This is a genomic window from Actinocrispum sp. NPDC049592 (genome assembly GCF_040675465.1).
Classification (GTDB): Bacteria; Actinomycetota; Actinomycetes; order Mycobacteriales; family Pseudonocardiaceae; genus Kibdelosporangium.
Genome location: NZ_JBFAPA010000030.1, coordinates 1 through 56,076 on the forward strand (window position 1 = coordinate 1; position 56,076 = coordinate 56,076).

Annotated in this window: 59 protein-coding genes (1 of these 59 only partly in view); 19 read left to right on the forward strand and 40 right to left on the reverse strand. The window is 69.0% G+C overall.

All coding sequences use genetic code 11. The annotated features are described in order from the left end of the window. Nucleotides 1–252: 252 nt before the first annotated feature. Genes AB0J95_RS48910 through AB0J95_RS48920 form a run of 3 tightly spaced genes read left to right on the forward strand, consistent with a single transcriptional unit; the run spans nt 253 to nt 2,042 of the window. Nucleotides 253–894 carry an amidohydrolase family protein gene (locus AB0J95_RS48910; protein WP_364773411.1) on the forward strand — a complete coding sequence of 214 codons (642 nt, stop codon included), beginning with the start codon at nt 253–255 and terminating at the stop codon, nt 892–894. Continuing rightward, nucleotides 891–1,061 (forward strand): hypothetical protein, encoded by a 171-nt coding sequence (locus AB0J95_RS48915; RefSeq protein ID WP_364773412.1) that lies wholly within the window; start codon nt 891–893, stop codon nt 1,059–1,061. Before AB0J95_RS48910 ends, AB0J95_RS48915 begins: the two co-directional genes overlap by 4 nt. A 33-nt stretch (nt 1,062–1,094) precedes the next feature. Continuing rightward, the gene (locus AB0J95_RS48920) at nt 1,095–2,042 is read left to right on the forward strand and encodes an EamA family transporter (RefSeq protein ID WP_364773413.1); all 948 of its coding nucleotides are present in this window, start codon (nt 1,095–1,097) and stop codon (nt 2,040–2,042) included. A 27-nt stretch (nt 2,043–2,069) separates the two neighbouring features. On the opposite strand, the gene AB0J95_RS48925 is transcribed toward AB0J95_RS48920, so the two are convergent. From AB0J95_RS48925 to thyX, 7 genes are all read right to left on the reverse strand, one after another. Then, a complete protein-coding gene (locus AB0J95_RS48925) occupies nt 2,070–3,752 on the reverse strand; it encodes a ribonuclease J (protein WP_364773414.1) in 1,683 nt (560 codons plus the stop codon). Continuing rightward, nucleotides 3,749–4,690, reverse strand: coding sequence for a 4-hydroxy-tetrahydrodipicolinate synthase (gene dapA / locus AB0J95_RS48930; protein WP_364773415.1), 942 nt, complete (start codon nt 4,688–4,690; stop codon nt 3,749–3,751). The genes AB0J95_RS48925 and dapA overlap by 4 nt, the downstream gene beginning before the upstream one ends. Before the next feature lie 85 nt (nt 4,691–4,775). After that, the gene (locus AB0J95_RS48935) at nt 4,776–5,402 is read right to left on the reverse strand and encodes a TIGR03085 family metal-binding protein (protein ID WP_364773416.1); all 627 of its coding nucleotides are present in this window, start codon (nt 5,400–5,402) and stop codon (nt 4,776–4,778) included. 13 nt (nt 5,403–5,415) lie between these two features. Beyond that, nucleotides 5,416–6,891, reverse strand: a complete 1,476-nt coding sequence (locus tag AB0J95_RS48940; protein ID WP_364773417.1) for a serine/threonine-protein kinase — start codon at nt 6,889–6,891, stop codon at nt 5,416–5,418. Between the two features lie 51 nt (nt 6,892–6,942). Then, nucleotides 6,943–8,466 carry a protein kinase gene (locus tag AB0J95_RS48945; RefSeq protein ID WP_364773418.1) on the reverse strand — a complete coding sequence of 508 codons (1,524 nt, stop codon included), beginning with the start codon at nt 8,464–8,466 and terminating at the stop codon, nt 6,943–6,945. 60 nt (nt 8,467–8,526) lie between these two features. Then, the gene (locus AB0J95_RS48950) at nt 8,527–8,910 is read right to left on the reverse strand and encodes an ACT domain-containing protein (RefSeq protein WP_364773419.1); all 384 of its coding nucleotides are present in this window, start codon (nt 8,908–8,910) and stop codon (nt 8,527–8,529) included. Beyond that, the gene (thyX, locus tag AB0J95_RS48955) at nt 8,907–9,659 is read right to left on the reverse strand and encodes an FAD-dependent thymidylate synthase (RefSeq protein ID WP_364773420.1); all 753 of its coding nucleotides are present in this window, start codon (nt 9,657–9,659) and stop codon (nt 8,907–8,909) included. Before thyX ends, AB0J95_RS48950 begins: the two co-directional genes overlap by 4 nt. 165 nt (nt 9,660–9,824) lie before the next feature. Here thyX and AB0J95_RS48960 point away from each other — a divergent pair, with 165 nt between their 5' ends. Both AB0J95_RS48960 and AB0J95_RS48965 read left to right on the forward strand, forming a co-directional pair. After that, entirely contained in the window at nt 9,825–10,361 is a 537-nt protein-coding gene (locus tag AB0J95_RS48960; protein WP_364773422.1) for a toxin-antitoxin system HicB family antitoxin, read from the forward strand. Nucleotides 10,362–10,414: 53 nt separating this feature from the next. Next, the gene (locus AB0J95_RS48965) at nt 10,415–11,275 is read left to right on the forward strand and encodes a DUF4097 family beta strand repeat-containing protein (RefSeq protein ID WP_364773424.1); all 861 of its coding nucleotides are present in this window, start codon (nt 10,415–10,417) and stop codon (nt 11,273–11,275) included. Between the two features lie 121 nt (nt 11,276–11,396). Here the strand turns inward: AB0J95_RS48965 and AB0J95_RS48970 are convergent, their stop codons facing one another. From AB0J95_RS48970 to AB0J95_RS48980, 3 genes are all read right to left on the reverse strand, one after another. Next, nucleotides 11,397–12,863, reverse strand: coding sequence for a DUF1996 domain-containing protein (locus AB0J95_RS48970; protein WP_364773425.1), 1,467 nt, complete (start codon nt 12,861–12,863; stop codon nt 11,397–11,399). 141 nt (nt 12,864–13,004) lie between these two features. Beyond that, complete coding sequence (locus AB0J95_RS48975) at nt 13,005–14,477, reverse strand: DUF1996 domain-containing protein (RefSeq protein WP_364773427.1); 1,473 nt, start codon at nt 14,475–14,477, stop codon at nt 13,005–13,007. 174 nt (nt 14,478–14,651) lie between these two features. Then, nucleotides 14,652–15,557, reverse strand: coding sequence for a DMT family transporter (locus tag AB0J95_RS48980; protein ID WP_364773429.1), 906 nt, complete (start codon nt 15,555–15,557; stop codon nt 14,652–14,654). Here AB0J95_RS48980 and AB0J95_RS48985 point away from each other — a divergent pair. Then, nucleotides 15,556–16,992, forward strand: coding sequence for a PLP-dependent aminotransferase family protein (locus AB0J95_RS48985; RefSeq protein WP_364773430.1), 1,437 nt, complete (start codon nt 15,556–15,558; stop codon nt 16,990–16,992). The genes AB0J95_RS48980 and AB0J95_RS48985 overlap by 2 nt on opposite strands. Here the strand turns inward: AB0J95_RS48985 and AB0J95_RS48990 are convergent. Then, nucleotides 16,946–17,392, reverse strand: coding sequence for a hypothetical protein (locus AB0J95_RS48990; RefSeq protein ID WP_364773531.1), 447 nt, complete (start codon nt 17,390–17,392; stop codon nt 16,946–16,948). The genes AB0J95_RS48985 and AB0J95_RS48990 overlap by 47 nt on opposite strands. A 147-nt stretch (nt 17,393–17,539) precedes the next feature. Next, nucleotides 17,540–18,097 (reverse strand): GNAT family N-acetyltransferase, encoded by a 558-nt coding sequence (locus AB0J95_RS48995; RefSeq protein WP_364773431.1) that lies wholly within the window; start codon nt 18,095–18,097, stop codon nt 17,540–17,542. A 66-nt stretch (nt 18,098–18,163) separates the two neighbouring features. On the opposite strand from AB0J95_RS48995, the gene AB0J95_RS49000 reads away from it, so the two are divergent. Continuing rightward, entirely contained in the window at nt 18,164–19,375 is a 1,212-nt protein-coding gene (locus AB0J95_RS49000) for a crosslink repair DNA glycosylase YcaQ family protein (protein ID WP_364773432.1), read from the forward strand. A gap of 405 nt (nt 19,376–19,780) precedes the next feature. Here AB0J95_RS49000 and AB0J95_RS49005 read toward each other — a convergent pair whose 3' ends face one another. From AB0J95_RS49005 to rpsO, 5 genes are all read right to left on the reverse strand, one after another. Beyond that, nucleotides 19,781–20,221: a hypothetical protein gene (locus AB0J95_RS49005; RefSeq protein ID WP_364773532.1), complete on the reverse strand. Its 441-nt coding sequence runs from the start codon at nt 20,219–20,221 to the stop codon at nt 19,781–19,783. A 2-nt stretch (nt 20,222–20,223) separates the two neighbouring features. After that, the gene (dapB, locus tag AB0J95_RS49010; RefSeq protein WP_364773433.1) at nt 20,224–20,967 is read right to left on the reverse strand and encodes a 4-hydroxy-tetrahydrodipicolinate reductase; all 744 of its coding nucleotides are present in this window, start codon (nt 20,965–20,967) and stop codon (nt 20,224–20,226) included. After that, on the reverse strand, nt 20,964–22,262 hold the full coding sequence (locus tag AB0J95_RS49015; protein WP_364773533.1) for a pitrilysin family protein: 1,299 nt from the start codon (nt 22,260–22,262) through the stop codon (nt 20,964–20,966). Before AB0J95_RS49015 ends, dapB begins: the two co-directional genes overlap by 4 nt. A gap of 74 nt (nt 22,263–22,336) precedes the next feature. Beyond that, complete coding sequence (locus AB0J95_RS49020; RefSeq protein WP_364773434.1) at nt 22,337–24,574, reverse strand: polyribonucleotide nucleotidyltransferase; 2,238 nt, start codon at nt 24,572–24,574, stop codon at nt 22,337–22,339. A gap of 219 nt (nt 24,575–24,793) precedes the next feature. Then, nucleotides 24,794–25,063, reverse strand: coding sequence for a 30S ribosomal protein S15 (gene rpsO / locus AB0J95_RS49025; protein WP_033381097.1), 270 nt, complete (start codon nt 25,061–25,063; stop codon nt 24,794–24,796). A gap of 192 nt (nt 25,064–25,255) precedes the next feature. On the opposite strand from rpsO, the gene AB0J95_RS49030 reads away from it, so the two are divergent. Together AB0J95_RS49030 and AB0J95_RS49035 are read left to right on the forward strand one after the other, a co-directional pair. Further along, entirely contained in the window at nt 25,256–26,464 is a 1,209-nt protein-coding gene (locus AB0J95_RS49030) for a sensor domain-containing protein (protein ID WP_364773435.1), read from the forward strand. Continuing rightward, the gene (locus AB0J95_RS49035) at nt 26,461–27,102 is read left to right on the forward strand and encodes a response regulator transcription factor (protein ID WP_364773437.1); all 642 of its coding nucleotides are present in this window, start codon (nt 26,461–26,463) and stop codon (nt 27,100–27,102) included. Before AB0J95_RS49030 ends, AB0J95_RS49035 begins: the two co-directional genes overlap by 4 nt. 86 nt (nt 27,103–27,188) lie before the next feature. Here the strand turns inward: AB0J95_RS49035 and AB0J95_RS49040 are convergent, their stop codons facing one another. The 9 genes from AB0J95_RS49040 to AB0J95_RS49080 all read right to left on the reverse strand — a co-directional run bounded on the left by AB0J95_RS49040 (nt 27,189) and on the right by AB0J95_RS49080 (nt 35,382). Beyond that, nucleotides 27,189–27,785, reverse strand: a complete 597-nt coding sequence (locus AB0J95_RS49040) for a DUF4383 domain-containing protein (protein ID WP_364773438.1) — start codon at nt 27,783–27,785, stop codon at nt 27,189–27,191. Nucleotides 27,786–27,850: 65 nt separating this feature from the next. Beyond that, nucleotides 27,851–28,309: a 2'-5' RNA ligase family protein gene (locus AB0J95_RS49045; protein WP_364773440.1), complete on the reverse strand. Its 459-nt coding sequence runs from the start codon at nt 28,307–28,309 to the stop codon at nt 27,851–27,853. Next, nucleotides 28,306–28,785, reverse strand: a complete 480-nt coding sequence (locus AB0J95_RS49050) for an XRE family transcriptional regulator (RefSeq protein WP_364773442.1) — start codon at nt 28,783–28,785, stop codon at nt 28,306–28,308. The genes AB0J95_RS49045 and AB0J95_RS49050 overlap by 4 nt, the downstream gene beginning before the upstream one ends. Before the next feature lie 86 nt (nt 28,786–28,871). Beyond that, nucleotides 28,872–29,816, reverse strand: coding sequence for a bifunctional riboflavin kinase/FAD synthetase (locus AB0J95_RS49055; RefSeq protein ID WP_364773443.1), 945 nt, complete (start codon nt 29,814–29,816; stop codon nt 28,872–28,874). Nucleotides 29,817–30,283: 467 nt separating this feature from the next. Continuing rightward, complete coding sequence (gene truB / locus AB0J95_RS49060) at nt 30,284–31,180, reverse strand: tRNA pseudouridine(55) synthase TruB (RefSeq protein ID WP_364773445.1); 897 nt, start codon at nt 31,178–31,180, stop codon at nt 30,284–30,286. 22 nt (nt 31,181–31,202) lie between these two features. After that, nucleotides 31,203–32,021, reverse strand: coding sequence for a helix-turn-helix transcriptional regulator (locus AB0J95_RS49065; protein WP_364773447.1), 819 nt, complete (start codon nt 32,019–32,021; stop codon nt 31,203–31,205). Between the two features lie 59 nt (nt 32,022–32,080). After that, entirely contained in the window at nt 32,081–32,698 is a 618-nt protein-coding gene (locus tag AB0J95_RS49070) for a hypothetical protein (RefSeq protein WP_364773448.1), read from the reverse strand. A 63-nt stretch (nt 32,699–32,761) separates the two neighbouring features. Beyond that, a complete protein-coding gene (locus tag AB0J95_RS49075) occupies nt 32,762–34,021 on the reverse strand; it encodes an MFS transporter (RefSeq protein WP_364773534.1) in 1,260 nt (419 codons plus the stop codon). Nucleotides 34,022–34,089: 68 nt separating this feature from the next. Further along, nucleotides 34,090–35,382, reverse strand: coding sequence for an MATE family efflux transporter (locus AB0J95_RS49080; protein WP_364773450.1), 1,293 nt, complete (start codon nt 35,380–35,382; stop codon nt 34,090–34,092). A gap of 67 nt (nt 35,383–35,449) precedes the next feature. Here AB0J95_RS49080 and AB0J95_RS49085 point away from each other — a divergent pair, with 67 nt between their 5' ends. Together AB0J95_RS49085 and AB0J95_RS49090 are read left to right on the forward strand one after the other, a co-directional pair. Then, on the forward strand, nt 35,450–35,968 hold the full coding sequence (locus AB0J95_RS49085; protein ID WP_364773452.1) for a CGNR zinc finger domain-containing protein: 519 nt from the start codon (nt 35,450–35,452) through the stop codon (nt 35,966–35,968). A gap of 9 nt (nt 35,969–35,977) precedes the next feature. Next, nucleotides 35,978–36,949, forward strand: coding sequence for a DHHA1 domain-containing protein (locus AB0J95_RS49090; RefSeq protein ID WP_364773454.1), 972 nt, complete (start codon nt 35,978–35,980; stop codon nt 36,947–36,949). Here AB0J95_RS49090 and AB0J95_RS49095 read toward each other — a convergent pair. Beyond that, nucleotides 36,946–37,656: an esterase gene (locus tag AB0J95_RS49095; protein ID WP_364773456.1), complete on the reverse strand. Its 711-nt coding sequence runs from the start codon at nt 37,654–37,656 to the stop codon at nt 36,946–36,948. The genes AB0J95_RS49090 and AB0J95_RS49095 overlap by 4 nt on opposite strands. Before the next feature lie 300 nt (nt 37,657–37,956). Between AB0J95_RS49095 and AB0J95_RS49100 the strand changes: the two genes are divergently transcribed. Beyond that, entirely contained in the window at nt 37,957–38,685 is a 729-nt protein-coding gene (locus AB0J95_RS49100; RefSeq protein WP_364773535.1) for an aminoglycoside phosphotransferase family protein, read from the forward strand. Here the strand turns inward: AB0J95_RS49100 and AB0J95_RS49105 are convergent. Beyond that, nucleotides 38,668–39,144 carry an Lrp/AsnC family transcriptional regulator gene (locus AB0J95_RS49105; protein ID WP_364773458.1) on the reverse strand — a complete coding sequence of 159 codons (477 nt, stop codon included), beginning with the start codon at nt 39,142–39,144 and terminating at the stop codon, nt 38,668–38,670. The two genes, AB0J95_RS49100 and AB0J95_RS49105, sit on opposite strands and share 18 nt — an antisense overlap. 62 nt (nt 39,145–39,206) lie before the next feature. Here AB0J95_RS49105 and AB0J95_RS49110 point away from each other — a divergent pair, with 62 nt between their 5' ends. Beyond that, a complete protein-coding gene (locus AB0J95_RS49110; RefSeq protein WP_364773460.1) occupies nt 39,207–40,175 on the forward strand; it encodes an aldo/keto reductase in 969 nt (322 codons plus the stop codon). A gap of 416 nt (nt 40,176–40,591) precedes the next feature. Here the strand turns inward: AB0J95_RS49110 and AB0J95_RS49115 are convergent, their stop codons facing one another. Further along, nucleotides 40,592–40,921 (reverse strand): helix-turn-helix domain-containing protein, encoded by a 330-nt coding sequence (locus AB0J95_RS49115; protein ID WP_364773461.1) that lies wholly within the window; start codon nt 40,919–40,921, stop codon nt 40,592–40,594. Between the two features lie 74 nt (nt 40,922–40,995). Between AB0J95_RS49115 and AB0J95_RS49120 the strand changes: the two genes are divergently transcribed. Beyond that, nucleotides 40,996–41,787, forward strand: coding sequence for an MBL fold metallo-hydrolase (locus AB0J95_RS49120; protein ID WP_364773462.1), 792 nt, complete (start codon nt 40,996–40,998; stop codon nt 41,785–41,787). On the opposite strand, the gene AB0J95_RS49125 is transcribed toward AB0J95_RS49120, so the two are convergent. From AB0J95_RS49125 to rimP, 8 genes are all read right to left on the reverse strand, one after another. After that, nucleotides 41,777–43,609: an ABC transporter ATP-binding protein gene (locus AB0J95_RS49125; RefSeq protein WP_364773536.1), complete on the reverse strand. Its 1,833-nt coding sequence runs from the start codon at nt 43,607–43,609 to the stop codon at nt 41,777–41,779. The two genes, AB0J95_RS49120 and AB0J95_RS49125, sit on opposite strands and share 11 nt — an antisense overlap. 442 nt (nt 43,610–44,051) lie before the next feature. After that, the gene (locus AB0J95_RS49130) at nt 44,052–44,234 is read right to left on the reverse strand and encodes a hypothetical protein (RefSeq protein ID WP_364773464.1); all 183 of its coding nucleotides are present in this window, start codon (nt 44,232–44,234) and stop codon (nt 44,052–44,054) included. A 549-nt stretch (nt 44,235–44,783) separates the two neighbouring features. Beyond that, complete coding sequence (rbfA, locus tag AB0J95_RS49135; RefSeq protein ID WP_364773465.1) at nt 44,784–45,233, reverse strand: 30S ribosome-binding factor RbfA; 450 nt, start codon at nt 45,231–45,233, stop codon at nt 44,784–44,786. 29 nt (nt 45,234–45,262) lie between these two features. After that, complete coding sequence (locus AB0J95_RS49140; RefSeq protein WP_364773466.1) at nt 45,263–45,559, reverse strand: DUF503 domain-containing protein; 297 nt, start codon at nt 45,557–45,559, stop codon at nt 45,263–45,265. Nucleotides 45,560–45,625: 66 nt separating this feature from the next. Continuing rightward, nucleotides 45,626–48,748, reverse strand: coding sequence for a translation initiation factor IF-2 (gene infB / locus AB0J95_RS49145; protein ID WP_364773468.1), 3,123 nt, complete (start codon nt 48,746–48,748; stop codon nt 45,626–45,628). A 91-nt stretch (nt 48,749–48,839) separates the two neighbouring features. Further along, the gene (locus tag AB0J95_RS49150) at nt 48,840–49,151 is read right to left on the reverse strand and encodes a YlxR family protein (RefSeq protein ID WP_364773470.1); all 312 of its coding nucleotides are present in this window, start codon (nt 49,149–49,151) and stop codon (nt 48,840–48,842) included. Between the two features lie 98 nt (nt 49,152–49,249). Then, nucleotides 49,250–50,251: a transcription termination factor NusA gene (nusA, locus tag AB0J95_RS49155; RefSeq protein WP_364773471.1), complete on the reverse strand. Its 1,002-nt coding sequence runs from the start codon at nt 50,249–50,251 to the stop codon at nt 49,250–49,252. After that, complete coding sequence (rimP, locus tag AB0J95_RS49160; RefSeq protein ID WP_364773473.1) at nt 50,248–50,763, reverse strand: ribosome maturation factor RimP; 516 nt, start codon at nt 50,761–50,763, stop codon at nt 50,248–50,250. The genes nusA and rimP overlap by 4 nt, the downstream gene beginning before the upstream one ends. A gap of 108 nt (nt 50,764–50,871) precedes the next feature. On the opposite strand from rimP, the gene AB0J95_RS49165 reads away from it, so the two are divergent. Both AB0J95_RS49165 and AB0J95_RS49170 read left to right on the forward strand, forming a co-directional pair. Next, on the forward strand, nt 50,872–51,324 hold the full coding sequence (locus AB0J95_RS49165) for a hypothetical protein (RefSeq protein ID WP_364773474.1): 453 nt from the start codon (nt 50,872–50,874) through the stop codon (nt 51,322–51,324). Further along, nucleotides 51,324–51,812, forward strand: coding sequence for a ferritin-like domain-containing protein (locus tag AB0J95_RS49170; RefSeq protein WP_364773476.1), 489 nt, complete (start codon nt 51,324–51,326; stop codon nt 51,810–51,812). The genes AB0J95_RS49165 and AB0J95_RS49170 overlap by 1 nt, the downstream gene beginning before the upstream one ends. On the opposite strand, the gene AB0J95_RS49175 is transcribed toward AB0J95_RS49170, so the two are convergent. Continuing rightward, a complete protein-coding gene (locus AB0J95_RS49175) occupies nt 51,803–52,546 on the reverse strand; it encodes a hypothetical protein (RefSeq protein ID WP_364773478.1) in 744 nt (247 codons plus the stop codon). The two genes, AB0J95_RS49170 and AB0J95_RS49175, sit on opposite strands and share 10 nt — an antisense overlap. 23 nt (nt 52,547–52,569) lie before the next feature. Further along, nucleotides 52,570–53,589, reverse strand: a complete 1,020-nt coding sequence (locus tag AB0J95_RS49180; RefSeq protein WP_364773480.1) for an aminotransferase class V-fold PLP-dependent enzyme — start codon at nt 53,587–53,589, stop codon at nt 52,570–52,572. Nucleotides 53,590–53,647: 58 nt separating this feature from the next. Here AB0J95_RS49180 and AB0J95_RS49185 point away from each other — a divergent pair, with 58 nt between their 5' ends. Continuing rightward, nucleotides 53,648–54,058, forward strand: a complete 411-nt coding sequence (locus AB0J95_RS49185) for a secondary thiamine-phosphate synthase enzyme YjbQ (RefSeq protein WP_364773482.1) — start codon at nt 53,648–53,650, stop codon at nt 54,056–54,058. 8 nt (nt 54,059–54,066) lie between these two features. On the opposite strand, the gene AB0J95_RS49190 is transcribed toward AB0J95_RS49185, so the two are convergent. Beyond that, nucleotides 54,067–55,038, reverse strand: coding sequence for an ABC transporter permease (locus AB0J95_RS49190; protein ID WP_364773483.1), 972 nt, complete (start codon nt 55,036–55,038; stop codon nt 54,067–54,069). 129 nt (nt 55,039–55,167) lie between these two features. Between AB0J95_RS49190 and AB0J95_RS49195 the strand changes: the two genes are divergently transcribed. Together AB0J95_RS49195 and AB0J95_RS49200 are read left to right on the forward strand one after the other, a co-directional pair. Beyond that, nucleotides 55,168–55,857: a hypothetical protein gene (locus tag AB0J95_RS49195; protein ID WP_364773484.1), complete on the forward strand. Its 690-nt coding sequence runs from the start codon at nt 55,168–55,170 to the stop codon at nt 55,855–55,857. A 24-nt stretch (nt 55,858–55,881) separates the two neighbouring features. Further along, nucleotides 55,882–56,076, forward strand: partial view of a hypothetical protein gene (locus tag AB0J95_RS49200; RefSeq protein ID WP_364773485.1) — the 5' end (the start) only. 630 nt of this gene lie beyond the right edge of the window; the window shows 195 of its 825 coding nt (coding positions 1–195); the start codon lies at nt 55,882–55,884; its stop codon lies beyond the right edge, outside the window.

The following is a 56,076-nucleotide window of genomic DNA, read 5'->3' on the forward strand; positions in this document are numbered from 1 at the left end:
GATGACAGTGCTCACCGGCCAGCGGCTCGGCAACCAGCCTCACCCCCACCAACCACAATCGGTGGGAGGCCACGCCGATCAATCCCCATTAGGTGCGTGGTGGGTAGGTGCCGAGCGGAGGGGAGTTCGGGATGCGGGTCGATGTTCATGCTCATGTGTGGAGTGCGGCGTATCTGGCTCTGGTCGAGCGCTATGGGTATGCCAATGCGGCGGTGCACCGGGGGGGTGGGGGCGGGGACGACGGAGCGGGAGTTGGCGGCGCGGTTCGCGCAGCTGGACAAGGCGGGGATCGACCTCCAGGTGCTTTCGTCCACGCCCGCGTCGCCGCACTTCGCGAACAAGACGCACGTGGTCGACGCCGCCCATCGCGTGAACGATGAGTACGCCGCGCTGGTCGAGAAGTACCCCGACCGTTTCCGCGCGTTCGCGTCGTTGCCGTTCCCGCACACCGACGCGGCCCTGGCCGAGCTGGACCGGGCCTTCGAGATGGGCATGCTAGGTGTTGCGGTGACGACGTCGGTGCTGGGGAAGGCGCTGGACGATGAGGGTTTCCTGCCGGTGTTCGAGGAGCTGGACCGGCGCGGAAGTGTGCTCTACGTGCACCCTGCCGGTGCGCGGGCTGAGTCCACACTGATCTCCAAGAACATGACGTGGGCGGTGGGTGCGCCGATCGAGGACACTGTTGCGCTCGCGCACCTCATCCTGGCCGGGATTCCGAGCCGGTTCCCGGACATGAAGATCCTCGGCTCGCACCTTGGCGGGGCTCTGCCGATGCTGCTCACCCGGATGGACCACCAGGCGGCCTGGGAGTCGCCGAGCACTCCGGATAAGCCGAGTCTGGCCGTTCAGCGCATGTTCTTCGACACAGTTGCGCACGACCACGTGCCCGCGTGAAGGCCGCGGCGGAGTCGTACGGCGCCGGGCGGCTCGTGCTGGGCACGGATTTCCCCTACCAGTCAGGGGAAGCGTTCCAGGAGGCCGTCACCTACATCGAACGTTCGGGTGTGCCCGATGCCGGGAACATCCTTGACACCACCGCCGCGAGGCTTCTCAACCTGTAGAAAATCCCGCGCTGGGTGTCGGTGGGGTGTGCGATGGTCGTGCGGGTGAACGTCCGGGGTATCGCTCTGCTGCTGGTGTCGTCGTTGTTCTTCGCCTGTTCGGGGCCGTTGGCGAAGCCGGCGATGGCGGCGGGCCTGTCCCCGCAGCAGGTCGCGGGCGCGAGGATCGGGCTGGCGGCGCTGATGCTCCTAGTCGGTGTGGGTGTCACCCGGCCGCGGCTGTTGCGGATCCATTGGTCGGACTGGAAGTTGTTGTCCGCCTATGGGTTGTTCGGTGTCGCCGGGGTTCAGGTGCTGTACTTCGCCGGGGTGTCGCGGCTGCCGGTCGGCATCGCGATGGTGCTGGAGTTCATGTCGCCCGTGCTCGTCGCCTTGTGGGTGCGGTTCGTCCGGAAAACCATGCTGCCCAAGACGATGTGGCTGGGCACCGCGTTGGCGTTCGCCGGGCTCACCGTGATGGCGCAGGTGTGGCAAGGCTTGACGCTGGACGCGATCGGGCTGCTCTGCGGGATCGGCACCGCCCTGTGCGCGGCCTCGTACTTCCTCTTGGGCGAACATGGTGTGCGCACCAAACACCCGCTGACCATGGTCACCTGGGGCATGCTGATCGGCGCGGTGCTGGTCGTGGCCATCGCGCCACCATGGGAACTACCGCTGGACGTGCTGACCAAGGACACGGCCTTGGGTCCGGTGTGGACGCTCATCGTCGCGATCGCCTTGTTCGGCACCGTTCTGCCGTACACGATCGGCATGACCGCGCTGCGGCACCTGCCGTCCAATGTGGCCAGCGTGCTCGCCGTCGCCGAACCCCTGATCGCCACCCTCTACGCGTGGGTACTGCTCAACGAGACCCTGGGTGTGGTGCAGATCATCGGCGGAATCGCGATTCTCGCGGGAGCCTACATCGCCCAGCGTGCGTCTCAGGTCCGTACACAAGAGACTGGGGATGCACTCGTGAGTACGTTTGCCGGGAAGGCCTGACAAACGTACTCACGAGCGTGCCCGGGGTCAGACGGGGATGACCGTGGGGACGATCATCGGGCGGCGGCGGTACTTCTCCGCCACCCAGCGGCCCACCACCCGCCGCACGATCTGGGCGATCCGGTGCGTGTCGGTGATGCCCTCGGCCTCGGTGCGGGACAGTTCCATCTCCACCAGGGAGACGACCTCGTCCAGCGCCTTGGGATCGTCGGAGAAGCCGCGGCCGGAGATGGTCGGCGGCGCCACCGCGCGGCCGGTGCTGGCCTCGACGGCGACGGTGATCGAGATGAACCCGCCCTCGCCCAGGATCAGCCGGTCGGACAAGGTCGACTCGCCGACGTCACCGACGGACAACCCGTCGACGTACACGTGCCCGACCTCGACGCGCCCCGTGATCCGCGCGCGCCCGTCGATCAGGTCCACGACAACGCCATCCTCGGCGAGCACGACGTGGTCCCTAGGCACACCCGTCCTCACCGCGAGGTCCGCGTTCGCGCGTAGGTGACGCCACTCCCCGTGTACCGGCATGACGTTCGACGGCCGCACGGCGTTGTACAGGAACAACAGCTCCCCGGCGGACGCGTGCCCGGACACGTGCACCTTGGCGTTGCCCTGGTGCACGACGTGCGCCCCCAGCCGCGCGAGGCCGTTGACCACGCCAAACACCGCGGTCTCGTTACCCGGGATCAGTGACGACGCCAGGATGACGGTGTCACCGGGGCGGATGGAGATCTGCCGGTGCTCACCACGGGCCATCCGCGACAACGCCGACAACGGCTCGCCCTGCGACCCCGTGGACACGAACAGCACCTCGTGCTCGGGCAGCTCCATGGCGGCGTCCAGGTCCACCAGCAGGCCCGGCGGGATGTGCAGCAGCCCCAGGTCACCCGCGATGCCCATGTTGCGGACCATCGAACGGCCTACGAACGCGACCCGGCGCTTGTGCGCGACCGCGATGTCCAGCACCTGCTGGACCCGGTGCACGTGCGAGGCGAAGCAGGCCACGATCACCCGCTGGGTCGCGCGCATGATCACGTTGTCCAGCACCGGGCCGATCTCGCGCTCCGGCGTGACGAACCCGGGCACCTCGGCGTTGGTCGAGTCGACCAGGAACAGGTCCACGCCCTCGTCGCCGAGCTGGGAGAACCCGCTGAGGTCGGTCAGCCTGCCGTCCAGCGGCAGCTGGTCGAGCTTGATGTCGCCGGTGTGCAGGATCAGGCCCGCGGAGGTGCGGATGGCCACCGCCAGCGCGTCTGGGATGGAGTGGTTGACCGCGAAGAACTCGCACTCGAACGGGCCCGCGGTGCGCCGTTCCCGCTCGTTCACTTCGATCAGCACCGGGTCCTGGCGGTGCTCGCGGCACTTAGCGGCCAGCAGCGCCAGGGTGAACCTTGACCCGATCACCGGGATGTCCGCACGCAGCCGGAGCAGGAACGGGACGGCGCCGATGTGGTCCTCGTGGCCGTGCGTGAGCACGATCGCGTCCACATCGTCCAGACGGTTCTCGATGGCCCGGAAGTCCGGCAGGATCAGGTCGACACCGGGCTGCTGGTCCTCGGGGAACAGCACACCGCAGTCGACGATCAGCAGCCGGCCCTCGTGCTCGAAGACCGTCATGTTCCGGCCGACCTCGCCGATCCCGCCGAGAGCGACCACCCGTAGCCCACCCTCGGCCAGCGGTGGCGGAGAGTTCTGCGAGGTTTCGATCACCCCACTACCGTCTCAGACGCGCTTTTGAGGGGCACACCGGCCACCGCCAAGTCGGCGGCGATGGCGGCGATCTGCTCGTCGGTGGCGGGCAGGAGGGGCAGGCGGGGGGTGCCGGCGTCGATGCCGCGCAGGCGCATGGCGGCCTTGGCGAACACCAGGCCCTGGCCGCCGCCGGTGCGGGACATGGCGCGGTTGACGGGCATCAGGGACCGGTTGACCTCCTGGGCGCCCGCGACGTCGCCCTTCTCGAACGCGTCGAGCATGGCCTTGAGGCGGTCGCCGACGACGTGGCCGATGATGCTGCCGAAACCGACGGCGCCGACTGCCAGCCACGGCAGGTTCAGCACGTCGTCGCCGCTGTAGTAGGCCAGCTCGGTGTTGGCGATCACTTCGGCGCCCGCGGCGAGGTCGCCCTTGGCGTCCTTGACCGCGACGATCTGGGGGTGCTCGGCCAGCTGTAGCAGGGTCGGGACCTCGATGGCGACCACGGCGCGCGGGGGGATGTCATACAGCACCACGGGGAGGTCCGTGGCCTCGGCGATCGCGGTGAAGTGCGCGATCAGGCCTGCCTGGGACGGCCGTGAGTAGTACGGGGTGACGGCGAGCAGCGCGTGCGCACCGGCCTGCGCCAGCCTGCGGGCCATGGTGACGCTGTGGGCGGTGTCGTAGGTACTGCCGCCCGCGATGATCGTGCAACGGTCGCCGACGGCCTCGGCGACGGCGCGGATCAGGTCCGCCTTCTCGTCGTCGGTCGTGGTCGGCGCCTCCCCCGTGGTGCCGTTCACGATCAGGCCGTCGTTGCCGAGGTCGACCAGATGCCGGGCGAGCTCCTGGGCCTTGGCCAGGTCCAGCCGCCCGTCGGCGTTGAATGGGGTCACCATGGCGGTCAGGACGCGGCCTACGGGCCGTCCCGGGGCTGCGGTGGGGCATCCAGTCATAGCGCTGAAGTTACCTCCTCAATCCGCGCTGATCAGCGGCGACTCCGGCGGTGCGGAAATTCGACGCGTCCCGGCCGGAATTACCTCAAAAGCTTCGCTTCACACCCTTGATCTCGGCCACAGCGGCCTCGTCGCCCTCGAACTCCAGGCGCACCGCGTCCCGGCCGAACGCGTGCAGCAGCAGGTCGCCGACCTCGCCGGAGAGGGTCACCGCGTTCGGGCCGACCTTGCCGACGATCGTGGCCCCGTCCGGACGGCGCAGCAGCACGCCGACCACGCTCTTGCGGTAGCCGCGCCTCGCCGCGAACTTCAGCCCGCGCCACAACACCTCGTCCCGGCGGGGGTCGGACGGCCGGGGCTCCCAGCCCTCCTGGGCCCGCCGGACGTCCTCGTGGTGGATGAAGAACTCGCCGCCGTTGGCCAGCTCGTTCACCGGGCCGAAGCTCATCGGCGACCAGCGCGGCGGGCCGGACCGGACCAGGTCCACCAGCTCGTCCCACGGTTTGGCCGCGTACTCGGCCATCACGCGCTCGGTCCGCGCGGCCAGCGCGGGGATCAGGATCCCACCGGCCGCGTCCGGGCGGCGCTCGCGGACCACCAGGTGGGCGGCCAGGTCCTTGGTCTGCCAGCCCTCGCACAGGGTCGGCGCGTCCGGCCCCACGGTGAGGAACAGGTCACTCAGCTGCGCACGTTCGTCCGTGGCGATACCCATATCGCCAAGGTACTCAGCTGTCGTCCTTCGGCAGTATGGAGCCGGTCACCTTGCTGTTGTCCTTGGTCCAGGCCAGGCAGAAGATCGACCGCGCGGGCTGGGTGCTGTCGTTCCAGGCCTGCTCGGACGGGATCGCGGCCATGTACTTCATGTTCGCCTTGGCGTCCTTGAGCAGGCCCGAGTTGAAGCTCATCGTGCAGGCGTCCTCGGCGAACTTGGTCAGCGTCTCGGCCTGGTAGGCCGCGCCCGCGGTGTGCTTGGTCTTGTCCGGGGACTTCAGGTTGGACTTGATCTCGTCGAAGACCTCGGTCGAGTGTTGCTTGTCGCAGTCGACCTTGTCGGCGGACTTGTACTGCCGCTTGTCCGCGGGCGGTTCCTCCATGCAGGTCTCGCCGCCGGAGAAGTAGATGTCCCAGACCGGGATGTTGCCGGCGTCGCCGTAGGTCAGGGTCGGCTGGATGGCCGCGGTCGCGCCCGAGGCGCCGGACGAGGTGAACAGGTCCCGGCCGAACCAGCCCGCGGTCGCCATCACCAACGCGACCAGCACGACCAGCACGATCGCCGTGGTGCGGTTGCGTTTCGGCGGCATGCCGTTGTTCGGCTGGGTCGGCGGCAGCTGGCCGTTCCACCCCACCTGCGCGGTCGGGCCGGTGTTCGGGATCGCGTGCGTGGCCTGGTTGAGCAGGGCCCGGACCTGAGGCGCGGTCGGCCGGCCCGCGGGCTCCGAGTTGAGCAGGCCCATGATCAGCGACGCGAGCGGGCCGCGGCAGCGGGTCAGGAACGCGACCTCGTTCATGATCGCCTGGATCGAGGCGGCCGTGGTCTGCCGGTCGTACGCGCCGTAGCCCTCGACGGCGTAGAACAGGGTGGCGCCGAGCGCCCACAGGTCGGAGGCGGGCACGGCCTCCTGGCCCTTGAGCCGCTCCGGCGACATGTAGGTGGGCGAACCGATCAGCGTGCCGCTCGTGGTCAGCCGCGGGTCGTCGGTGGACTGGGCGATGCCGAAGTCGGTCAGCTTCACCCGGCCGCTCATGTCGATCATGACGTTGCTGGGCTTGACGTCCCGGTGCACGATCCCGGCCCGGTGCGCGGTGTCCAAAGCGGACACCAGCTGGGCGGCCACCCGCGTGGTGTGGTCCTCCGACAACGGGCCGCTCTGCTTGACGATGTCGGCCAGGGTCGGCGCCTCGATCAGCTCCATCACGATGAACGTGTTGCCGTGCTCCTGCAGCACGTCGAACACCGTCACGATTCCCGGGTCGTTGAGCCGGCCGGCGGTGCGGGCCTCGCGCAGCACCCGCTCCTCGAAGATGTGCCGCTCCTGCGGCTCGATCCCGTCCGGCAGGTGCAGTTCCTTGATGGCGACCCGGCGGCCGATCGTGCGGTCCTCGGCGAGCCACACCACGCCCATGCCGCCGCGGCCGATCTCGCGGAGGATGACATAGCGGCCCGCGATGACCCGCTGTTGCTGCGCATAGTCCTGCGTCACGCGGGCACTCTAACTTCCGTTCGCCGCCGAACCGAGCGGTAGCCCAAGAAGTTAGTTACCCGCGATGGACGCGGTCATCTGGCTACTTCCTGGCGCCCAGGCGACACACCAGCCCTCGTGCTTGCCTTTGTCCCATGCGTCCTGTGTGGGCACCACCGCGCCGAAGCTGACCGCGATGTCGGTCTTCACCTCGCCGGGGACCTCCTTGCAGCCGTCCTCGGTGGTCGTGGCGGCCGCTTCGGCGCCGGGGTAGGTGTCGCTGTCGCCGTCCAGGTCGATCTTCTTGAGCAGCTCCAGCACATGCGGCTCCTTGCAGTCGGCCTCCTTCAGGTCCGTCCGGCTGGTACCGGCGAAGCAGCCGAGGCCGACGAAGTCGGTGAACCCGTCGGACGTGATGTCCCCGCCCTGACCGAAGGTCAACGTCTTGGTGGTGTAGGCCGGTTTGCCTGTGATGGGCGGGGTCGGGCTGCCGCTCGCCGGTGGGGTGACCGCGGCGGGGTTGTCCTTCTTCGAGTCGAAAACACCTGTCACGGCAAGGACCACGACGACCGCGCCGGCCAGGATCACGGCCGCGACCGCCACCAGGATCCCGTTCCTGCGGCTCTTGGGCACGACCTTCGTGGGCGGCACGACCGGGTGCTGGTGCACCGGCTGCGGTCCGGACTGTGGCCCGGACTGCGGACCGGATTGGGGACCGGGCTGCGGGTGGCCGGTCATCGGGCTCGACGGCGTGCCGTGCACCGGCCTGGGTGGCGGCTGCCTGCGCGCCTGGTCGATCAGGTAGTGCGCCTGGCCGTCGGTGATCCGGGCGTCCGGGTCGGGCTCCAGCAGACCCAGGATCAGCTCGGCGAGCGGGCCGGGTGGCACGGTCCGCAACTGGGCCCGCTCGTTCATGATGGCCTGGATGGACGCCGCCGTGGTCGGCCGGTCGTAGGCGCCGAACCCTTCCGCGGCAAAGAAAAGCGTCGCGCCCAGGGCCCACAGGTCGGAGGCCGGGCTGGCGTCGCGGCCCAGCAGCCGTTCCGGCGAGATGTAGGTGGGCGAGCCGACCAGCGTGCCGCTCGTGGTCAGCCGTGAGTCCTCTGTGGACTGGGCGATGCCGAAGTCGGTCAGCTTCACCCGGCCGTTCGCGGCGATCATCACGTTGCTGGGCTTGACATCCCGGTGCACGATCCCGGCCGCGTGCGCGACCTGCAACGCGACCAGCACCTGTTCGGCGATCTTGAGCACCCGCAGGGGCGGCAGCGGGCCGTGCGCGCGGACGACGTCGGCCAGGTTCTCGGCCTCGATCAGCTCCATCACGATGTAGGTGGCGCCGTCCTCCTGCACCACGTCGTGCACCGTGACGATGCCCGGGTCGCTCAGCCGCCCGGCCGTGCGCGCCTCGCGCAGCACGCGCTGCTCGAACACCTCCCGCTCGTGCGGCGGGATGCCCGGCGGCAGCAGGAGTTCCTTGATGGCGACCTGCCGCCCGATGGTCCGGTCCTCGGCCAGCCAGACCACGCCCATGCCGCCGCGGCCCAGCTCACGAAGGAAGGCGTACCGGCCGGCGACGACGCGCTGCTCCTCGGTCACCCGCGCACTGTAACCCGCCGCCCGCAACGCCGTCCGCGTTGTGCGTGCCCTTTCGGGCGGTCAGGCGTGCACCTCGTGGCCCGCCTCGCGCAACGCCGTCACGGCCCGGTCCAGGTCGGCCTGCTTGACCAGGATGTGGTCGGTGTCGAAGGTGGACACCGCGAAGATCGGCACCCCGGCCGCGGCCAGCGAACCGGCCAGCGAGGCCATGATCCCGGTCAGGGTGAACTCCAGCGGCCCGCGCACGGTCAGCAGCCGCCAGCCACCGTCCACTTTGGCCCCTTCGGGCACCATGCCCGCCGGGGCGACGATCGAGACCTCATCGGGCGTACTGGTGACCGAGACCAGCGCGTCCCCGGCGTCGAACGCGGGCAGCGCCGTTCCGCCCGGCAGCCGGGAGACCGCGTAGCCCCCCGGACGCAGGTCGACGGTGAGCCGCTTCATCCTTCGGTGACGAGCGGGCTGGCTGCGGTCTCGGTGCCGTCCGGCAGGGCAGAGATGGTGAAGTCGTCGAACACGTTCGCCGCGGCCTTCTGCAGCTGCCGCAGGCATTCGATGGCCAGCGCGCGGATCTCCACGTCGGCGGCCTCGGTGGCGCGCATGGCGATGAAGTGCCGCCAGGCGCGGTAGTTGCCGGTGACCACGATCCGGGTCTCGGTGGCGTTGGGCAGCACCGCGCGGGCGGCCTGGCGGGCCTGCTTGCGGCGCAGCGTCGCGCTGGGCTCGTCGGCGAACTTCCGCTCCAGGCCCGCCAGCAGCTCGGTGTAGGCCTCGACCGCCGCGTCGGCCGCCGCGACGAACTTCGCGTGCAGCTCGGGGTCCTGGGCGATGACGTCCGGCTCGACCATGGCCGCGTTGCGCTCGGGCACGTACCGCTGGGACAACTGCGAGTACGAGAAGTGCCGGTGGCGGATCAGCTCGTGGGTCAGCGAGCGCGAGATCCCGGTGATGTAGAAGGACACCGTCCCGTGCTCGAGCACCGAGAGGTGGCCGACCTCGAGGATGTGCCGCAGGTAGCCGGCGTTGGTCGCGGTGGCCGGGTTGGGCTTCTTCCACGACTGGTAGCACGCGCGGCCGGCGAACTCGGCGAGCGCCTCGCCGCCGTCGCTGTCGGTCGTCCAGGGCACGTCCGCCGGCGGGAAGAACTCGGTTTTGGCGATCAGTTGCACCTTGGGGGCCACGGTCTCGGTCATGGCGGTGAGCCTAACCGGCTCTTTTGCCGGGCTACCTCCCCCGCGCCGATTGCCCTGGTCACTTTCGGGTCCTCGACAGGTTGACGCCACGGTGACGTCAAGTGACATCATTGGTGACGTCATTCTGCCTTGACGTGACGTCACGAGTGATGTCATGCTGACGTCATGGATCTCACGCCGTACATCGAGTCACTGCGCGAGGACCTCGCGACCACCGCTTCCGCCGGGGACGAGCAAACCCGGCGATCGGCCGCCGTGTTGTCCGCCGCGCTGGAGCCGGCCCTCCGGCTCGCGATCATGAACGCCCTGTCGGACCTGGCCGCCGAGGTCACCGCGGCCCTGGACGAGCACATCGTCGAAGTCCGGCTGGACGGCCGCGACGTCCAGGTGGTCGTCACGCACACCGGCACGCACGCCGAACCCGAGCCCGACCTGCCGCCCACGGGGGCCGGTGGCGGGGACTCCGCCGAGAACATCAGCCGGATGACCGTGCGGATGTTCGAGCAGATCAAGAGCCAGGCCGAGCAGGCCGCCGCGGCCCAGGGCGTGTCGCTGAACACGTTCGTCTCGCAGGCCGTCCAGGGCGCCCTGCACCGCAAGATGCGCGACCGCGGCTGGCAGCACGACCACACCACGCAGGAGCAGCCCAAGCGCGGCGGGGGTTCGTCCTCGCGCGTGCACGGATGGACCGACGGGTCATGACACCCGCTGCCCAACGCGACCAACACAGTGAAATCCGGGGAGGCGGGACCATCATGACCGAGGAAGACATCGTCCGGAACTTCGACGCCGACGGGCCGCAGGAGCTGGAGATCGCGCTGAACTCCGGCGCGGTCGACGTGCTGCTCACCGACGAGCCCGGCATCACCGTGCGGCTCAGGCACCGCCCGGACCTGGCCTCCGCCTGGGCGTCCGGGTTCTCCAGCATCATGAGCTGGTTCTCCGGGCAGACCGGCGAGCAGACCGAGGAAGGCTTGGCGCAGGCCAGGATCGAGTTCTCCGGCGGCAGGCTGACCGTGCAGATGCCGAAGTCCATGCGTGCCTTCGCAGTGGGGATCACCGTTCGCGCGCCCAACGGGTCCCATGTGGACATTCGAAGCGGCTCCGCGGACATCCTGGTCACCGGGGCCGCGGGCCGGCTGAAGGTGCACACCGGTTCCGGGGACATCAAGGTCGACCGCGCCGACGGGGCCGCGACGGTGAACACCGGGACGGGCGCGGTGCGGCTGGGCCCGATGCTCGGCGGCCTGCAGGCCCGCAGCGGCAGCGGCGACGTCGAGGTGTCCTCGGTCGGCGGCAGCAGCGCGCTGGTGACCGGCAGCGGGGACGTCTGGCTGGGCGCGGTGGCCGCGGATGTCATGGCGCGCACCGGATCCGGCGACCTGTCGGTGGCCGACGCAGCCTCCGGCAAGCTCGACCTGAACACCGGCTCCGGCGAGATCCGGGTCGGCATCCGGCAGGGCACCAGCGCCGAGATCGACCTGTCGTCGGGTTCCGGCCAGGCCCGCAGCGAACTTCCGTTGCTGAACACGCCACCCAATACCAAGCCCGTGCTGCGGGTGCGCGGCCGCACCGGTTCCGGCCACGCGCTGGTGACCACCGCGCTCGACGGCTAGTCAGTACAAAAAGGACGGTTCCGGTGCAGGGCCGGAACCGTCCTCGGGGGTGAAAAGGCCTTGGCGGGGTTGTGAATCGGTGCGCCAACCCACAACCCCGCCAAGGGTCATTGGGGGTAACTCACTCGCTGCAGCGCTTACCCTTGTTGATGCAGTTGACAACGCGGTTCATGATGCACTGCGACATCACGTTGGCGAAGTCGTCGTGGTCGGACTTGGGGTTGTGGTTTTCGAACGGGAACGCGTCCACCTTGTACTGGCCCTTGACCTGGATGTCGTGCGGGATGTCGTAGGTCAGCGTGGTCACCAGCTTGGGCACGGCCTTGAAGCCCTGCTTGCACTTGCCGTTCGCGTCCGGGAACACGATGTGGTCGCGGTGGTTGGTGGAGTCGATGTTCTTGCCGTCCCAGCAGCTCGGGAACTCGTGGATGCGCTTGACCTTCTTGCCCTGCGGGCAGATCGGGTACTTGTCCATCAGCACGCGGTTCTCGAAGCCCTCACAGGTCCAGGAGTCACGGGCGTTCTTCGGGCCGTTCTGGCTCTCCTTGGCGTCACCGAACAGGATCCGCAGGAACTTCGGCATGGCGGTGACCTTGCCGGTCTCGTTGCCCTCGAAGGTCAGCTCGGCCTTCAGCGGCTTCTGGATGACGCCGTCGTTGCCCTCGAGCTCGTTCTCGTTGGTCTCCGGCTTCTGCGGCTTGGTGTCGGTGCCCGGCTCCGGCTTGTTGTTGTTCTGGCCGCCGTTGTCCTGGCCACCGGCTCCGTTGGGCTGCTTGACCTTGCAGACGGCGAGCTGGCCGAAGTCCTGGGTCTGCTGGCCGATGCGCATCAGCGCCAGGCTGATCTGGTCCAGCGGCTGCTTGCGCTGCTCGGTGAGCGGGCCGATGACCTCCTGGTCGAGGTTCTTGGCCGTGGCCGCCTTCTTGTTGGCGGCGTCGGTGACCTCGTCGACCTTCTTCAGGTTGTCCTCGACGACCTTCTGCGCGTCGTCGGGAATCTCACCCGGGAGCTTGGAGGCCACGTCCGGGCAGTCGACCTGCGGCTTGGCCTTGTCCTGCTTGTCCTTGGCGGCCTGCTGCTCGCGCTCCTGCTTCTGCTGCGCGGCCGGCGGGTTCTCCTTGGCCTCTTTCTCCTCGTCACCCGTGTCGATCCGGATGACCGGCCAGAAGTACGCCGACTTGTCGCCGTTGCGGCAGGTGGTGCCCGCCTTGAGCAGGCTCTCGTTGGTGGAGTCGGCGTTGGTGGACAGGTTGCCCACGTAGTCGTGCAGGTGCTGGGCGCCGTTCTTCACGCCGGGAGCGGCGATGAAGTTGTCCGGGTTGAAGTGGCCGTTCTCGTTGCGGCCACAGTTCACCGTGAAGGTGCCCCTGCTCGCGTTGCGCTGCTGCTGTGGCTTCTTGACGTTCGGCTTGACCTTGGTGATGTCAACGAAGAACGCCTTGTTCGCGGCGTCCGCGTTCGCGTCGCCGGAACTTCCTCCTGCAGTCGTCACCACAACGATCGTGCCGACCGCGACCGCCAGACCTAAAGCCCCGGTCGCGATCTTGGTACGACGGGAGATGCGGTGTCGCCCATTGCCACGGGCCATCGACTACTCACCTCAATTTTTTGTTCACCGGCGGCGGCCGGTGTCGGGGGGTTGCAAACTGTCGCGCCCCATTTGTCGGGGGATGGGACGCGACGCGCCTTGAGGGCCACCCGGCTGGTGGCCCTCGAAGACTTCCTGTGGTTATTCCTTACATTTCTTTCCGGAGTTGATGCAGTCGACGACCCGGTTCATCAGGTTGTTCGACATGACGTTCGCGAAGTCGTCGTGGTCGGACTTGGGGTTGTGCTCCTCGAACGGGAACGCGTCCACCTTGTACTGACCCTTTTGCTGCACGTCCTGCGGGATGTTGTACGTCAGGGTGATGCGCAGCTGCGGAACCGCCTTGAACCCCTTCTTGCACTGACCGTTCTCGTCCGGGAAGACGATGTGGTCGCGGTGGTTCTCGCTGTCGGTGTTCTTTCCGTCCCAGCAGCTGGGGAAATCGTGGATGCGCTTGACCGCGGCGCCGTTCGGGCAGATCGGGTACTTGTCGATCAGGACCCGGTCCTCGAAACCGGCACAGGTCCACGAGTCACGCGCGTTCTTCGGACCGTTCTGGCTCTGCTTGGCGTCCCCGTAGAGGATCCGGAGGAACTTCGGCATCGGCACGACGTCGCCGGTCGGGCTGCCGCGGAAGGTGATGTCCGCGTTGGCGGCCTGGAGGATCTGACCGTCGTTGCCCGCGAGCTCCTGGTCGGCGCCCTGGGGAGCCTCGAGTTCCTCGTCCTGCTGGTCCGCGTTCTGGTCCTTGTTGTCCTTGTTCTTGTCGTTCTGGTTGTTCTTGTTCTGGTCCTGCTTGTTCTGGTCCTGCTGCTGGTTCTTGTCCTGGTTCTGGTTCTTGTCCTGCGCGGCGTTGTCGTTCTGCTGCTGGCCGTCCTGGTTGCGGCCCTGCTGCTTGCGGTTGCCGCCCTGGTTCTGGTCCTGCTGGCCCTGACGCAGGTTCTTGCGGCCGCCGTTGTCGGCCTGCTGCTGGTCGTTGGCCTGCTGGTCGTTCTGAGCAGCGTCGTTGTTGTTCTTCTTGTTCTGCTGCTGCTTGTTGTTCTGCTGGTCGTTCTGAGCAGCGTCGTCCTGGTTCGCGTTGTCCTGGTTCGCGTCCTGGTTCTTCTGCTGCTGGTTCTTCTTGTTCTGCTGTTGCTGCTGGTCCTTCTTCTGCTTGGCCGCGTTGTCCTCGCGGTCGATCCGGATCACCGGCCAGAAGTAGGCGGACTGGTCACCGTTCTTGCAGGTGGTCCCGGCCTTGAGCAGGCTCTGGTTGCTCGAGTCGGCATTCGTCGAAAGGTTGCCGACGTAGTCGTGCAGGTGCTGGGCGCCGTTCTTGATGCCAGGCTGGGCGATGAAGTTGTCCGGGTTGAAGTGGCCGTTCTGGTTCTCACCACAGTCGACGGTGAATGTGCCGGTGGAAGCGTCGTTCTGTTGCTTCGCCAGCTTCACGTTCGGCTTGACCTTGGTGATGTCCACAAAGAACGACGGATCCGCGGCATCAGCGTTGGCACTGCCGGTCGAACCCGTCGTGGTGATGACCACTAACGTGCCGATCGCCATTGCGAGCCCAATGCCCGCGGCCGCGATCTTCGTTGTGCGGGAGATTCGGTGTCGCCCATTGGTGCGGGGCATCCACTTCTCACCTCGTTCCGGATTTTGGCCAGGCGGGGGCGCCACAGCTGCTCCTGCACAGCCATGAAAAGGTATTGCCTGGGTAGTACGGCGGAATGCTGTCGGGGTCTTGCTTCGTCACTGGGGGATACGAGCGCGTTGGCTCCCGACGTTCAACCGAGGCCGCTTCGTTATCTAACCGTTACCAACGCGCTGAACCCGGCTCCGCTGAGTCCAAACAACGCAGGTCAGGACCACCGCGGCGGTCAAAACCGTAGCCCAGCCGACCGGTTCCCGCAGTAACAAAGCGCTCCAGACCAGGGTCAGAACCGGCTGAGCCAGCTGAACCTGACCGACTTTCGCGACCCCGCCGCGGGCCATCCCGGCGTACCAGGCGAAGAACCCCAGGAACATCGACACGACCGTGACATAGCCGAACCCGGACCAGGCGGTCCCGTCCGCACGGGCGAACCCCGAGGTCAAGGCCACGGAAACCGTCACCGGGACGCTCACCGGCAACGCCACCACCAGCGTCCAGCAGACGGTCCGCGCCCCGCCGAGGTCACGCGACAACGCCCCGCCCTCCGCGTACCCCAGGCCGCACAGCACCACACCGACCAGCAGGAAGAGGTCCGGCAGCTCGAACCCGCCGTTGACGCCCCCGGTCGTGAACATGAAGACGAGAACGGCCATGAACCCGACCAGGCTCGCCACCCAGAACCCGCGATGTGGCCGTTCACCTGCCCGCAGAACGGCCCAGATCGCGGTCGACATCGGCAGGCACGCGATCACGACGGCCCCGTGTGCGGACGTCTGGGTCTCGAGAGCGAGAGAGGTCGATAACGGGAAGCCGATCACGATCCCGACCGCCACCACCGCGAGCTGCCGCCACTGCCGGCCGGACGGCCGCGGCGCGCGGGTGTACGTGAGGTAGCCGATGGCCAGCAGACCTGCGCCGACGGCCCGGCCGAAGGACACGAACCAGGGGTCCAGGCCGAGCACCGCGAGCCGGGTGGCGGGCAGCGAGAAGCTGAACCCGAGGACGCCCAGACCGCCGAGTGTTACCCCCGCGGGCGCGATAACGTTACTCTCCACTCTCATGAATGAGGATAACGCCGTCGGTCGCGTTATCGCCGAGATCAAGGCCACCGCTCAGGCGGGACGGCCGGGCGACCGGCTGCCCTCGGTCCGTGACCTGATGGCCCGGCATCGCGCCTCGCCGGTGACCGTCCAAGCGGCGATCTCGCAGCTGGCCGGGGAAGGGCTGGTCGAGGTTCGCCCCGGCCGGGGCAGTTTTGTGGCCGCGCGGCCCGAGCCGGTGGCCGCGCCGGACCTGTCCTGGCAGGCGGTCGCGCTGGGCGCCGGGCGGCCGTACGAGGAGCTGCTGACGTCGCTCATCACCGTTCCGCGCCCGGAGGTCATCCAGCTGTCCAGCGGGTACCTCGACCCGTCTCTGCAGCCCGTGGAGGCCTTGGGGGCCGCGCTGGCCCGTGCCGCGCGGCGTCCGACCGCGTGGGGACGGATGCCCGTGGAGGGGCGCGAGGAGCTGCGGACGTGGTTCGCCCGGGAGGCTGGTGGGGCCTTCCGGGCTGGGGACATCACGCTGTGCAGCGGCGCGCAACCCGGTCTGGCGACGGTGTTCCGCGGATTCGGTGAACCGGGTGAGGTGGTGCTGGTCGAGGCGCCGACGTACCTGGGTGCCGTCGCCGCTGCCCGGGATGCGGGCCTTCGGGTCGTCCCGGTGCCTTCGGACGCCGACGGCGTGCGGCCTGACCTGCTGGATGCGGCGTTCCGGCGGACGGGCGCGCGGATGTTCTACTGCCAGCCGCTTCATGCCAACCCGCACGGCGCCGTGCTGGCTCGCGACCGGCGGGCGCCGGTGTTCGCCGCGGTTCGCCGGGCCGGGGCGTTCCTGATCGAGGACGACTGGGCACGCGGACTGACCGTGGACGGCGTTGAACCGCCCACGTTGGCCTCCGAGGACACCGACGGGCACGTGGTCTACCTGCGGTCATTGACCAAAGTCGCCGCTCCGGGGTTGCGGGTCGCCGGGATCGGGGCGCGTGCAGCGGCGGGGATCCGGTTGCGGACAGCGCGGGCGTTGGACGACTTCTATGTGGCCGGGCCGTTGCAGGAGGCCACGATCGACTTCGTCACCTCACCGGCCTGGCGGCGGCATCTGCGGGCCTTGCGTGTTTCGTTGCGTACCAGGCGAGATGCGCTCTTGTCGGCCGTGGCCACCTATCTGCTCGATTGGCGGGTCTCCGTGCCTGTCGGCGGTTTGCACGCGTGGGCGACGTTGCCGGACGACGTGGACGACGTCGAACTCGTGACCGCCGCAGCGGCCCGGGAGGTCGTTGTTTTCCCTGGCCGGTCGTGGTTCGCGGCCGAGCCACCGGGGTCGTTCCTGCGGCTGACGTTCGGCGGGGCGCCGGAACACGCGCTGGTGGAAGGCGTGCGGCGGCTGGCCTCGGTCCGAACGGCACTGCTCAGAACAGGTGGTGGATCAACCCGGGAGAGGCTGCCAGGAGGCTGAACCGGATCCAACGCCCGGCCAAACCGGTGGTCAGGAAGGTGACCAGGGACATCCTGGCCAGCCCGGCCAGGATCGTGGTGGCCATGAACGGCGGGATCCCGGTGACCGCGCTGACGCCGTACGTGCCGACCATCCAGTGCGGATGCCGATGGCACTTCTCGGTCAGCCCGTCCACCCAGCCACGCAGCCGTTTCGTGCGCTGCTGCCAGGCCACCCGCCTGGGCGTGAGCGGCTTCGGCTCGCGGTGCATGAACTTCGGCAGGTGCAGCCAGCCGCGCGCGGCCATGTAGAACAGCATCTTGCCCGCGACCTGGGCGGCCGCCACGACGGCGCCGAGCGCGAGCCAGGGCAGCGCCGGCTCCTTGGTCACCAGTGCCAGAACGAAGATCTCCACGTTCATCAACGGCACCAGCGCGGAACCGAACGCGACACCGGCTGCCACGCACAGGCTCGCGAACAAAAGGTCTTCCCCTTAGAAAGACGTCCCCCCGACCGGCCGCAAGACTAGCCGAGCCTCGGGTACCCCGACGTCATTCGCCGGGACCATTCAGCTCAGCCGGAAGTCCAGGGTTCCGGTCAGGCGTATCTCCCTTAGGGGACGTCCACCGGCGTCCAAGGTTCGCACCATCCCGTCACGTTCCCAGCCGGCCCGTTCGTAGAAGGCGATGGAAACGCCGTCATTCTCCGGAATCCACACCATGCCGCGGGTGGCGCCGGTTTGTTTCAACCCCTGCGCGGCGGTCGCGAGCAGCCGCCCGCCGTGCCCGCGCCGTCCCCAGCGGGGCTCCACCAGCAGCGTTCCGATCAGGCCGATCGTGCTCGCGTCCTCGGGCAGCAGGCCCTCGTGGTCGGCGACCTCGGTCTCCGGCGCCGGTCCGGCGGCGCAGAAACCGACCCGCCACTCGCCCTCGGTGGCCACGTAGACCGTCGCGTCGCCGTGCTCGACCGTGTCCTGCCAGATCTCGCCCAGTTCCGCCGGGTCGAGGCTGCGCAGGACCTCGTCGGTGAGGATCCCGGTGTACGCGGCCCGCCAGGTGTCCACCTGGATGCGGGCGATCTCGGCGATGTCCTCGGGTTTCGCGGTGTGCACGTCTGCCTGCGCCATGGCTGGGAACTTAGTCGGCCGGGAATTGTCGGTGCCGGGTGGCACGATGCACCCATCATGCTGACGATGAGTACCGAAATGAGCGCTGCCGCGGCCAGGCGTACCGCGGTGGCCGCGCAGGGGTTCACGGATCCGCGTCCGACGGGTGTGCCGTCGCGGCGTCATCTGCTGCGGGTGCTGTCCAGGACCCAGCTGATCCAGCTGGACTCGGTGAACGTGGCGGTGCGCGCGCACTACATGCCGCTGTTCAGCCGGCTGGGCGCCTATCCGATGTCGCTGATCGACGACGCGGCCTGGTCGCACTCGGTGCGGCGGCCGCGGCTGCTGGTGGAGAAGTGGGCGCACGAGGCGAGCCTGATCCCGATGGACGACTGGCCGCTGCTGCACCTCACCAAGCGTCAGGGCTGGTGGAAGCACTACCGCGAGGTGGTCGAGCGGTCCCCCGGCCTGGTGCAGGACGTGCTGGACATGGTCAAGGAGCGGGGGCCGATCGGCGCCGGCACGCTGGAACGCGAGCTGGTGGGTGACGTCAAACGGGAGAAGGGCACGTGGTGGGACCGGTCGGACGTCAAGCACATCTGTGAGTACCTGTTCGGCATCGGCGAGCTGACCACCGGGGCGCGCCGGAGTTTCGAGCGGCTGTACGACCTCACCGAACGCGTTGTCCCGCCAGAGGTACTGACCCGCAAGGTCGCGCCCGACGAAGGCGCCCGCCAGCTGGTCGAGCGCTCGGCGCGGGCCCTCGGCGTCGCCACCGAGCCGGAGCTGCGTGACTACTACCGCTTGGCGCCCGACGTGAACCGCCAAGCCATCCTCGACCTCGTCGACGCGGGCATTCTCGAGGCAGTCACCGTGACAGGGTGGTCCCGCAAGGCCTACAAACACATCGACGCCCGAACCCCACGCCGGATCTCCGGCCGGGCCCTGCTGTGCCCGTTCGACCCACTGATCTGGGAACGCGACCGCACCGAGCGCATCTTCGACTTCCGCTACCGCATCGAGATCTACGTGCCGGAAGCCAAACGCGAGTTCGGCTACTACGTCTTCCCCTTCCTGCTGGACGGCAACCTCGTCGGCCGCGTCGACCTCAAGGCCGATCGCGCCGCCGGCGTCCTGCGCGTCCCCGGCGCCTTCGCCGAGTCCGGAGTGGACACTGCCCGTGTGGTGACCGAACTCGCCGCCGAACTCAAGGACATGGCCACCTGGCTTGGCCTTTCCGGCGTCGCAGTCGGCACCCGCGGCACCCTCGCCCCCACCCTCAAGAAGCTCACCCGCTGACCCGGGCGGCCCTCGGTGCCCGCCGGGGTTCGATCGGGTTTCGGGTGTTGTTCACCGAGGGTGGCGCGACAGGAGTCGCCGCTGTGACGCTCGCCATCAACGTTCGGTTTGTCCGGCACGACCTGAGAGTCAGCCAAATCCCAGCTGCGCGCGGCGATCCTCGAAGCGGCCGGGGCCCAACAGATGACTTGGTACGGCCACGTCGCTGCTCAGGTGACCGCGGCTTCCGTGGATCCACACTCCCCGTTGATGAATCACCTGTTGGGCGCCGTCCTTGAGGACGAGCACGCCGCAGGACGGCCGCTACTTACGGCGATCGTGACTCACCAAGGATGGCGACAAGGAACCTGGACCTGGTTTCTACGAGATGGCTCGGTCGCTCGGTTACCGCTGTGGACACTCGGCTCAACGTTCGGCGAGTTCGAGGGCTTTGCGCATGGCTTCGCGGGCGCGGCGGCGGTCGCCGGCGATGTCGTAGCCGTGGGCGAGGCGGAACCAGGTGCGCCAGTCGTCCGGGGACGCCTCGACCTCGGCGCGGCGGGCCTCGAACCAGGCATCGGCCTCGTCGCGGCGGATCCGGCCGGAAGGCATCCGGGGCAGGTCCGTGGTGTCCGGGAGGGTGCCCTCCGCGGCCAAGCGCTGCGCGAGCCGTTCGGCCTGGAAACCGAAGCGGATCGTGGCGATGGTGACCCAGGCGCCGACGATGGGGAGGAGCAGGACGCCGATGCCAAGGCCGATGCCGACCGGGGTGCCGGTTCGAAGAAGAGCGATCGCCCGCCCGGTCAACAGCACGAAGTAGACGACCAGTGCCGCACACAGCAGCACGGTTGTCGACCGGGCGGACAGTCTCACAGGTCCATCAGCTTGTCGAGGCCGACCAGCAGGCCCGCGCGGTTCCCGATGGACCGCACGGCCAGCACGACGCCGGGCATGAACGAGTTGCGGTCCATCGAGTCGTGCCGGACGGTCAGGGTCTCCCCCGGCGCGCCGAACAGCACCTCCTGGTGGGCGATCAGACCGGACAGCCGGATCGAGTGCACCCGGATGTCGTCGACCACGGAACCCCGTGCGCCGTCGAGGGATTCGGTGGTCGCGTCCGGCGCCTTGCCGAGGCCCGCGGTGGTGCGGGCGGCGGCGATCAGGCGGGCGGTGTGCGCGGCGGTACCCGAGGGGGCGTCGACCTTGCGGGGGTGGTGCAGCTCGATGATCTCGACGGACTCGTAGTAGGGCGCGGCGAGTTCGGCGAACCGCATCGACAGCACGGCGCCGATCGCGAAGTTCGGCGCGATCAGCACACCGACGGACGGCTTGTCCGCCAGCAACCCGGACAACGCGTCGAGTTTCTCGGTGGTGAACCCGGAAGTGCCGACCACGCAATGGATCCCGTTGTCCACGGCGAACCGGATGTTGTCCATCACGACGTTCGGGTGGGTGAAGTCGACAATCACCTCGGCGGACGCCGACACCAGCTCGGTCAGCGAGTCCCCGAGATCGATCGCGGCGACGACCTCCATGCCCTCCGCCGCCTCGACGGCACGGCACACCTCGGCGCCCATCCGGCCACGAGCACCCAGCACACCAACGCGAATCACTTGATCACCTCGTGCACCTCGACCGGCACATCATCGGTGTGCGCGTACGGCCCGACCACCGCGGCCGCGATCGGCCGGGACAGCAACTCCTTGGCCAGCACGGCGATGTCGTCGCCGGTCACCGCGTCGATCCGGCCGAGGGTCTCCTCGACGGTCAGGTAGTTGCCGTAGGTGAGCTCGCCCTTGCCGATCCGCGACATCCGCGAACTGGTGTCCTCCAGGCCAAGCACGAGACCGCCACGCAGCTGTCCCTTGCCACGGGCCACTTCCGCGTCGGTCAGGCCCTCATTGGCAACCTGTCCGAGCACTTCCCGCACCACGGCGGCGACCTCGCCCAGCCGGTCCGGCTGAACACCCGCGTACACCGACAGGTGCCCCATGTCCGAATAGGACGCGACCGACGAGTACACCTGGTAGGCCAGGCCCCGCCGTTCGCGGATCTCCTGGAACAGCCGGGAGCTCATCCCGCCGCCCAGCGCCGCGTTCAGCACGCCGAGCACGAACCGGCGCTCGTCGTGCCGGTCCAGCGCACGCACACCCAGCATCAGGTGGGTCTGCTCGGTGTCCTCGGTGTGCAGCACGAGCCGCGGCGAACCAGACGTCCTGGCCCGTCCGCGACGCACCGGCACCGGCTCAACCTCGCCGGCCAGGCGGTCCCGCAAAGCCTTACGCACCAAGCGAAGCACGTCGGCGTGCTTGATGTTCCCGGCGACCGCGAAGACCATCCGCGGCAGCGTGTACCGCCGCTTGTAGAACCCGTACAGCGCGGTGCGGCTCAGGTTGGTGATCGAGTGCTCGGTGCCCAGCACCGGACGGCCCAGCGCGTGGTCCGGCAGCAGCGCCGCGCAGAACGCGTCGTGCAGCAGGTCCTCCGGGTCGTCGTCGCGCATCGCGATCTCTTCGAGCACGACGCTGCGCTCGGTCTCCATGTCCCGCTCGGCCAGCAGCGCCTCGAACACGACGTCGCACACCAGGTCCACCGCCAGCGGCAGGTCCTCGTCGAGGACGTGCGCGTAGTAGCAGGTGTGTTCCTTGGCGGTGAACGCGTTCAGCTCGCCGCCGACGGCGTCGATCTCCTCGGCGATCTCCATGGCGCTGCGCCGGGAGGTGCTCTTGAAGAGCAGGTGCTCCAGGTAGTGCGCCGCACCGGCCACGTTCGGCTGCTCGTCACGCGAGCCGACCCCGACCCACATACCGACCGAGGCCGAACGCACACCGGGAACGTGCTCGGTCACCACCCGCAGGCCGCCCGGCAGCAGGGTGCGGCGGACCTCGCCCTGCTCCGTGCGCTCCAGCGTCTTGGTGGTGCCGGGCTTCTGAACGAAGGCCCGGCCGCCCGAGGCGGCCGGGCCGTTGCCGTTGCGGACCGTCACGTGGTCGCGGGCTCCTCTGCCGGGGTGGTGTCGGCGGGCTTCTCAGCCTCGTCTTCCTTGACCAGCACCAGGCTGATCTTGCCGCGGGCGTCGATGTCGGCGATCTCCACGCGGAGCTTGTCGCCGACCTTCACGACGTCCTCGACCTTGCCGATGCGCTTGCCGTTGCCCAGCTTGGAGATGTGCACCAGGCCGTCCTTGCCGGGCAGCAGCGAGACGAACGCGCCGAACGCGGCGGTCTTGACCACCGTGCCCAGGAACCGCTCGCCCACCTTCGGCAGCTGCGGGTTGGCGATGGCGTTGATCTTGGAGATCGCCGCCTCGGCCGACGGGCCGTCCGCCGCGCCGACGTAGATCGTGCCGTCGTCCTCGATGGAGATGTCGGCGCCGGTCTCCTCGGTGATCGAGTTGATCATCTTGCCCTTCGGGCCGATGACCTCGCCGATCTTGTCGACCGGGATCTTCACGCTGGTCACCCGCGGCGCGTACGGGCTCATCTCGTCCGGCTTGTCGATCGCCTCGGCGATGACCTCGAGGATCGTCACACGGGCGTCGTAGGCCTGCGACAGCGCCTGGGCCAGCACCTCGGACGGGATGCCGTCCAGCTTGGTGTCCAGCTGCAGCGCGGTCACGAAGTCCTTGGTGCCGGCGACCTTGAAGTCCATGTCGCCGAACGCGTCCTCGGCACCGAGGATGTCGGTCAGCGCCACGTACTGGGTCTTGCCGTCGACCTCGTCGGAGACCAGGCCCATGGCGATACCGGCGACCGGGGCCTTCAGCGGCACACCGGCGTTCAGCAGCGACAGGGTGGACGCGCACACCGAGCCCATCGAGGTGGACCCGTTGGAGCCCAGCGCCTCGGACACCTGGCGCAGCGCGTACGGGAACTCGTCCCGCTTGGGCAGCACCGGCACCAGCGCCCGCTCGGCCAGCGCGCCGTGGCCGATCTCGCGGCGCTTGGGCGAACCGACCCGGCCGGTCTCACCGGTCGAGTAGGGCGGGAAGTTGTAGTGGTGCAGGTAGCGCTTGGTGGTCTCCGGCGACAGCGAGTCGATCTGCTGCTCCATCCGGAGCATGTTCAGCGTGGTGACGCCCATGATCTGGGTCTCGCCGCGCTCGAACAGCGCCGAGCCGTGCGCCCGGGGCACCACGGCGACCTCGGCGGACAGCGACCGGATGTCGGTCAGGCCGCGGCCGTCGATGCGCACCTTGTCGCGCAGGATGCGCTGGCGGACCAGCTTCTTGTTCAGCGAGCGGAAGGCCGCGCCGATCTCCTTCTCGCGGTCCTCGAACTCCTCGCGGGCCCCGACGGTCTCCAGCACGCGGGCCTTGACCTCGTCGATCGCGGCCTCGCGGTCCTGCTTGCCGGCGATGGTCAGCGCCTGGGCCAGGTCGTTCGTGGCGATCTCGGCGACCGCGTCGTAGGCGTCCTGCTCGTAGGCCGGGAACAGCGGGAACTCGCCGGTGGCCTTGGCGGCCAGGTCGGCCAGCTCCTGCTGCGCGACGCACAGCGAGCGGATGAACGGCTTGGCGGCCTCCAGGCCCTCGGCCACGACCTGCTCGGTCGGCGCGGTGGCGCCGTCGCCGATGAGGTCGATGACCTTCTCGGTGGCCTCGGCCTCGACCATCATGATCGCCACGTCATCGCCGACGATGCGACCGGCGACGACCATGTCGAACACGGCCTTCTCAAGCTGCTCATGGGTCGGGAACGCGACCCACTGGCCCTCGATCAGGGCCACCCGCACGCCACCGACCGGGCCGGAGAACGGCAGGCCGGCCAGCTGGGTGGAGGCGGACGCGGCGTTGATCGCGACCACGTCGTACAGGTCCTGCGGGGCCAGGCTCATCACCGTGACGACGACCTGGATCTCGTTGCGCAGGCCGTCCACGAAGGACGGGCGCAGCGGCCGGTCGATCAGCCGGCAGGCCAGGATCGCGTCGGTGGACGGACGGCCCTCGCGGCGGAAGAACGCGCCGGGGATGCGGCCCACGGCGTACATGCGCTCCTCGACGTCCACCGTGAGCGGGAAGAAGTCGAAGTGCTCCTTCGGGTGCTTGGACGCGGTGGTCGCCGAGAGGAGCATGGTCTCCTCGTCGAGGTAGGCCACCACGCTGCCGGCGGCCTGCTTGGCCAGCCGGCCGGTCTCGAAGCGGACCGTGCGCTTGCCGAACCGGCCGTTGTCGACAACGGCGGTGGTCTCGTGGACCCCAGCTTCCTGGGTGTCGGTCATGTAGTTGTTTCTCCTCGTCTAACGGGTCGCGCGACGCCACGGGAACCCGCGGGAGACGAGGCCGGTCTTCGATCGAAGCCCCCGGGTGTCCTCTTGCAGACCCGGGAACCACTACCGAGGACCGGCACGATATTCGCCCGTACGCGGCGCGCTTGCCCTTACCTCTTTGTTGTCAATGTGCCGAGGGGGAGCGACCGGTGGCCACTCCCCCTCGTCAAGTCACCTGCGGAGACCGAGGCGCTGGATCAGCGAGCGGTACCGCTGGATGTCCACCTTCGCCACGTAGTTGAGCAACCGGCGGCGACGGCCCACCAGCAGCAGCAGGCCGCGGCGGGAGTGGTGGTCGTGCTTGTGCTGCTGAAGGTGCCGGGTCAGGTCGCTGATCCGCTTGGTCAGCAGGGCCACCTGGGCCTCGGGTGATCCCGTGTCCGAGTCGTGCAGGCCGTACTCGCCGAGGATCGTCTTCTTCTGGTCGGTGGTCAGCGCCACGCGTCTTTCTCCCTACATCTTCGCTGTACCGTGGGGACGCCCCGGTCACGGAGCGTTGGTCGGTGACAGCCGCCACGGACCGCAGCTGTACCCAACTACGAAGGGTATCAGGGCCCTTGCGCAGCCCACCAACCGAGCGCATGGGGGCCAGCCGGGTTCCCGGCGGCCCGCCGCTCGGGCAGGCTGGTCGGCATGTTCACCAGGCGCACCTGGGCGGAGACGCTGTACGTTCTCACCGGCCTGCCGTTGAGTGTACTGGGTCTAGTGCTCACGATGCTCCCGCTTTTGCTGGGCACCGTCCTGTCGATCACCTTCATCGGACTGCCGATCGCGGCCCTCGGCGTACTGGTCGCACGTGGTCTTGGCCACACCCACCGGTCACTGGCCGGGGCCCTGCTGGACCTCCAGGTCTCGCGGCCGGCGAAGCCCCGTCCGCGGCGCGGGATCATCCCGGCGGTGCTGCTGGACACGGCCAGCTGGCGTGCGGTGGCGTACGTCGTGGTGAAGGCGCCCCTGGGAGTGGCGACGTTCATCGCCTCGTTCGCGTTCTGGGTGTACGGGCTGCTGAACACGGCGTACACCCTGTTCTGGTGGGTGCTGTCCGAGGATCAGCGGATACTGCTGCCGTTCGGCGGGATCCGGCTGGACCACTGGCCGATCGTGCTGCTCAACGGACTGGTCGGCCTCCTTCTGCTCGCCGCGGCCCCTTGGGTGACCCGTGGAGCACTGATGCTCGACCGCTGGCTGATCCGGTCGCTGCTCTCGGCTTCGACGTTGTCGCAACGGATCCGCGATCTGGAAGAGACCCGGGCGCTCGCCGTGGACGACGCGGCGGCACGCCTGCGAAGGATCGAGCGAGACCTCCACGACGGAACCCAAGCACGGATGGTCGCGCTGGCCATGCATCTGGGGATGGCCAAGGACGAGCTGGACGGCGAGCCCAACCTGGAGATGACCCGTCGCCTGGTGGAGATGGCTCACCACAACGCCAAGGAAGCCCTGGTCGAGGTCCGCGACCTGGCCCGTGGGATCCACCCCGCCGCACTGGACAAGGGCCTCGACGCGGCCCTCGCAACCCTGGCGTCCCGCAGCCCCGTCCCCGTAGAACTCTCAGTCTCCCTTCCAGTTCGCCCACCCCAAGCCCTGGAAGCCATCGCCTACTTCTGCACGGCCGAACTGCTGACGAACATCGCCAAGCACTCCCAAGCCTCCGCAGCGAAGGTGTCGGTGTCGCCCGACCTGAAAATTACGGTGGTGGACGACGGAATCGGCGGCGCCGCAGTAACCCCGGGCGCGGGCCTCGCGGGCCTGCGCGAACGCGTGTCCACAGTAGACGGAACGTTGACGATGTCGAGCCCGCCCGGTGGCCCGACAACAGTCGTGATCGAATTCCCGGCATGAAGGTAGTGATCGCCGAGGACAGCGCGGTACTGCGAGACGGCCTGGAACTCCTCCTGACCACCCGTGGCCACACAGTCGCCGCGACCGTCAGCACCGGTGACTCCCTACAGTCAGCCGTCGCCACCCACACCCCCGACATCGCCGTCGTCGACGTCCGCATGCCCCCAACCTTCACGGACGAAGGCATCCGCGCAGCCCTGGACGTCCGCCGTGCACACCCCTCCGTAGGCCTTTTGGTGTTCTCCCAACACGTTGAGACCCGGTACGCCGCAGAGCTACTCGCAGGCGGAACCCAAGGCGTCGGCTACCTCCTGAAGGATCGTGTCGCGGATACCAAGGACTTCCTGGCCGCATGCGAACAGATCGCCAGCGGCGGAACAGTCCTGGACCCCGAAGTAGTAACCCAGATCCTCGGCGCAAGCCGCCGAGCCACAAACCTCGCCGCACTGACCACACGCGAACGAGAAGTCCTGGCCCTCATGGCCGAAGGCCGGACGAATACGGCGATCGCAAGAACCCTGTTCATCGGCGACGGCTCAGTGGAAAAGCACATCAGCAACATCTTCGCGAAACTCGGACTGCCGCCGTCCGAAAGCGATCACCGGCGCGTACTAGCAGTACTGCGCTATTTGTCGTAGGCACGACACACCCTAGAAGCCAAGACATGGCGCAGCCCCCGCGGGAGGGGGACCACGGGGGCTGCAGTTACCTGCGGGGAGGGGACCTAGTGGGCCTGGTGGCCCCGCAGACGGGCAAGCCGATGCAGCCCTCGAGGCCGCTCGGCCTTCTCAGTCTCAGCAGTGTCTGAATCGGAGGTGGAGTCAGAAGCCGCCACAGCGGGCTTCTGCACCTCAACGGGCTCGGTGACGGGTTCCACCACCGGCTCCTCCTCCACGATCCGGCGGCGCGCCGGCAGCACGGCCACGATCAGGCCCAGGACGCCGGTGCCCACGTGCAGCCAGTTGTCGGCGATGTTGAGGTTGAGCGGGTTGCCCAGCTCCGACACGGGGTTGGTCGACGTGAAGCCGACCAGCATCAGACCCCAGGCGACCAGCACGGCCGACCCGATGAGCACGATCCAGCCGTAGAGCCGCGAGGTGGCCGACGAGAACGAAAGCAGCAGACCGATCACGCCGGCGATCACGTACAGCAGGTTGTGCAGCGGGTTGGTCCCGAACGGGCCGAGCATCTCGCTGTTGCCGCTGAAGTCGGCGAAACCGTGGCGAACCAGGCCGATGGCACCGAACACCACGAATGCCAGCCCGACGAGTCCGGCCAGCACCTGGGTGGGTTGCACTCGAGCCCGAACTGCCTGAGCCATGACCTACTCCCTGGGGATGTGCGATTTGTCGCACCCAGGGTTCCCGTCCCGGCGGCGGGCAAACCTCAGTCCAACGGGAAGCGCTCGACCACCGTGTAGTCGTGCCGCTGCTCCGCACCCAGCAGGACGACCTCGTCGATCGTCCACTCCGGACCGGAGTAGTCCAGTTCGAGCGGCGCGCCCTTGCCGATGGTCAGGTGCGGGATGTAGGTGGGGTGTTTGTCGTCCCAACGCAAAGCGGCCGCCAGACCGGCGAGTGCGGAGTCCTTTGTGGACACTGTCATCAGCAGCGTGTCCCCGAAGTTCCCCGGCCGCCCCAAGGACACCCGCGGCCGGGCCAGCGCGGCCAGCCGCGACCCGACCCAGGAGATCCGCGGACCGGGCTCCTCGGTCCCGTAGTACCCCAACGTGATGTGCCAGGCCGCCCGCGGCGCCCAGTACGGCACATCGGGAACGTCCTTCAGGAAAGCCTCGAGATGGTCAGCGACCTCAACCGGCGGCACAGCGGCGGTGAACAGCCTCACGCGAGCATCCCCGCACGCCGCAGCAGCTCGGCGATCGCCGGGAACCGGCCGTCCAGCATCTTCGCCGCCTCGGTGAGCTCGTCGACCGTCGCGGTCCGCCGCAGCAACGCCAGCGCCGCACGGTCGGCCCGCCCCGGGTCCACCGGCAGCATGTCCCGGCTCACCGTCGGCTTGGAGTCGCGCACGTCCTCCAGGGCCTTCTGCAACGCCTCACGACGGCCCGAGGCGACCTCGGGGGTGAGCACCTTGCGCTCCAGCATGATCAACCGGGCCAGCACCGAGGGGTTGCCGATCTTGGCCCGCCGCCCGCTCATCACCTGGCTGAGCATGGGCGCGCTGATCCCGAGCACGTCGGCGAGATTGGCCTGAGACACGTCGAACGCCACCACGAGCCGCCGGACCCGGTCGCCGAGCGGCTCGCCGTACCACTGTCTCTGCAGCTCCAGGTTGCGCTGGACGATCTTCTGGTCCTCCACCTTCGCCCCTCTTCACCAGGTCGTGGTCTGCATCTTGCCAGGCCACGGCCATCCGGCGAGCCGAATTGACGGATCCCGGCGATTCGTCAGGCCAGGACCTCCCGCGCCCTGGCGACGTCGGCGTGCATCTGCTCCAGAAGACCCTCGACCGTGTCGAACCGTTCCATGTCCCGCAACCGGGCCACGAAGTCCAGGCCGACCCGCTGCCCGTAGAAGTCCTCGGCCACATCCAGCACGAACGCCTCCACCCGGCGCTCCCGCCCGGAGAACGTCGGGTTGGTGCCGACCGACACAGCCGCGTTCAGCGACCGCTGCCCATGGCTCCCCAATAGGGTGAACCGGCACGCGTAGACGCCGTCCGCGGGAATCGCCGTGTACCTCGGCGTCGACAGGTTCGCGGTGGGAAAGCCCAGCTCACGGCCCCGGCCATCGCCACGCACGACGATGCCCTCCAGCCGGTGCGGACGACCCAGCGCGGCCTCCGCGGCCACCACGTCACCAGCGTCCACACAAGCCCGGATATACGTCGATGAGAACGTGATCTCGCCGTTGGTCGCCGAAGTGAGTAACTTCGCGCCCTCCGCGACGAACCCGAACCGGTGCCCCAACTGGCTCAACAGCTCCACATCACCCTGAGCCCGGTGACCGAACCGGAAGTTCTCCCCCACCACCACGGCGGCGGCATGCAACCGGTCCACCAGGATCTCGTGCACGAACTCGTCAGCCGGCACCCGCGAAAGCTCCGGAGTGAACGGCAACACACAGAACACATCCACACCCAGCTCCTCGACCAACTCGGCCTTACGCCGCAAAGTGGTCAGCTGAGCCGGATGACTCCCCGGCCGGACAACCTCCGAAGGATGCGGGTCGAAAGTCACGACCACACTCGGCACCGACCGCTGCTGGGCCAGCTCAACCGCCCGGGCGATCAGCCCCTGATGCCCCCGGTGCACCCCATCGAACACGCCTATGGTGGCGACGCAACGTCCCCAGCCGCCCGGCAGATGCTCCAACCCGCGCCATCGCTGCACGGGGCTAGCTTATGTCCTCGCTCTGTGTTTGATGTCCTCGCTCCGTTATTGGTCCTCGCTCCGCTCGGACAGGGCTTGGTCGCCGGAAGCCGGTCATTTCCGCAGTCTTATTGGTCCTCGCTCCGCTCGGACAGGGCTTGGTCGCCGGAAGCCAGTCATTTCCGGCCCGCGCCACGCGGCCAGCGCCGCGGGAACCGGGCCGATCTGGCATCGGGGCGGCGCTGGGCGTGTCGCGGGCCGGAAATGACCGGCGCGACCAAGCCGTGTGTCCAATCACAGGCCAAAGCCCTCTCGCGCTGCCGCCAGCCAGCGGCTCCCTCGCGCTGCCGCCAACCGGCGGGTACCCCCGCGTTGCCACCAACCAGCAGGCCCCTCCCGCTGCCACTAACCAGCACGCACCCCCGCGCTGCCGCCAGCCAGCAGGCCCCTCCCGCTGGCGCCAACCGGCGGGCCGCCTCCTGCTGCCGTCAGCCGGCGGGGCTGAGGACTACGAGGGGTCTTGCTACCGGTCCCTCGTCGGTTGCGAGGGCCAGGACGTGGCCGTTGGGGTCGAAGACGCCGTAGGTGCCCTTCACGCCCGCGGCTGGGATCTTCTGGCCGTACTTCAGGGCGGTGGTCTGCTTTTCGTCGACGTCGTGGCGGGTGAAGGCGGTTGCCACGGAGGCGTCGAGGTCCAGGGAGAGGCCTGGGTCGGCTTCCAGCTGTTCCAGGGTTCGGGCCACTCGGAGGTCGAAGGGGCCTACTCGGGTCCGGCGCAGGGCTGCCAGGTGGCCTCCGACGCCCAGGGCTGCGCCCAGGTCGCGGGCGAGGGCTCGGACGTAGGTTCCCGAGGAGCAGTCCACCATCACGTCCAGCTCCACGGTCGTGGGTTCCCGGCGCATGTTCAGGACGTCGAAACGGTTGATCGTCACCGGGCGGGCCGGGATTTCCACCTGTTCGCCTTCGCGGACCCGGGCGTAGGCGCGTTTGCCGTCGATCTTCACCGCGCTCACCGAGCTGGGGACCTGCATGATGTCGCCGGTCAGGGCTTGGATGCCCTTGGTGATCGCGTCGTCCTTGACGCCGCTCGCGTCCACTTCGGACAGCACTTCGCCTTCGGCGTCGTCGGTGGTCGTCGCCGAGCCCAGTTTGATCGTGCCCAGGTAGACCTTGGTGTCCAGGGCGAGGTGGCCGAGCAGTTTGGTGGCTCTTTCGACACCCAGGACCAGCACTCCGGTCGCCATCGGGTCCAGCGTGCCGGCGTGGCCGACCTTGCGGGTGCCGAGGATCCGCCGCACCTTGGCGACGACGTCGTGGGAGGTCATACCCGGCGCCTTGTCGACCACGACAAGGCCCGGTGCTACTGGGGCACGCTTCGAGGACACGCCCGAAATCCTCACATATGGCTCACCCGATCAACCCCCGCAGGGCGGCCAGGGTGTCCTCCGGCGACAGAGCCAGCTCCGTCAGCCGCTCCAGCCGGGCCCGCACGGCCGCCGTCCGCTCCTCGTCCTGCGTTGAACTCAGGCCGAGGACACTGCCCGCGAACACGATGTCCGGCTCCTCCGGGTCGTCGAACTCCAGCAGGGCCACCGGCCCGTCCAGGCCGCTGTGCAGGCCCGCCCGCTGCTCGATGACCTGCACGGTGATGTTCGGCAGCTGCGCCCGCTGGTACAGCTCGATCCACTGCTCACGGTCGCCGCCCTGGTACAGCGCGGGTTCGTGCAGCAGGACGTGCAGGGTCAGCTGTTCCTCATCGCGGAACAACCGGTCCTGGCGGCGCAGCTGGACCTTCACGGCGCCGTCGGCCGCCGCCTCGTCGCCCGGGAACCCGCACTGTGCGGCCCGGCGCGCATATCCCTCGGTCTGCAGCAGCTCGGGCAGCCGGCCGAGGGCGAACTCGGTCATCCGCGACGCCTCCTGCTCCATGCAGATGTACGTGGTGTCCGGCACACCGAACTTGCGCCACCAGCCGCGCTGTTTCGCCCGTTCCCACAGCCGGAAGCAGGGGTCCCAGCCGGACTGTGGCAGGCCGTAGAGCTTCAGCATCGCGCGCAGCTCGTGGTAGCCGGGCAACTGGCCGTTCTCGATCCGGCTGAGCTTCTGCAGGCTCAGGTGCAGCTTCGCGCCGGCCTCCTCCTGGGTCAGCTCGCACTGTTCCCGCAGCCGGCGGATCGTGCGCACCAGCTGCCTGCCGTAGTAGTTCGGGATTCCGTTGTTTCCCATGTGCCGCTCCTCCTCGCTAGGCGGCACACTGTGACGGCCGGAATTCCGCTTCCCGATTCTCAGCCGACGCGTTTCCAGGCCCCGCACCGGTCGTTGGTGAACGAGCCGTCGCCGGGCCGGATCGTCACGCTGACCGAGTTCGCGTGCGGCACCGTGCTTTTCGCGATGACGCGGCCTTTCGGGTCGGTGCGTTCCCAGTAGCAGTTGTCGACCACGGACGTCGTCCGGTACGTGCCCGGCCGGACCTGGCCGCGTTCGGTGCCGATGTCGTAGGTCCCCGAACCGAACGGGATGTTGCCCTCGACGACCTCCCGGAGGGCCTCGGCCTGGTCCGGGCAGAGCAGCGGGATGCCGATCTGGAAGATCTTCAGCGCCTGCCGCTGGCCGTCGATCTGCAGGTCCAGGATCTCGGCCGCGGAACCGAAACTGCCCGGCATGCGCATGTTCTCGCAGGTGCTGCTGACCATTGTGGACGGACTGCCGACGAAACCGCTGGCGTGCAGGCCCGCCTGGCCCACCGCGGCGTCGACCTGCACCGAAGCCCGGTCACTGGTCGGATCCGGCGCGATGGCTGGGGCCGAGCTGAAGGTGGGCAGGGGTGGGTCGACGGGCATCTGGTAGTCCTCACCGCAAGCGGCAAGGCACAAGACACAAACGATTCCCGCGACGACCTTCATGGTGCCTGCCCCTCGCGTTACCGGCCATGCACACCCATGCTGTCCGCCGGCGCGCGGAACTCGTTACACGATCACCACCGGATCGGCGTCCCAGCGCCGCGGCCGGATCCGGACGGGAACTTCCTCACCACGTGCCTCGGCCGCGAAAACCTCGGCACGGGCCCGGCGCCACCACACCCCGGTCCGCCAGAAGCCGATCAGGATCAGCACGGCGGGCACCAGCAGGGCGATCCGGTACGAGCCGGTCCAGCCCAGCAGCAGGCCGATCCCCAACGCGGACAACGTTGTCGCGAAGAAGCCGCCGACGTTCACCACGCCGCTGGCGGTACCCACGCGGTGCAACGGGTTGTAGTCGCGGGCGATGGAGAACCCGATCGCGGACAGCGGCAGGCCGAGCGACAACAGTCCAAAAGCGACAGTGAGCAGCGCCACCGGCATGCCGTCCCACAGCAGCAACACCGTCCACACCGCCACCTGGAACACCAGGAACCCGGCGACCAGCAGCATCCGCACCTCGGGCCGCGGCCCGATCAGGGCGCCGATCATCGGCCCGCTCACAATGGTCACCAGCACCATCACGCCGAGCACCGAGCTGGCGACCTCGTGTGACAACCCGCGTCCCGCGACGAGATACGGGAACCCCCACAGCAAGGTCATCACCGCGGGCGCGGCCATGGTGCCGAAGTGCACCCAGAACCCCAGCCGGGTGGCCGGAACCCGCCACGCGGTGCGCACACTCCTTGCCACTTCACGAACATGAACACGCTCGGCGCGCGGAGCCGGGCCGGTGGGGGTGTCCTTGAGCCGCGACGCGACGAGCGCGTAGCACGCCGTGACCACGCCTGTGATCAAGAACGTCGGCACCCAGCCGATCTTGCCGAGCAGGAGCGTCAGCGGGACGGTCGCGACCAGGTTGCCCAGACCACCGAGCGCGGCCGTGATGGAGACCACGAGCGAGTAGCGGCGGGCCGGGAAGTGTGCGGATGCCAGGCGCAGCAGGCTGATGAACGTCATCGCGTCGCCGAACCCGAGCACCGCACGGGCCAGCAGGCCGAGCGGGTAGGAGGTGGCGACGGCGAACAGGACCTGGCCCAGGCCCATCAGCACGGCCGCCGCGGTGAGGATCTTGCGTGGGCCGAACCGGTCGACGAGCAACCCGGTAGGCACCTGCATCGCCGCGTAGACAAGGAGTTGCAGGACGGTGAAGGTGCCGAGCGCTGCCGGGCCGACCCCGAACCGGTTGGTCGCCTCGAGACTCGCCACACCCAGGGAGCCGCGATGGAAAACCGCCGCCATGTAGACGACCACTGCCATGCCCCACATCAACCACGCCTGTCTGGCGGCGCGCACACGCTCTCCCCTCGATGATCGTTTTATTTAGCAATCACATGCTAACGAATTGCCCCCACCACTGCCCACCTGCCGGAACGTGTCCGACTGAGGACAGCGACAAGTCTCACAATCAGGAATGCGTTGATCGCCACCCAGATCCCGGCCAGACCCCAGTCGAACACGTACGCCGCCCAGACCAACGGCAGGAACCCACCGAGCGCGGCGATCAGCGTGCAGTTGCGCATGAACGCGGCATCACCGGCGCCGAGCAGCACCCCGTCGAGCGCGAAAACCACGCCACCGACCGGAAGCAGCGCGATGAACAGCCACCAGGCGTGCGGAATCTCGTTCAGCACGGCGGAATCCTGGGTGAACGCCTTGGGCAGCAAGTTCGTGAGCGCGGCGAACACCGCGCCGAGCGCGATCCCGAACAGCAGGCCGTAGCCGGTGACCTGCCAGGCCATCGCCTTGGCCTTGTGGTCGTCCTCCGCGCCCAGCGCCTCGCCGACCAGGGCCTGCGCGGCGATCGCGATGGAGTCCATCACCAGCGCCAGGAACACCCACAGCTGCAGCAGAACCTGGTGTGCGCCAACGGCTGCGGTCGACGTGTGGGCAGCGACCGCGGTGGCCGAGATGTAGCAGGCCTGGAACGCCGCGCTGCGTACGACCAGGTCGCGGCCCAGGACCAGCTGGGCGCGCATCTTCTGGGGTTCGGGCCGGAGCGGGACCCGTTCGGCCATCAGGGCCCGGATGAACAGGGTCGCCGAGATCACCTGCGCTGTGACGTTCGCGATAGCCGACCCGGCGAGGCCCCATCCGGCGACGTGCACCAGGACCGGGCAGAGGATCGCGGAGATTCCGTTGCCCGCCAAGACATAACGCAGCGGGCGGACGGTGTCCTGGACGCCTCGCATCCATCCGTTGCCGGCCATCGTGACCAAGATCAAGGGGACGCCGAACAGCGCGATCCGCAGCCACCCCACCGCGGCGTCGGCCACGTCCTGGGAACCGGACAGGGCGTTCGCGACCGGCTGCGCCAGCAGTTGGCCAAGGAGGAGCAGGGCACCGCCGACGATCAACGCCAGCCAGGTCGCCTGGACGCCCTCCGCCACCGCGTCGGCGCGCCGGCCGGCTCCGTGCAGGCGCGCCGCTCGCGCGGTCGTGCCGTAGGACAGGAACGTCAACTGGGTGGAGACCTGCGCGAGGACGATCGCCCCGACCGACAGCCCGGCCAGCGGCAACGCGCCCAGGTGACCGACGACCGCCGTGTCCACGAGCAGGTACAGCGGTTCGGCCGCGAGCACGCCCAACGCGGGCACAGCCAACGACAGGATGCGTCTCAGCGGCGTCATCGGGTCCCCCATCGGTAAGGTGTCGGTATTGGTTTCGCCCCTGACACTCTAGATGTAAGGACCGCACATGGACAACGCCGATTACCTCGACGTGGCCATGCGGCTGGCCAACGCCACCCTCACCTCCGTTTCCGCACTTCAGGAGGCCATCCACGAGTCGCCGTGGTGGGCCTCCCGGGTGACCACCGACGACGTCGAGGCGCTCCGCCCGGTGTCCGAGGGGCTGCGCGTCGTGCTCGCCGCCGCCGTCGACGGGGACGCTGTCGCCGTCCGGACCGGGGTGAACGCCCTGCTGGAGGCCTACCCGCTGCGGCCGCGGCTGTCGGCGGGCCACTCCGCCACCCCGGACTGGCACATTCACGTCGCCGACCCGGACGCGCCCCCGGCCACCGAGGTCGCCGCCGCGGCCGCGTGGGGCATCGCGCAGGGCGTGGTCCGGCTCGGGATGTCCCGGTGGGGCCAGTGCCCCAGCTGCGGCAACTACTTCGTGGACACGTCCACCAACCGGGCCAAGCGGTACTGCTCCTCGCGTTGCGCGAACAGAGTTCACGTCGCCGCCCACCGATCCAGGCAGCGGACGCCCTAGGCTGATCACGTGAGTGATCTGGACGGCGCGATCGAGCTGCTGCGGGCGGCCACCGACGTGACCCTGCTGGCCCATGTCCACCCCGATGCCGACGCGCTTGGCAGCGCCCTGGCGCTGGGTCTCGCGCTGCATCGGAGTGGGGCGACCGTGCGGGTGTCGTTCGGTGAGCCGGAGTCGGTGCCGGAGACGTTGCGTCCCTTGGATTACGCGGGTCTGCTGGTTCCGGCGGCCGAGGTGCCGATGGACGCGCCGTTGCTGGTCTGCCTGGACACCGGCAGCGTGGAACGCCTTGGGCCGCTGGGTTCGCGGGTGGCGGGCACGGTGGCTGCGGGCGGTTCGGTGCTTGTTGTGGATCACCACGCTTCCAACACGTTCTACGGCACTCACCACGTTGTCGACGAGCATGCCGTTGCCACCGCTGCTCTCGTTGCGCAGATTCTGGACGCTATGGATGTGGCTCTGGACGAGCCTTTGGCGCGCTGCATCTACGCGGGTTTGGTGACGGACACGGGTTCGTTCCGGCGCGCCACACCGGAAACGCATCTGCTGGCGGCGCGTTTGCTGGCGGCTGGGGTGGATCCGGACGAGACCGCGCGGAAGTTGATGGAGGCGCATCCATTCGCTTGGCTAGGCATGCTTTCAGGTGTGCTGGGGCGGGCTCAGCTGGCGCCGTCAGCCGCGGGTGGGCGCGGATTGGTCTACACGTACGTGACTCAGCAGGACGCGCGGGACGTGCGGCCCGAGGAGATCGAGTCCGTTGTGGACATCGTGCGGACCGCGCACGAGGCCGAGGTTGCCGCCGTGTTCAAGGAGGTCGGCCCCGCACGGTGGTCGGTTTCGCTGCGTTCGGTTGCGGACGTTGATGTTCAGGAGGTCGCGGTGTCGCTGGGCGGCGGCGGGCATCGTCGTGCGGCGGGATACACCGCCGAGGGACCGATCGAGCCGATCATCTCACGACTGCTGGAGGCACTGTCCTCTTAGGACTTCAAGGCGGCGCCGATGAACGCGACGACCTCCGGCAGCACGCGTTGCCAGTAGGCGTTGTCGTGGGCGCCGTGGGTGATCGCGGCGTGGGTGGGGTGGACCTCGTCGATCAGCGCCCGGGCCGCGTCGACAAGCGGGTCTTCGCGGCCACACCACACACCCAGCGTTTTGCCTTGCAGCGCTTGGGTGTGGCGGAGGGGTTCGTTGCCGGCCCATTGCGCCTCGGTGTGGAAGGCGTTGCGTTTCGCGGCGTCCGGCCAGGACCGGAAGATCGCCGGGCTGATCGCCGCGACGGCCTTGAGCGGCAGGTCCCTGGCCAGCCGCAGGCAGCCGAACGCGCCCATCGAGATGCCGAACGCCGCGTCGAACGGCCCGAGCTCGGTGCGCAGCATGGCTTGCGGGTCATCGTCATCGGACGCGATCCAGTAGCTGTCCGCGCCGCCATCGACCGAGATCACCGCAAACGGCGGTACCCCCGCACGGACCGCGGCGGTGAGGAACTGCGGCACGCCGAGGTTCGCCATCCAGGCCGCGTCACCACCACGACCATGCAGCGCAACACACTTCGGCAGCTCTTCCGCCGTGTACCCATCCGGCGCCATAGTGAGCACGGTGACCTGACGCCCCCGCGCCTTGGACATCACCTGGGTCCTGACGACTTGTCCGGCCGGCACATCCGGAATCGTCCCAGCCGGCCCAGTCATCCCCAACACCCTGCGAACCTCAGCCCCACCCGGCAGAACATCACTGACCACACCGACCCCCACCACCCCAACAACCCCAAGCCCAACCGCCCCACTAATAACCACCCGCCGCGAAACCCCCATACCGCACCCTACCGCCACCCAGCCGAACAAATCGGTGGTTCGGGGAAGTGGTTGGTTCTAGGTTGTGGGGATGATGGATGGTGGGTGGGCGGCTGGTGTTGAGATTGCACGGTTGGGGGGCGGGGAGCTTGGAAGGTGTTCTTGGTGCGGCGGGCGGGTGAACAGGCGGCGGTGGTTGTGAAGGTTTATTCGGATTGGGCGGAGTGGCGGCAGCGCAAGGAACAGTATGTGTGTGGGTTGCTGGGTGGGCTTCCAGTTCCGGAGGTGCTGGAGGTGTTGCCTGGCGGGGTGTCTGTGCTGAGTTTGCTGGATGGGGTGCCGCTGTCGTCGGTGGAATCTGTTGATGAGTACGAGGTTTATCGGCAGATGGGCGCGCTGCTGGCGCGGATTCATGCTGTTGCGCAGCCCGCGTTCGGGTATGTGGTGACGGAGGTTCTTGAGCCGGAGGCGACGAACCTCGCGTATATGTCACGGCAGTTCGCCGCGAAGCTCGCGGATTTTCTTCGGTACGGCGGTGATCCCGGGTTGCACGCTCTCATGGAGGGTTATGTCGAGCGGCATCGGGATCTGTTCGCTGCTTGTTCGCAGGCTGTGTTGTGCCACAACGACTTTCATGAGGGCAACATTCTGGTGACCGATGGCCGGGTTACGGGTGTGGTCGACATGGAGAACGCGGTCGCGGGCGACCCGGTGCTCGACCTCGCCAAGGTGGACTACTACGCCGTGCGGGGTTCCGCGGCCAAGTTCGCCGGGCTTTTGGCGGGGTATGGGGAGTTCGCTAGGGATCGGCTGGCGATCTACAAGCTGTACCACGCTTTGGAGCTGTGGGACTGGTTCGCGTCGATCGGGCGGACGGCGCCGTTGCCGGGGATCGCCGCGGACATCCGGTCATTCGTTGACGGGTAGCGGGCGCGGCGGGACCGGGGTGGACACCACGATCGAGCTGGTTGTCTGTCCAAAGAGGAGGAAGCGGTCCAGGACCTCCTCCAGCGCGGCGATGGACGGCGCGTGCACCTTGAGGTGGAAACAGTCGTCGCCGGTGATCCGGTGGCACTCGACCACCTGCGGCGTGTCCTTCGCGGCCTGGGCGACCTTGGGCAGCTGACCGGGTCCCGGTCTCACCCGCACCAACGCGGTGACCGGCATGCCGAGCGCGGCCGGGTCGACGTCCATCCGGAATCCGGCGATGATGCCCGCGCTCTCCATCCGTTGCACGCGTTCGGTCACGGCCGGAGCGGACATCCCGACGCGGCGCGCGAGCTCGGACATGGACATCCTGGGGTCACCGTGCAGCTCGTTCAGCAGACGGGCGTTGATGGCGTCTATGGAGGTGTCATCAGCTGTCGACCTTGAATTCACAGGCACGTGACACCTCTCACCTTCAGATTGCCCTGTATTTCGCTGGCGTGGTTCGAGAGGATACCCGCATGAAGTACGTTCGACTGGGATCGACAGGACTGAAGGTGTCGCGGGTCTGCCTGGGGATGATGAGCTACGGCTCGCCGGACCACCGCGCCTGGCACCTGACCGAGGAACAGGCGGAACCCATCGTCCGCCACGCGGTGACAGCTGGGGTGACCTTCTTCGACACCGCCGACATGTACTCGACCGGGGTGAGCGAGCAGATCACCGGCCGGCTGCTGCGCAAGATGTTCCCGCAGCGCTCGGACTACGTGCTGGCCACCAAGGTGTACTTCCCGATGGGCAGCGGCCCGAACGACCAGGGCCTGTCCCGCAAGCACATCATGACGTCGATCGATGACTCGCTGCGCCGGCTGGGCACGGATCACGTTGACCTGTACCAAATCCACCGCTTCGACTACGAAACCCCGTTGGAAGAGACGATGTCCGCGCTGCACGACATCGTCAAAGCGGGCAAGGCCCGGTACATCGGGGCGTCGAGCATGTACGCGTGGCAGTTCGCCAAGGCGCAGCAGATCGCCGCGGCCAACGGCTGGACCGCATTCTCCTCGATGCAGAACCACTACAACCTGATCTACCGCGAGGAAGAGCGGGAGATGATCCCGCTGTGCACGGACCAGGGCGTGGGCGTCATCCCGTGGAGCCCGCTCGCGCGGGGCAACCTGGCCCGGACCGAGGCGACCACCCGCACGACCTCCGACCCGGTCCTGGACATCTACGCGCCGCACGCGGAGGACGACGCCAAGGTCATCGACGAACTCCGGGCTGTGGCCGCCGAACGGGAACTACCCCCGGCGCAGGTCGCCCTGGCCTGGCTCTACACCAAACCGGCCGTCACGGCACCGATCGTCGGCGCGACCAAACTCCGGCACATCGAGGACGCCCTGGCGGCCGTCGATGTGTCCCTGACCCCGGAAGAAGTGACCCGCCTGGAAGCCCCCTACCGGCCGCACCCCATCCTCGGCCACGACTAAGTCCTGTCCGATGGATCTCGGTCGATGAGAGCGCCCCGGCCGGGGGCCGAAATGAGGCTCCAGCGAGGTGGTTCCTGGCCGCCTCGGCTATCGCGATCCATTGACACGCCCTAACCCCACGCCCGCTGGGATGGCTGCCCGCATTGCGGCCATCCCAGGGGCACGCATCTCGATGGACGCGCTGAGGTAGCTGCCCACACCACGGCCACCCCAAGGACAGCCACCTCGGCGAACGCGCCGGGGGCGCTGCCCACACCACGGCCACCCCAAGGACAGCCCCTCCGCGGACGCGCCGGGATGGCTGCCCGATCGCGACCATCCCACGGGCAGCCATCTCGGCGAACGCGCTGGGGTGGCTGCCGTCACCACGCCATCCCAGCGGGCAGGCATCTCGGCGGACGGGGCGGGTTGCTGAGTTATGGGGTGTTGTGGGCAGCCCACTCGCAGATCGCGGTGAGGGGTTCCTGGAGGGTCTTGCCGAGGTCGGTGAGGGTGTACTCGATGTGTTTGGGGGCGGTGTCCTTGAGGATCTGGCGTTCGACGAGACCGTCGGCCTCCATGCCGCGCAGGGTCTCGGTGAGGACCTTCTGGGTGATGCCGGGCAGGCGGCGGCGGAGGTCGGTGTTGCGCTGCGGCCCGGCGAGCAGGGCGTAGATCAGCAGGACCCGCCACTTGGTGGCGAGCCGTTCGAGGGCCTGTCTGGTGGCGCAGGTCTCCTCGAACACGTCCGGAATGACCAGCGCCATCGTCGTCTCCTGTCGGTAAGGGCACTTCGAAGTGCCTTCTGGCCGCCGCGCCCGCGCCTGCCTAGTTTGCCCTCATGACAGATTTCAGGGTGCACACCTACACCGCGGCCGAGCCGGGCATCTTCGTCAACGGCTACGTGCTGGAGACGGCGGAAGGGCTGATCCTGGTGGACAGCAGCCTGCTGGTGTCCGACGCCCGCGCGTTGGCAGCCCGGATCACCGCGCTGCGCAAGCCTTTGCTCGCCGCGTTCGTGACCCATCCGCATCCCGACCACTACAACGGCCTGCCGTACGTGGCGGGCGAGGATGTCCCGGTCTACGCGACCGCCGCTGTCGCCAAGACGATCGCCGAAACCGCTGTGGCCAAACGGGAACAGTGGGGACCGACGTACGGCGACGAGTGGCCCGACCAGTACCGCGTGCCGTCACACGTCCTGGCCGACGGCGACACGGTCTCGGTCGGCGGGCTGGACATCGCGGTGCACGATGTCGGCCCGGCGGAGAGCCACGCTGACTCGTATTTCGTTGTGGGGGACCGTCAGGCGGCGTTCGTCGGCGACCTCGCTTTCGATGGCGTTCACTCGTACATGTCGGACGGGCATTCCGGGCCGTGGCTGGCGGCGCTGGACCGGCTGACCGAGTCTCTGGACGGCGTCGCGCTCTACCCGGGGCATGGCGCGCCCGGCGACGTCACGCTGTTCACCCGGCAACGCCAGTACCTGTTGATGTACCGGGAAGCCGTGCGGCGCCTCGGTTCGGACCAGGCGGCGCTCACCGAGCTGATGTCCCGGTACCTCCCCGGCGCCCCGCTCGGCTGGCTCGTCGGTCTCGGCGCGGACGCCGTGACCGCTGAGCTCACCGCGTGACCCGGTCGAACTGCGTGTTGTACAGCTCGGCGTACCGCCCGTCGGCGGCCAGCAGTTCCTCATGGGTCCCGCGTTCGACGATCTGACCCGCTTCCACCACCAGGATCTGGTCCGCCGCGCGCACGGTCGACAGGCGGTGCGCGATCACCAGCGCCGTGCGCCCGGCGAGGGCCTCCACCAGAGCCTCCTGCACCGCGGCCTCCGACGAGGAGTCCAGGTGCGCGGTCGCCTCGTCCAAAATCACCACGCGGGGCTTGGCTAACAGCAGGCGGGCGATCGTCAGGCGTTGGCGTTCGCCACCGGACAGCCGGTACCCCCGTTCTCCCACAACGGTTTCCAGCTGATCGGGCAGGGACCGGACCAGGTCGGCCAGCCGCGCCCGTTCCAGGCTGTCCCAGAGTTCGTCGTCCGCGGCCGTGGGGTCGGCCAGCCGGAGGTTGTCCCCGATGGACTCGTGGAACAGGTGACCGTCCTGCGTCACCAGGCCCATCGCGTCCCGGATGGAGTCGAACGACAGGTCACGAACGTCCACTCCGGACAGCCGGACGGTGCCGGAGTCCGGGTCGTACAGCCGGGGCGCGAGCGAGGCGATCGTCGACTTGCCCGCGCCCGACGAGCCGACCAGGGCGATCAGCTGGCCGGGTTCGGCGCGGAAGGTGATGCCGTGCAGCACCTCCTCGCCGCCCCGGCTGTCCAGCACCGCCACATCCTCAAGGGAGGCAATGGAAACCTTGTCCGCCGCCGGATAGCTGAACCGCACATCGTCGAACTCCACCGACACCGGGCCGTCCGGAACCCGTTGCGCGTCCGGCTTCTCGGTCAGCAACGGCTGGAGGTCGAGCACCTCGAAGACCCGCTCGAAGCTCACCAGCGCGGTCATCACGTCGGCACGCGCGTTGGCCAGGCTGGTCAGCGGGCCGTACAGCCGGGTCAGCAGCAACGCCAGCGTGACGACCGTGCCCGCGTCGAGCTCTCCTTCCAGGGAAAGGTATCCGCCGAGCCCGTACACCAAAGCCAGGGCCAGCGCGGACACCAGCGCGAGCGCGGTCATGAACACCCACTGGTTCACCGCCGTGCGCACCCCGATGTCCCGGACTCGCTTGGCGCGCCGGTAGAACTCGTCCGACTCGTCCCGCGGCCGGCCGAACAGCTTGATCAGCGTGGCGCCCGGCGCGGAGAACCGCTCGGTCATCTGGGTCGTCATCGCCGCGTTGTGGCCCGCCGCCTCCCGCTCCATGCCCGCCAGCCGGCCGCCCATCCGGCGCGCGGGCAGGTAGAACAGCGGCAGCATGATCAACGCCAGTAACGTGATCTGCCAGGACAACGCGAGCATCACGACCAGCGTGAGCACCAGCGAGATGATGTTGCTGACCACCACCGACAACGTCATCGAGAAGGCGCGCTGGGCCGCGATGACGTCGTTGTTCAACCGGCTGACCAGCGCGCCGGTGCGGGTGCGCATGAAGAACGCGACCGGCATCCGTTGCACATGGTCGAAAACCGACTGCCGCAGCCGCAGGATCAGCTCCTCGCCCAGCCGCGCGGACTGCCACCGCTCGACCAGGCCGACCCCCGCGTCCAGCACGGCGATCACCGCGATGACAACCGCCAGCCCCACAACGACATCCGTGCCCACCCGGTTCACGATGCCGTCGACCACCCGCCCGGCCAGCACCGGCGAGGCCACCGCCAGCACCGCGGACACCGCGCTGAGCAACAGCAGTACCCCTACCGACCGCCACAACGGCCGCGCGAACGTGACGATCCGCCGGACGGTCTCCCGCCCCACGGTCCGCCCCTTCTCCTGCATGGCGGACTCCATCGCCATGTACGTGTTGAAGTTGATCTCCACACCAACCCCCAGTTCGATTCCGGCAGCAGCACCATAACGGCGTCGACCGACAAAACCCTTCTGTATAAACCTCACTTGAGGTCAAGCCAGGGCGGTGACCAGCGCGGGGTAGCCCGAACGGCTGAATGTTTTCGGCGGCGCCGGGACGAAGCCGCCACCACCAGCGACATAGCAGCAGGGACGGTGACCCATGAGCCGCAGACTCGCACTGCTCGTCGCCACCTACGAGTACGAGGACTCGGGGTTGCGGCAACTGAACCTGGCCTGCGCACGACGCGGAGGCACTGGCAGCGGTCCTGGCCGACCCGCAGATCGCCGAGTTCGTAGGTCACCACGTTGATCAACGAGCCGCACGACAGGTCTACCAGGGCAGGCGGCGCGACGACCTGGTGCTGCAGTACACGCACTGGAACTATTCAACGGCCGCGGCAGGACCGTGCTCACCGCCTCGGATACCACCCAGTACTCGTTCGAGGGCGACCAGGCGCGCGGCGAGGTGGCCTTCACCCGCTACCTGGTCGCCGGGCTGCGTGACGGCGGCGCCGACCAGGACGGCGACGGGGATATCACCCTCGACGAGCTGCACAGCGATCACGAGTCCACTTGCGACAGACCGGCTCGGGGCCTGGAAGGACTCGCGCACCTGTACCGGGTGGGCAACGAGACCGTGCGCAACCACGCCACCGAAGAGATCCGACGCCTGGCGCAGGACGACAGCAGAATCGTGTCCACGGCCGCCGCGAACCTCCTGTCGAAGAACCCGCGACCTCAGACAGACGCAGTGCAGCCGTCACGCCACGCAGTACACATGCCGCCTTCGCAGCCAGACGAAGCACAACCGCCACGTCCCGCGGTACAACTCCCGCCTCCGCAGGCGGGGATCCGCCCCGCGCCGAAGAACTTCCAAGCCCCACCACCGGTACAGACGCCTGGCCTCCGCCACAGACCAGCTGCCGGCCGCCCCAGCAGTCCTTCTCGCGCGTCGAATGCTGAGCGGGTCTTCGGGGTCCTGCGCCCTACGACGCGATGTTCGGCACCCTGGTCGGCGGCGCGGCGGTGGTTTTCGGCGCGGTGATGCTGATCAGGCGCGCCAACGCGAAAACCCGGCGGCCCTGGGGGGCGCCGGGTTTCGGGGTGGAGATGGTCAGTCTTCGGGGTCGGGTTCGCGGGGGGCGCGGTAGGGGTCGGCCTCGCCGGCGGGTTTGGCGCTGGTGGCGATGCGGGCGACCTCCTCGTCCTGCTCCTTGGCCTTGGCCAGCAGGTCGTTGATGTGCTGCGCCTCCTCCGGGACGGTGTCCGCGACGAACGTCAGGGTGGGCGTGAAGCGGACGCCGGTGCCCTGGCCGACCAGGGAGCGCAGCACGCCCTTGGCGCTGGCCAGCGCGGCGGCCGCGCCCTTGGTGTCCGGTTCGGTGTTCAGCTTCTCGCCGAAGACCGTGTAGTACACGGTGGCGTCCTGGAGGTCACCGGTGAGCTTGACGTCGGTGATGGTCACCAGGGTCAGCCGCGGGTCCTTGACCTCGTGTTCCAGTGCGGACGCGACGATCTGCTTGATCCGCTTCGCAAGCTTGCGGGCGCGGGCCGGGTCGGCCACGGCGCTCCCCTCCTTCAGGAAATGGTTCCTCAGTCGTCCTCGGGCCCGACCAGGCGGTGCCGTGCGGACAACAACTGCAGCTCGGGGCGGCCGGCGACGAGCCGTTCGCACGCGTCGAGCAGGTCACGGATGTGCTGCGCGTCCGGGGCCACCGCGGCGACCCCGATCAGGGCACGCCGGTGCAGGTCGAGATGACCGGCCTCGGCGACGCTCACCTCGAAACGCTTGCGCAGCTCGGCCAGCACGGGCCGCACGGCGGACCGCTTCTGTTTGAGCGAATGGACGTCACCCAGCAGCACGTCCAGTTCAAGGGCACCGACATACAACGGGCATCACCATGGGTGCCAGGGCCGGGGAGTCCGATGTGGACTCCCCGGCCGGCCGGACTTCTGTCAGCCGCGCGGCTTCTCGCGCATCTCGTAGGTCTCGACCACGTCGTCGACCCTGATGTCGTTGTACGACCCCAAGGTCAGACCACACTCGTAGCCCTCGCGGACCTCGGTGGCGTCGTCCTTGAACCGCCGCAGCGACGAGATCGGCAGGTTCTCCGCGACCACCTTGCTGTCGCGCAGCAACCGCGCCTTGGCGTTGCGCCGGATCTCGCCGGACATCACCAGGCAACCCGCGATCGTGCCGAACTTGGAGGACTTGAAGACCTCGCGGACCTCCGCGCGGCCCAGCTCGACCTCTTCGAACTCCGGCTTGAGCATGCCCTTCAGCGCCTGCTCGATCTCGTCGATCGCCTGGTAGATCACCGAGTAGTAGCGGATGTCGATGCCCTCGCGGGTGGCCTGCTCGGCCACCTTCGCCTCGGCCCGCACGTTGAAGCCGAGGATGATCGCGCCGGACGCGATCGCGAGGTCGACGTTCGCCTTGGTGATGCCACCGACACCGCGGTCGATCACGCGCACCTGGACCTCGTCGCCGACCTCGATCTTCATCAGCGCGTCCTCGAGTGCCTCGACGGTACCCGAGTTGTCGCCCTTGATGATCAGGGTGAGCTCGCCGGTCTCCTTCAGCGCGGAGTCCAGGTCCTCCAGGGAGAACCGCTTGAACTTCGCGGCGTTCTGCGCGTTGCGGGTCCGGGCCTGGCGGCGCTCGGCGATCTGCCGGGCCACCCGGTCCTCGTCCACGACCAGGAACGTGTCACCCGCGCCGGGCACCGACGTGAAGCCGATGACCTGCACCGGACGCGACGGCGTCGCCACCGTGATGTCCTCGTTGTACTCGTCCACCATGCGGCGGACCCGGCCGTACGCGTCACCGGCGACGATCGAGTCACCGACGCGTAGCGAACCGCGCTGCACCAGCACCGTCGCGACCGGGCCGCGGCCACGGTCCAGGTGCGCCTCGATCGCGACGCCCTGGGCCTCCATCTTCGGGTTGGCCCGCAGGTCGAGCGCCGCGTCCGCGGTCAGCACGATCGCCTCGAGCAGCCCATCGATGTTGATGTTCTGCTTGGCCGAGATGTCCACGAACATGGTGTCGCCGCCGTACTCCTCGGCGACCAGGCCGTACTCGGTGAGCTGCTGGCGGATCTTGGCGGGGTTCGCCCCCTCCTTGTCGATCTTGTTCACCGCGACCACGATCGGCAGGTTCGCCGCCTGGGCGTGGTTGATCGCCTCCACCGTCTGGGGCATCACACCGTCGTCCGCCGCCACCACGATCACCGCGATGTCGGTGGAGTTCGCACCACGGGCACGCATGGCGGTGAACGCCTCGTGACCCGGGGTGTCGATGAAGGTGATCAGCCGCTCGGTGCCGTCCACCACGGCCGGCACCTGGTAGGCGCCGATGTGCTGGGTGATGCCACCGGCCTCGCCCTCGTGCACGTTCGCCTTGCGGATGGTGTCCAGCAGGCGGGTCTTACCGTGGTCGACGTGACCCATGACGGTCACGACCGGCGGCCTGGACTCGAGGGCCTCCTCACCGCCGGCGTTCTCGCCGTAGGTGATGTCGAAGGACTCCAGGAGCTCGCGGTCCTCCTCCTCCGGGCTGACCACCTGGACGGTGTAGTTCATCTCGGTGCCCAGCAGCTCCAGCACGTCCTCGGAGACGGACTGCGTCGCGGTGACCATCTCACCGAGGTGGAACAGCACCTGCACCAGCGAGGCCGGGTTGGCGTTGATCTTCTCGGCGAAGTCGGTCAGCGAGGCACCGCGCGGCAGCCGGATGGTCTCCCCGTTGCCCTTCGGCAACCGGACACCGCCGACGCTCGGCGCCTGCATGTTGTCCATGTACTCCTGGCGCTTCTGCCGCTTCGACTTGCGGCCGCGGCGCGAAGGACCCCCCGGACGGCCGAACGCGCCGGCGGCACCGCCGCGGCCGCCGCCACCGGGACGGCCACCGCCGCCACCGCCACCGCGGAAGCCACCGCCACCGGCAGGCGCTCCACCGCCGCCGCCACCGGGACCGCCACCGCCGGGCCGGAAGCCACCGCCTCCGCCACCACCGCCGCCGCCGCGGAAGCCACCGCCTCCGCCGCCACCGCCACCTGGGCGGAAGCCGCCGCCACCGCCACCAGGACGGCCTCCGCCGCCACCGGGGCCACCACGGCCACCAGGACCGCCGCCGGGGCCACCACGGCCACCGCCGGGACCGCCGGACGGCCGCTGCGGCCGGGGCGGCATCATGCCCGGGTTCGGCCGGGGCGGCATGTTGCCCGGGCTCGGACGCGGGCCGGCGGGACGGTCGCCACCGCGGTCGCCGCGAGGCGCGCGGTCGGGACGGTCACCGCCGGGACGGGGACCACGCTCGGGCCGGTCGCCGCCGGGACCGCCGCCGGGGCGGGGCGCCTGCGGACGCGGCGACGGAGCACCGCCACCGACACCGAACGGGTTGTTGCCGGGCCGCGGCGCGCGCGGGCCGGGCTTGGGCGACTGGGTCCGCGGCGGGACCACGGCGCCGCCGCCCTGCTGGTTCTGCGCGGGCTTCGGGCCGGGGCGCGGGCCGGGCTTGACGCCGGGACCACCCTCGGACCGGGCCGCCGCGGGCCGGTTCTGCTGCGGCTGTTGCTGCTGGGGCCGCTGCGACTGCTGCTGCTGTTGCGGACGCGGGCCCGGACGCGGACCGGGGCCGCTGCTAGCCGGCTTCGACGGCGCGGAGAACGTCGTCGAAGGCGCCGGAGCGGCCGGAGCCGCGGACGCCGCCGCCGGAGCCGGAACCTCGGCGGCCGGCTGCTGGACGGCGGGCTTGGGCGCGGGCGCGGCCGGCTTGGCCGGCGCGGGCCGCGGGGTCGCGGCCGGCTGCTGGGCAGCGGGCTGCTGTTGCTGTTGTACGGGCTGCTGGGGGGCTGCCGGCTTGGGCGGTCCGGGCCGAGGGCCCGGCTTCGCGCCGGACGGCTTGGCGCCGCCTGGCTTCGGGTACGAGTCCCGCAACCGGCGCGCCACCGGCGCCTCCACCGTGGAGGACGCCGACTTCACGTACTCGCCGAGATCGGCGAGCTTCGTGAGAACTTCCTTGCTCGTGACACCGAGCTCTTTCGCGAGCTCGTGCACGCGGGCCTTGCCTGCCACTGCTCTCCTCACTGGGGGAGGCCGGGCGGCAAAAATCCCGCTCGACCTCGTCTTACCGTCGCACGTTCATGGCTTCAGCTTCACGGCTGACTCATGACGGGTCGACCTGCTTCCTGTGTCCCGGCGAGACCAGGGAGGATCCCTGGCCTTCTGTCGGCTGGGCGTTCTGACGCCCGATCATGGCTCGCACCTCGTCGGCACCGAGCGGCCCCTGGACTCGCAGAGCCCTGGGGAACGCCCGCCGCTTCTCGGCGGAGTCCAGGCACGCCGGAGTGGGGTGCAACCAAGCGCCCCTGCCGGCGAGCCGCCGCCGCGGATCGGGAACGACGTTCCCCTCCTCGGCGACCACACGCAGCAATTCCTCGGCCGGCGCACGCTGACGGCAGCCCACGCAGGTACGCACCGGGCCTTGCCCTTGCGGGGTGCCCTCGCGACGTGCGGGAACCGGTCCTCGACGACGACCTGCCAAGATTCTACCCGTACCGCCTGCCCGCCCGAACCCTATGCCGGGGTCGGGGCGCTGGTCGTGCTCTCGTTGTCACTCCGGATGTCGATCCGCCAGCCCGTCAGACGGGCCGCCAGCCGCGCGTTCTGGCCCTCCTTGCCGATGGCGAGGGAGAGCTGGAAGTCAGGCACCACAACGCGTGCCGTCTTCGCGCGCTCGTCGACAACGCGTACCGACACAACCTTCGCGGGCGACAGCGCATTCCCCACGAACGTGGCCGGGTCCTCCGAGTAGTCGATGATATCGATCTTCTCGCCGGCAAGCTCGCTCATTACGTTCCGGACACGGGCGCCCATCGGGCCGATGCACGCGCCCTTGGCGTTCACCCCGGCGACCGTGGAGCGCACCGCGATCTTCGACCGGTGCCCCGCCTCGCGCGCCACCGCGGGGATCTCGACCGTGCCGTCGGCGATCTCCGGGACCTCCAGCGCGAACAGTCGTCGCACGAGGTTCGGGTGCGTGCGGGACAACGTGATCTGCGGACCGCGGGCGCCCCGGGTCACGCCCAGGACGTAGCACTTGATCCGCACGCCGTGCTCGTACCGCTCACCGGGCACCTGCTCGACCGCGGGCAGCACGCCCTCGGTGTCACCCACCTGGACCACGACCATGCCGCGGGAGTTGGCCCGTGCGTCGCGCTGCACCACGCCGGCGACGATCTCGCCCTCCTTGGCGGAGAACTCGCCGAAGGTCTTCTCGTGCTCGGCGTCCCGCAGCCGCTGCAGGATCACCTGGCGGGCGGTGGTGGCCGCGATGCGGCCGAAGCCCTCCGGGGTGTCGTCCCACTCCTCCAGCACCTCGCCGGCCGGGCCGAGCTGCTGGGCGAGCACGCGCACCACGCCGGTGCGCCGGTCGATGTCGATCTTGGCGTGCGGCACGTGCCCGTCGGTGTGCTTGTACGCCGTGAGCAACGCGGTTTCGATGGCCTCGATGACCGTCTCGAAGGGAATGTCCTTGTCGCGCTCGATCGCTCGAAGCGCGGCGATGTCGACGTTCACCTTGACCCCTCCTGGCTGCCGCCGCCCAGCAGGGCCAGTTCCTCGGGCGGTGGTTGTTTGAACTCGACCTCGACCACGGCGTGGTTGACCGCCGCGAACTCCAGGCGCCGCAACTGCCCGCCGACCAGCAGCTGCACCCCGTCCTCGTCGGTGTCGCCGACGCGCCCGGTGAACGTCTCCTCACCGGCGCGCACCTTCACCAGCCGCAGCCGGTTGCGCCGCCAGTGCCTCGGCTTGGTCAGCGGCCGGTCGATGCCCGGCGAGGTCACCTCCAGGGTGTACGGCCCGCCCAGCACGTGGTCGTGGCCGTCCAGCACGCCCGAGACGGTGCGGCTGACGTCCGCCACCTCGTCCAGGCCGATGCCACTGTCGGCGTCCACGACGACCTTCACCAGGCTGCGGCGACCCGCCCGCTGCACTTCGAGCTCTTCCAGCTCGAATCCGGCAGCGTCCACGGCATCCCGTACGACGGGCTCCAACGCCGCCCCGAGATCACCCTGCTGGTTCGCCACGTTGCGCCGCTCCTGTTCTAGATCTTGGTCAACTGTGTAGCGTCCAGCGTATCTCGTCGGCCGGATCGCGCCCGCCACGCGGAGGCGGTCCTGGCAGGATGACGGACCGTGACACCTCTCGCCCGCCGCCGCTTGCTCGCCGCGCTCCCGTTGGTGCTCGTGCTGCCGGGGTGCACGAGCGAACCCGAGGCGCCGCCACCGCCAGACCCGCTGGCCGCACTGGCCGAGCAGGCGCGCAAGGACGCCGCGGCCGCCGACGCGGTCGCGAAAGCCGCCCCTGACCTGGCAACTCTCGCCGGTGACGTGGCCAAGGCGCGCACCGAGCACGCCCGCCTGCTGCAGGCCGAGGTGGACCGCGAACGGCCACCGGCGAGCACGGCGCCGTCGGCCACGTCCACCGCGCCACCACCGGCGGCCGGTACCAAGGCCACCCTGGTGGAGGCGCTGAAGGCCGCCGAACAAAAATCCGCCGAGCTGGTCCCCAGCGTGTCGCGCTACCGGGCCGGTCTGCTCGGTTCGATCGCCGCGGGCTGTGCCAGCCTCCGGGAGGTGCTCACCTGATGCCCCAGCCGTCGACTCCCTCGGCTCCGCCGACCGCGACCAGTCCCAAACCGGTGCCCGCGGACGCGGTGGACTCGGTGCAGAAGGCGCTCAGCGCGGAGCACGCGGCCGTCTGGATCTACGAACTGGTCAGCGCGTTCCTGCCGCCCGCGTTCAACAAGGCGCTGAACGAGGGCGCCACCACGCACCGCGCCCAGCGGGACGCCTCCGAACGGATGCTGTCGGCCGCCAAGGTCGCCCCTGTGGGGCCCGAACCGGCCTATGTGCCGCCACAGCCGGTCACCGACCAGGCCTCCAGCCTGACCGTGCTGGCGCTCGCCGAGGCCGATGCGGCCGTCGCCTGGCGGTCGGTGCTGGAACACACCGACGACCCCGATCTGCGCAAGCTGGCCCTGGGGGTGCTCACCGGGTCCGCCGTGCGGGCCACCCGCTGGCGCAAGGCGGCCGGCACCACGCCCGCCGCCCTCGCGCTGCCCGGTCAGCCCTGACGGATCTCGTCGCCCAGCCGGATGGCGTCGGTCGCGATGCCGTCCAGGGTCGGCTCGTCGGTGTTCTTGCTGCCGCCCTCGAAGTCGGCCTCGACGATGATCACGTGGTTGCCCTCGGCCTTGCTGGCGAACCCGCCGCCGGACAGGTTGTTCAGGCCCTGGACCTTGACCACCTTGTCCCGGATCAGGTCGCTGACGTTGCCGGTGCCGTCGGAGTCGGTCAGCTTCTGCAGGTCCTGCGCCTCCTGGGCGCTGGACATCTCGACCACGGACACCGAGACGTACGCGGTCTTGCCGTCCGCCGTGGTGGTGTAGAGCTCGCGGGCCAGTCCGGTGCACTTGTGGTCCTTGAAGAAGGACTTCACCCCCGGCTTGCCGCCGCCCTGGTACGAGTGCTCCTCGCAGTTGCTGTCCCGCAGCGGCTTCTGCACCTTCTCGTGCCGCGTGAACGCGAACTTGCCCGCCGAGGGCTGCCCGGTCTTGCCGTTGCCGCTGGGGTCGCTCGGCGGCGTGGTGTTGCCCTGCTGGATCAGCCACCAGAGCATGCCGGACACGACCGCGACGAGCAGCAGCCCGGCGCCTTTGAGCAGGTACTCACGCCGTTTGTCCTTCGGCTGCGGCTGCTGCGGTGGCCGAGGGCCACGCGGCGGTGCCTGCCGGGACTGCACCGGCGGGATACGCGTGGTCTGGTCCGGCCATTGAGGCTGCTGGCCGGGACGGTAGGGATCCGACACGGTTTTGAACGGTACCTACTCGGTCAGTCCCGTAGTGCCGCCAGTACCGATTCGATGTCCGCCGGGGTGTTGTACAGGTGGCAGGAAAGCCGCACCCGACCTGCGCGAATGCTGCTTTTCACGCCCGCCGCGGCAAGTTTCTCCGCGGCGCCCGGGATATCCAGCGACAGAATGGCCGACCCGCGCGGTTCCATGCCGAGCGCCACCGCGAGGCCGTCCGCGAGCCCGACGCAGTGCTCGCGCACGGCTTCCAGGTCCAGCGAAGCGAGCCACGGGACGGCGATCGCGGCGGTGTGCTGGGCGAACCAGACCGGCGAGAGGTCCAGCCGCCGCGCGTCGTCTGCCAGGCGCAATGGCAGTCCGTAGACCGTGCTCCACGGGTCGTCGCCGGCGTACCAGTTCGCCGCGAACGGCAGAGTTCGTTCCAGCGCCTCGGGTGTGAGCGCGAGCCAGGCCGCACCCCTTGACGCCATAAGCCATTTGTAGCAAGCGCCGACCACCCAGTCGGCCCAGCCGAGATCCAGCGGCATCCACCCGGCCGCCTGCGAGACGTCCAGCAGGACACGGGTTCCGGACGCCTGCGCGGCCTCCTTGAGAGCGGCCAGATCGAGTACCGAGCCGTCGGCGGACTGCACCACGCTCGCCGCGACCAGATCGTAACCGTCCACTTCGGACAGGTCGGCCTCGGTGATGGTGACCCCGCGATGTGCTTGCGCGGCAAAGGGAAACGTCACACTGGTGAACTCGCCCGGCACGGTCAGCACGCGCGTCCCGTCCGGAACGCTCGCCGCCACCAGGCTGACCAGTTGCGACACACTGGCTCCGGTGGCCACATGCCCCTCGGCCGCGCCGACGAGCTGACCGAACGCCTTGCGCGCGGCCAGAACGTCCACATCGAAGTCCGGGGGCGCGTCGGCACCGGCGCGCCAGCGGTTCACCGCGCCCACCAACGCATCCGCGACTACCGTAGGTGGTATGCCGATACTCGCCGTGTTCAGGTATCCGTCCGGCACGTCGAATGTCTGCCCGAATGCGGTTCGCACGACCGCGACGCTACCCGGCATGATCGGCCGGGTCCGAGTCATTTGAGTGGGAGCGGCCATGTACAGCGAGGAACGGCGGATCCGGACCGGTTCACGCGAGGTCGTGCACGACCTGACCGACGAGTGCCAGCGGTTCCTGTCCGACACGGACGCCGCGGACGGGCTGCTGCACGTCTGGGTGCCGCACGCGACCGCCGGGATCGCGATCATCGAGACCGGCGCGGGCAGCGACGACGACCTGCTGGCCGCGCTGGGGGACCTGCTGCCCAAGGACAACCGTTGGCAGCACCGGCATGGCTCTCCGGGCCACGGCCGTGACCATGTGCTGCCCGCGTTCCTGCCGCCGTACGCGAGCATCCCGGTGCTGGACGGGCGGATGGCCCTGGGGACCTGGCAGTCGGTGTGCCTGGTGGACACCAATGTGGACAACCCCGACCGCAAGGTCCGCCTCAGCTTTCTGGCAGGCTGACCCCCGGGTCAGACGTGGGCCGGGATACCGCTCGGCGCGTCGACGGTCGCGGGCGCGGATCGCTTGTCAGGCAACAGGATCAGGGTCAGGCCGACGACGGCCATCGAGCCGAGCACGATCAGCCCGGTCTGCACGTCCGGCGCGGAACCGGTGCCCTGCAACAGGCTCCGGGTGCCCTCGGCGGCGAACCGGAACGGCGTCCACGACCACAGGACGTCCCGGTAGAACGGATGCAGCAGCTCGGGCACCTGACCGGCGACCGCGGGCGCGATCAGGTACAGCGGCCCGAGGATCGCGGCGGCGCGGAACCCAAGCCACCGCAGCAAAGCGCCCTGCACACCGGTGAACGCCAAGGCCGCCACGAACAAGTAGCCCAGCACGTCCCAGCCGAGCGGCAAAGTCGAGTCCCAGAGCCTCAGCAGCAACGCGACCACCCCGACGGCGAACGCACTCACCGCGACCGGCAACACGATCCGCGTACCCACTCGTGGGTTCTCCCCGGTCCGGGTCCTGAGCAGCACGAACAACAGACCCGCGACCAGGCCCGCGATCCACAGCAACGCGCTCGCGGCCAGCGGTGCGACACGTCCGGCGGTCGAGGCTGGGTGCAGGGTGGTCACCTGTGGTGGTTGCGCACCAGGCAAAGCGCCCGCGATGGTGGTCAGGATCTGTTGCGCCGCTTGGGCACCGGCCGGGTTGATCGCGCCGGACAGCGTCACCCGCACGGGCTGGCCTAGTTCGAGGACGCCGTAGACGTCTTTGTCCGCCAACAACTGCTGGCCTTCAGTGGGGTTCACCACACGCCAGTCGACGTGGTCGCCGGTCTGGGCGGCGAGCCGGGCCGTCACTTCCGGCGGTCCGGCGACGGCCAAGGGGATGTGTTCGGGGTTCACCGTCGCCTGCGCGCCGAACGTCAGCAACCCGAGAATGGCCGCTACCAGCGCACCTGCCAGCGACACGGCCAAGGCTTTGGCGGTCATCCGCCCTCCAGGTTTCTCATCACTTGTTGAATTAAGCGTGAGCGTACGCCCGGGCGGACGCGTAAATCAACACTTGTTGGATTTATCCCCCCTTAGGCGATCACAGTCACCAGGAGCTACGGTGCAGGTGTGGTTCTGCGACGGTCGACTCGGCTGCTGATCACCTTGGGCGCGGTCGCGGCGCTCCTCGTGGTCGGCGGCATAGCGGCGGCCTCGTTCTTCCGCCACGACAGCGACCCCTCGCCGGAGGTGGCGGAGGCCTCGCCACCGCTGCGGACCGACGCGCACACGATCACCAACGAGGCCGCCCGGCTGGCCTTCGACGTGCCGGCGGGCTGGGAGCCCGCCGAGGAGGACGAGGAGCTGACCACGTCCAACGGGGTCAAACTGGACCACCTCGTCGACTGGGGCAGCTACACCTGCCAGGGCGCGGAGTACGGCCGCGCGTTCGTCGCGAGCGGCATCGCGCCGACTGACAGGAAACCGACACGTGCCGCGTCGGAGCTCGCTGCGGCGGTCGCGGCGGACCAGTACAGCGACGGTCACCAGACCGCCGCCGTGAAGGTGTCCAAGCCGCAGCAGATGTCCAAGGACGGCGTCGAAGGCGCGATCGTGCACGCCGAGGCGACCCTCGCCAACTCCGCGGACCCGTGTGCCAGCACGAAAGGCACGGTGACGGTGGTCGCCCTTGCCACTTCGGCGGGCAACTCCGTGCTGGTCGTCGGCGCGGACTCCGCGCCCGGCCCGCAACAGCCCACTCCGCTCGCTGACCAGGCACAGCTCGACGGGATCGTGTCCAGCCTCCGCGTCACCGGCTGACCGGGAGTCGGCTACGGTCGGCGCGTGTACCCAGGGAACGGTCAACCGCAGCAGAACTGGCAGCCGACGTATCAGGGCCTCGGCTACTACCAGCAGCCCGAGCCGCCGCGGAACCGCAAGAACCTGGTGATGATCTTCTCGATCGTGGCCATCGTGGTGATCGTGGCCGCGGTGGTGACGATCGTGCTGCTCAACCGCGGCAGCGGGGAGACCCCGCAG

Excerpts from the sequence above, each read along its gene's own strand:
- AB0J95_RS49000 (WP_364773432.1), top strand. The coding sequence starts at position 18,164 with ATGAGTACCGAAATGAGCGCTGCCGCGGCCAGGCGTACCGCGGTGGCC.
- AB0J95_RS48990 (WP_364773531.1), bottom strand. The coding sequence starts at position 17,392 with ATGAACGTGGAGATCTTCGTTCTGGCACTGGTGACCAAGGAGCCGGCG.
- AB0J95_RS49115 (WP_364773461.1), bottom strand. The coding sequence starts at position 40,921 with ATGGCGCTGGTCATTCCGGACGTGTTCGAGGAGACCTGCGCCACCAGA.
- AB0J95_RS49190 (WP_364773483.1), bottom strand. The coding sequence starts at position 55,038 with ATGACCGCCAAAGCCTTGGCCGTGTCGCTGGCAGGTGCGCTGGTAGCG.
- AB0J95_RS49075 (WP_364773534.1), bottom strand. The coding sequence starts at position 34,021 with ATGTGGGGCATGGCAGTGGTCGTCTACATGGCGGCGGTTTTCCATCGC.
- AB0J95_RS48985 (WP_364773430.1), top strand. The coding sequence starts at position 15,556 with ATGAATGAGGATAACGCCGTCGGTCGCGTTATCGCCGAGATCAAGGCC.
- AB0J95_RS48995 (WP_364773431.1), bottom strand. The coding sequence starts at position 18,097 with ATGGCGCAGGCAGACGTGCACACCGCGAAACCCGAGGACATCGCCGAG.
- AB0J95_RS49040 (WP_364773438.1), bottom strand. The coding sequence starts at position 27,785 with ATGGCTCAGGCAGTTCGGGCTCGAGTGCAACCCACCCAGGTGCTGGCC.
- AB0J95_RS48920 (WP_364773413.1), top strand. The coding sequence starts at position 1,095 with ATGGTCGTGCGGGTGAACGTCCGGGGTATCGCTCTGCTGCTGGTGTCG.
- dapA (WP_364773415.1), bottom strand. The coding sequence starts at position 4,690 with ATGACTGGATGCCCCACCGCAGCCCCGGGACGGCCCGTAGGCCGCGTC.
- AB0J95_RS49065 (WP_364773447.1), bottom strand. The coding sequence starts at position 32,021 with ATGGGAAACAACGGAATCCCGAACTACTACGGCAGGCAGCTGGTGCGC.
- AB0J95_RS48980 (WP_364773429.1), bottom strand. The coding sequence starts at position 15,557 with ATGAGAGTGGAGAGTAACGTTATCGCGCCCGCGGGGGTAACACTCGGC.
- AB0J95_RS49030 (WP_364773435.1), top strand. The coding sequence starts at position 25,256 with ATGTTCACCAGGCGCACCTGGGCGGAGACGCTGTACGTTCTCACCGGC.
- AB0J95_RS48935 (WP_364773416.1), bottom strand. The coding sequence starts at position 5,402 with ATGGGTATCGCCACGGACGAACGTGCGCAGCTGAGTGACCTGTTCCTC.
- AB0J95_RS48965 (WP_364773424.1), top strand. The coding sequence starts at position 10,415 with ATGACCGAGGAAGACATCGTCCGGAACTTCGACGCCGACGGGCCGCAG.
- AB0J95_RS49085 (WP_364773452.1), top strand. The coding sequence starts at position 35,450 with ATGGACAACGCCGATTACCTCGACGTGGCCATGCGGCTGGCCAACGCC.
- AB0J95_RS48970 (WP_364773425.1), bottom strand. The coding sequence starts at position 12,863 with ATGGCCCGTGGCAATGGGCGACACCGCATCTCCCGTCGTACCAAGATC.
- AB0J95_RS48960 (WP_364773422.1), top strand. The coding sequence starts at position 9,825 with ATGGATCTCACGCCGTACATCGAGTCACTGCGCGAGGACCTCGCGACC.
- AB0J95_RS49170 (WP_364773476.1), top strand. The coding sequence starts at position 51,324 with ATGCCCCAGCCGTCGACTCCCTCGGCTCCGCCGACCGCGACCAGTCCC.
- AB0J95_RS48950 (WP_364773419.1), bottom strand. The coding sequence starts at position 8,910 with ATGAAGCGGCTCACCGTCGACCTGCGTCCGGGGGGCTACGCGGTCTCC.
- AB0J95_RS49080 (WP_364773450.1), bottom strand. The coding sequence starts at position 35,382 with ATGACGCCGCTGAGACGCATCCTGTCGTTGGCTGTGCCCGCGTTGGGC.
- AB0J95_RS49185 (WP_364773482.1), top strand. The coding sequence starts at position 53,648 with ATGTACAGCGAGGAACGGCGGATCCGGACCGGTTCACGCGAGGTCGTG.
- AB0J95_RS49095 (WP_364773456.1), bottom strand. The coding sequence starts at position 37,656 with ATGACTGGGCCGGCTGGGACGATTCCGGATGTGCCGGCCGGACAAGTC.
- AB0J95_RS49125 (WP_364773536.1), bottom strand. The coding sequence starts at position 43,609 with ATGGAGTCCGCCATGCAGGAGAAGGGGCGGACCGTGGGGCGGGAGACC.
- AB0J95_RS49020 (WP_364773434.1), bottom strand. The coding sequence starts at position 24,574 with ATGACCGACACCCAGGAAGCTGGGGTCCACGAGACCACCGCCGTTGTC.
- AB0J95_RS48975 (WP_364773427.1), bottom strand. The coding sequence starts at position 14,477 with ATGCCCCGCACCAATGGGCGACACCGAATCTCCCGCACAACGAAGATC.
- AB0J95_RS49070 (WP_364773448.1), bottom strand. The coding sequence starts at position 32,698 with ATGAAGGTCGTCGCGGGAATCGTTTGTGTCTTGTGCCTTGCCGCTTGC.
- AB0J95_RS49120 (WP_364773462.1), top strand. The coding sequence starts at position 40,996 with ATGACAGATTTCAGGGTGCACACCTACACCGCGGCCGAGCCGGGCATC.
- thyX (WP_364773420.1), bottom strand. The coding sequence starts at position 9,659 with ATGACCGAGACCGTGGCCCCCAAGGTGCAACTGATCGCCAAAACCGAG.
- AB0J95_RS49110 (WP_364773460.1), top strand. The coding sequence starts at position 39,207 with ATGAAGTACGTTCGACTGGGATCGACAGGACTGAAGGTGTCGCGGGTC.
- AB0J95_RS49035 (WP_364773437.1), top strand. The coding sequence starts at position 26,461 with ATGAAGGTAGTGATCGCCGAGGACAGCGCGGTACTGCGAGACGGCCTG.